We start from the raw sequence: 57,462 nt of genomic DNA on the forward strand, positions 1-57,462 counted from the left end.
CTGAAGGATTGGGCGCATGGTCACCGTGACCGGCCCAAGCTTTTCGGCCAACAATCCATCGGTCGTGACCCAAAGTTCGGATTCCATCGGCGTGTCGCCAACCATCCGACGCCAATGATCGCGCCCCGCGTCTTGGCGCGCCTCAAAGACAAGCGCGACATCATCCGCAGCCGGGGCAAACCCAAACAAACGCCCCAGTTTCGCAACAAAGGGTAACGGCGCGTAGCTCACCGTGATGCGCCCGGCAAAACGCCCGTACCCTGCGTGCAGGTCCTGACAGGCATCGGGCAGATCATCAAACTGATCACCAAGCCATTTGCTATAGACTGTCATTCGCTCAACACCCGCCTCCGCAATTCTGGATCCGGCAACGCACAGAGATCGCCCCGACCAAACCACGCATAGCGATTGAGGGCGACACGCGCATAAAGCCAATCCTGAAGCCGCAAGGGTAGCAACCTAAACACCACCAATGCCTTAAAGGCAGGATGCAAAATCGGCAGAACCCGCAATATCCCCTCAAGCGAGCCATAGCCGTGACCGTTCATCACCAAGAGCCAGCTTTGCGGGTCATCGGGATCAATCCCATAGTGGCGCATAAGCCCCGCACCAAGCGGCGATTGGGCCGTGGTAATCCGAACCCGGTCATCCCTATCCCACTGCGCAACCCGCCGGGCCGACGCCGAACACAATGCGCAATCGCCATCCATCACCAAAAGCACATAGCCGTCGTCATAGGCCGGGACTTGTGCGTCGTTTCGATAGGAATAGGCAGTTTGGCGGGATGGGCGCATTTGATACCTCTTTTTCAATAGGTAAGCACACCACCCCGCCAATCAACTGTGTCAAATGGTCAAGGCGCAGTTTAGGCGGCTTTGGACGACCGCCGGGTTTGCATCCACCCCTCAAGCGCGTCGATCTGGGATTGATCAAGATGCAGCCCCAGCTTGCCGCGCCGCCATACAACGTCCTCGGCCCGCGTGGCGTATTCTCGATCCATCAGCCAAATGACTTCTGCCTCGCGCAGGCCCGCGCCGAAATCACGCCCCAAATCCTCGGAATTGCGGGCTTGGCCTAGGATGTCGCGGACCTCGGTGCCGTATGCGCGGAATAGGCGCTGTGCATCTTTGAAAGACAAGAACGGATAGTCCTGCGTCAGCTTGGCGATGCGCGCCTCAACCTCTTCAACCGGGAAGTTTCCGCCGGGAAGCGGCACACCGGCGGTCCAGTCGCTTTCCATGCCATCGAAATACGGGACAAGCTTGGCAATCGCGTTCTCAGCCAGCCGCCGATAGGTGGTGATCTTGCCGCCAAAGACGTGCAAAACCGGGGCACCGCCGGTGTCATCGACCTTTATAACATAGTCCCGCGTCGCCGCTGTCGCGCTGCTGGCCCCGTCATCATAAAGTGGGCGCACGCCGGAATAGGTCCAAACCACATCCTCGGCGCTCAGATCGTTTTTGAAGTAGCTATTGGCGAAATCAATCAGGTAATCGCGCTCTTCGTCGGTACAGGTCGGACGATCCTCAAGGTTTTCATGTTCGGAATCCGTGGTGCCAATGAGGGTGAAATCCTGCTCATAGGGGATCGCGAAAATGATGCGTCCATCGGTGCCTTGAAAGAAGTAGCATTTGTCGTGATCATAAAGCTTGCGGGTGACGATATGGCTTCCGCGCACAAGGCGGACCCCTTCGCGCGAATTGAGCCGAAGCGTTTCTTGCAAGACCTGACCAACCCACGGGCCACCGGCGTTTACCAAAACCTTGGCCCGATGTTCGCGTGTTTCACCGCTGTTTTGGTCTGTGGTTTCAATTACCCAAATGCCATCTTCGCGGCGTGCCGACGTCACCTTGGTTTGGACCATAATCTGGGCACCTCGCGCCTCGGCGTCGCGGGCGTTGAGAACAACCAACCGCGCATCCTGCACCCAGCAATCAGAGTATTCATAGGCCAGCTCAAAGCGATCAGCGATGGGGCGCCCTTCGTCAGTGCAAGGCAGCGACAAGGTTTTGGTGCCCGGTAGGATTTTGCGCCCCCCCAGATGATCATACATGAACAGGCCCATCCGAATTAGCCACGCCGGGCGCCGCCCCTTCATCCACGGCATGAAAAGCGTCAAAAGCCGCGACGTCGGCGTGTCGGATTCAAACCGCATGTCCTTGTGGTACGGGAGCACAAACCGCATCGGCCAGCTGATATGCGGCGTGGCGCGCAAAAGCTCTTCGCGCTCGATAAGGGCCTCGCGAACCAGCCGGACCTTAAAAAACTCCAGATAGCGCAAACCACCATGGAACAGTTTCGTCGAGGCAGAGGAGGTTGCCGAGGCCAAGTCGTTCATTTCCGCCAGTTTAACGGTCATCCCGCGCCCAACCGCGTCCCGCGCGATACCGACACCATTGATGCCGCCGCCAATAACAAAAATATCTGCAATCTGTTTATCGCTGGCCTGCATGGCGGTCTCCTTTGGCTAACACCGTACAAATGCCACAAATGGCAAAAATTGGAAAGCAAAATGTTCGAAATTGTGCGAGTTTGCGTTAAACCGAAAATGCCCAAAAAATACCCGCTTGCCGAAAAATTAAGCGAACACCATCGAGGCGCTTAATAATGCTGCAATGCAGCTTTACATCCGAACACCGGCGCGGTGTTCATCCCTCATGCCAAATACGCTCTCTATCGTCGTGGTCGAAGCCGACCGCGACCGCGCCCTACAAATCATCGACAGCCTGCGCGCTGCCGGGGATCATGATATTCGTGTTATTTCGGAAACCACCGGCCTTGCCCGGCAAATCCACCAACACAATCCCGATGTCGTGCTCATCGACATCGAAAACCCGTCGCGCGATATGCTGGAAGAGCTGGCGCTGGCCTCCGGCCCCCAGGACCGCGCCGTTGCGATGTTTGTTGATCAAAGCCAAGAGGGCCTATCCGCCGCCGCTATCGAGGCCGGTGTCTCGGCCTATGTGGTTGGCGGCATGCAACCTGAGCGCGTTACCCCGGTGCTCGAAGCGGCCATCGCCCGCTTTCGTCTCTTCCAAAGGATGCGGGCGGAATTGGCCGAAACAAAACGCGCCCTAGAAGAACGCAAAGTCATCGACCGCGCCAAGGGCATGATCATGAAAGCCCGCGGCGTTACCGAAGACGAAGCCTATGCCTTGTTGCGCAAAACCGCCATGGATCAAAACAGACGCATGGCCGATGTCGCCGAGGCGCTTGTGACCGCTGCGGGGTTGTTGTCATGAGAAACACCACGCTTTCGCTCGGGTTCATCCCGCTTGTCGACGCCGCGCCACTTATCGTGGCGCAGGAAATGGGCTTTGCGTCTCAGGAGGGGCTGACGCTTGATCTGAAACGCGCGCCCTCTTGGTCAAGCCTGCGTGACATGCTGAGCTTTGGTCAGGTAGACGCCGCCCATATGCTTGCGCCCGTGCCGGTCGCCGCGGCGCTTGGACTTGGCAATGCCGGCATGGCGCTAGATGCGATCATGGTCACGTCGATAAATGGTAATGTCATTGGGGTTGGCAAAGATCTGGCCGATCATCTCGTTGATCAGGGGCATGATTTCGATTTCACTGACGCGACCAAAGCCGGGCACGCCCTCACCGCCGGACGCACCACACCGCTCAAAATCGGGGTGCCCTTTCCGTTTTCGATGCATGCCCAGCTGTTGTTCTATTGGCTCAATGCGCTCGGGCTTCCTGCGCCGGATCATGTCGACATCAAAACCGTACCCCCGGCCCTGATGGCCGATGCGCTTGCCGCCAAAGAGGTCGATGCCTTTTGTGTCGGAGAGCCATGGGGGTCGATTTCGGTCGACCAAAGCCAAGGCTCGCTGTTGCTCCCCAGCTCGGCGATCTGGCAACGGGCGCCGGAAAAGGTTCTGGCGGTGCGGCGCAATTGGGCCGACACCGAAACCGACCTCGCACAGCGTCTTATCCGCGCCATCTGGCGCGCCTGCCAATGGTTGTCCGATCCGGGATCACGACTTTTGACCGCCGAGCTTTTGGCGCGCAAAGCCTATCTCGACCGGCCCGCCGAGATCATCGACCGCGCGCTCTCGGGCACGTTTACCGTCACCCCCAATGGGGTCCAGAGACACGCGGACGAATTTGTCGACTTTCACACCGGTGCCGCAAACTTCCCCTGGCGCAGCCAAGCCCAATGGATCGCGGTCCAACTGGCCTTGCGTATTGGCCTTGATCAAAGCCACGCCGCCCAAGCGGCAAGCACGGTGTTCAGATCGGATATCTATCGAGCCGCTCTGCGTGGTGTTTGCAAAGATCTCCCCGGTGCCTCCTCCAAATTAGAAGGTGCAAATGCTGCCTCGGTCGCCGTCGCCTCAGAATCGGGCACGCTGTTTCTACCGCCTGACCGCTTCTTCGACGGCTCAATTTTTGACCCATCCAAAACAACGAGATTAAAAAATAGGCAGTTTATCTAACCCGCACGCTGCAATGCGGCATTCTTAACGAACCTTTTTGCAAACGCAGCAAAGCAAAGCCCATACTTGAACCAAGATAGCAACGACGCTGTCTAATCAGAATTCACCAGAGGCACCGATGGCCTCTGGAGAACAAGAGCAAAGCCGCTCGACAGGATGCCATCCTCCCTTGGCACTTGTCTGCGGCTTTCTTTGTTTCGGCCCTCCCCGAAACCAACCTAACAAAGGACCTGACCCTGATGAAAAAGCTGTTCTGCGCACTAGCAGCCACAACTGCCCTCACCACCCCCGCTTTTGCCGAGATGCTCGAGCTGGAGAAGGATGAGCTGACTTTTGGCTTCATCAAACTGACCGACATGGCCCCACTGGCCGTCGCTTATGAGCAAGGATTTTTTGACGACGAAGGCCTGTTCGTCACCCTCGAAGCGCAAGCCAACTGGAAAGTGCTTTTGGATGGTGTGATCGACGGAACACTGGACGGCGCGCATATGCTGGCCGGTCAACCTTTGGCCGCGACCATCGGGTATGGCACCGAGGCCCACATTATTACGCCTTTCTCGATGGACCTAAACGGCAATGGCATCACGCTGTCGAACGACGTTTGGGAAATGATCAAACCTGATCTCCCCACCGACGCCGATGGCAAAATTCAGCACCCGATTTCGGCGAGCCACCTCAAGCCAGTGATCGAAAGCTATCAGGCCAAAGGCAAGCCCTTTAACATGGGCATGGTTTTCCCGGTTTCGACCCATAACTACGAATTGCGCTACTGGTTGGCCGCGGGTGGCATCAACCCCGGTTACTACAGCCCCGAAAACGTCACCGGCCAGATCAATGCCGAGGCGTTCCTCTCTGTAACCCCTCCGCCCCAGATGCCTGCTACGCTCGAAGCTGGCACCATCGACGGCTATTGCGTGGGTGAGCCTTGGAACCAACAGGCCGTATTCAAAGGCATCGGTGTTCCGGTGATCACCGACTATGAGCTGTGGAAGAACAACCCTGAGAAGGTCTTTGGCATCACCGCAGAATTCGCCGAAGAAAATCCAAACACCACGCTTGCTGTCGTCAAAGCGTTGATCCGCGCGGCCCAGTGGTTGGATGAAAACGACAACGCCAACCGCGAAGAAGCCGTGGAAATTCTCAGCCGCCCGGATTATGTGGGTGCCGACCCCGAAGTGATCGCCGCCTCGATGACCGGCACGTTTGAGTACGAAAAGGGCGATAAGCGTGAAGTGCCTGATTTCAATGTATTCTTCCGCTACAACGCCACCTACCCGTTCTATTCGGATGCCATCTGGTACCTGACACAAATGCGTCGCTGGGGTCAGATCCCTGAGGCGAAATCCGATAGCTGGTACGACGAAGTGGCCAAGTCGGTTTACAAGCCTGAAATCTATCTGGAGGCTGCCAAGCTTCTGGTCGAAGAAGGTCTCGTAAGCGAAGCGGACTTCCCATGGGACAGCGATGGCTACAAAGCCCCGACCCCATCCGAGGATATCATCGACGGCATCGCCTATGACGGCAAAGCCCCGAACGCTTATCTCGACAGCCTGCCGATTGGCCTGAAAGCTGATCAACGCGTCGTCGGATCCGACATCGAAGGCTAAGCAGCCGCGTTTCACCCAAACGCCAAATGGGACGGCGGGTGGGGCGACGTGCATCGCACAAGCGTCACCCCCGTCCACCCCAATCCACCCAAGGACATTCCTGATGACTGCCATCGACCCAGACAGCCTCAACATCGACGCCGAGCGCGAAGCCCGCCGCGCCCGTCTTTTCACCCGCATCAATGCCGCCGACAAATGGTTTCAGGTCCTTGGACTGGCCTGGATCACGCCGATCCTCAAAGCCGCCGCCGGTGACAACCCGCGCGCGCAATACAAAGAAATCTGGCGTCTTCTCGGCGTGCCTTTGCTGGCAATCACCGGGTTCCTGCTGCTCTGGGCCACTCTGGCACCCCAAGTTCAAACCTCCCTCGGTGCCATCCCCGGCCCCGCCGCCGTCTGGACCGAAACCGTCAACCTGCATCAGGACGCCATTGCCAAGGCTGAAAAGAAAGCCAAACACGAAGAGCGCGTCGCAACCCGCAACGAACGCTTCATCGCCCAAGGCAAACCTGAAAAAGTCAAAGACATCCCCTATACCGGATCGCCAAGTTATTACGAACAGATCTGGACTTCGATCAAAACCGTCTTCTTTGGTTTCCTGATCGCTTCGGCCATCGCCATTCCGCTCGGCATTCTTGCTGGTCTGTCGCCAAGTGCCAACGCCGCGATCAACCCGCTTGTGCAAATCTTCAAGCCGGTCTCGCCCCTCGCGTGGCTCCCCATCGTGACCATGGTCGTCTCGGCCATGTATGCCACCAATGACGGGTTGTTCTCCAAATCCTTCCTCGTCTCGGCGATCACCGTGACGCTCTGCTCGCTCTGGCCAACATTGATCAACACCGCCTTGGGCGTTGCAAGCATCGACAAAGACCTCGTCTCGGTTTCCAAAGTTCTGAAAATGAACACCTGGACCAAGATCACCAAGCTGGTTCTCCCCTCGGCTTTGCCGCTGATCTTCACTGGCCTGCGACTGTCCTTGGGTGTGGGTTGGATGGTTCTAATTGCCGCCGAAATGCTGGCTCAAAACCCCGGTCTGGGCAAATTCGTCTGGGATGAATTCCAAAATGGTTCCTCGCAATCCCTCGCCAAGATCATCGTTGCGGTTCTGACCATCGGCATCATCGGCTTCCTTCTTGATCGCGTGATGTATGCCCTGCAATCGCTCTTTACCTTCTCGAACAACCGGTGATCCCCATGACCACGCAAGAGAGCATTCTCAAGTTCGAACACGTCAACAAAGGCTTTGGTGAAGGCACGCATTTCACCAAAGTGCTCAACGACATCAATCTCGACATCAAAGACGGTGAATTCCTTGTCATCCTCGGGTTTTCGGGCACCGGCAAAACCACTTTGGTCAATCTGATGGCCGGGTTGGAACAGCCAAGCACCGGCGACGTCACCTTCAAAGGCAAGCCCATCAAAGAGCCAAGCCCAGAGCGCGGCGTGATCTTTCAAAGCTATTCTTTGATGCCGTGGCTCACCGTGGCCGGTAACATTCGCCTCGCGCTGGACTCGGTCTTTCCCAAGATGCCAACGGCGGAAAAGGATGAAAAGGTCGCCCATTACATCAAAATGGTTGGCCTATCCCACGCGGCAAGCCGCCGCCCCGCCGAATTGTCGGGCGGTATGCGCCAACGGGTGAACGTCGCCCGCGCTTTGGCGATGGATCCGGAAATGCTGTTGCTTGACGAACCGCTGTCGGCGCTTGACGCCCTGACCCGCGCCAATCTAGCCGATGAGATCGTCAAAATCTGGGATGAAAGCAAAAAGACCTGTGTTTTGATCACCAATGATGTGGACGAAGCCATTTTGGTCGGCGATCGCATCATCGCTCTGAACCCCGACGGCACCTTGGGGGAAGAGTTCAAGGTCGACATCCCGCGTCCGCGTGATCGGACCGAGATGAACAACGACGAGGGGTTTAAAGCCCTACGCGCCAAGGTCACCAACTACCTGATGGATGTCGGGATCAAGGGCAAGGTTGAGGGCACCAAGACGCTCCCCGATGTCACCCCGATCCACGGCGTGCCTTCGGCGGTGGTCGAAGCGCAAAAGGGTTTGATCGACGAACGTTTTCTCGATTTCTCGCAGCTCCACAAAATCTATCCCACCCCCAAGGGCCCCTTGACCGTGGTCGAGGATTTCAATCTCAAAATAAATCGCGGCGAATTCATCTCCCTGATTGGCCACTCTGGTTGCGGGAAATCCACGGTTTTGACCATGGCCGCCGGCCTCAATGACATCTCAAAGGGCGCGATCAAGCTTGACGGTCGTCACGTCGAAGGGGCGGACCCCGAACGCGCCGTTGTCTTCCAATCGCCCAACCTCTTCCCATGGTTAAGCGCGCGCGAAAACTGTGCCATTGGCGTCGACAAGGTCTATCCCAAAGCCAGCCAAGCGGAGCGGCAAGACGTGGTGGAATACTACCTTGAACGGGTTGGTTTGGCCGATGCGATGGATCGTCCGGCCAATTCCATGTCCAACGGTATGAAGCAACGCGTTGGCATCGCCCGCGCCTTTGCCCTATCGCCGAAATTGCTCTTGCTTGATGAACCTTTCGGCATGCTCGACAGCCTCACGCGCTGGGAATTGCAAGAGGTTCTGATGGAAGTCTGGTCGCGCACCAAAGTCACCGCAATCTGCGTCACCCATGATGTGGACGAGGCCATCCTTTTGGCGGATCGCGTGGTGATGATGACCAACGGCCCACAGGCGACCATCGGTAAAATCACCAATGTCGACCTGCCGCGCCCGCGCACCCGCAAGGCGCTTCTGGAACATCCAGATTACTACACCTATCGCCAGGAAGTGCTCGATTTTCTTGAGGAATACGAACACGGGGCCAAGCCCAAGCCAAAGGCGAAACCTGCAACCACAATTGCGGCGGAGTAAGAACATGACACAGAAACTTGTAATCATCGGTGCAGGCATGGCCGCAGGCCGTGTGTTGGACCACCTCACAGACGCCGGAGCTGACTGGGATGTCACCCTGTTTAACGCCGAACCTCGTGGAACCTACAACCGCATTATGCTTTCCCCGGTTTTGTCCGGAGAAAAGACCTATGACGATATCGTCACCCATGATGCCGATTGGTACGAAGCAAAGGGCGTCGACACCAAATTTGGCGTCAAAGTCACCGAGGTTGACCGCGCCGCCAAGATCGTGCGCGGCGATGACGGCTCTGAAGTGGCCTATGACAAGCTGGTCTTTGCCACCGGATCGAACCCCTTCATCATCCCGATGCCGGGCCATGATCTGGACGGCGTAATTGCCTATCGCGATCTCGAAGACACCCATGACATGATGTCCCTGACCCTCGGCCAAAAGGCTGTGGTGATTGGTGGCGGTTTGCTAGGGCTTGAAGCCGCAGCAGGCATGGCGGCGCGCGGTGTTGACGTCACCGTGGTGCATCTGATGGGACACCTGATGGAGCGCCAGTTGGATGAACCGGCGGGCTATTTGCTGCGCAAGGCACTGGTCGACAAGGGCATCACCGTCAAATGCTCGGCCAATTCCAAAGAGATCATCGGCGAGAATGGCAAGGTCAAAGCGCTGATGCTAGACGATGGCACCGAGCTTCCCTGTGACAAGCTCGTCATGGCGGTCGGCATTCGCCCCAATATCACCCTCGCGCAAGAGGTCGGGCTGGCCTGTGGGCGCGGCATCCATGTAGATGACCAATTGCTAACCTCGGACGAAAACATCTTCGCCATCGGCGAATGTGTTGAACACAACGGCGATATCTTTGGCCTTGTCGCCCCGATCTTTGATCAGGCCAAGGTTCTTGCCAAGGCTTTGCAGGGTGACGAGGCCGCTTTCGTCAATCGCGAAGTCTCGACCAAGCTCAAGGTCACCGGCTGTGATCTCTTTAGTGCCGGTGACTTTGCCGAAGGGGACGACCGAGAGGACATCGTGTTCCGTGACCCGGCGCGCGGCGTCTATAAGCGTTTGGTTTTGCAAGACAACAAGATCATCGGCGCGGTTATGTATGGCGATACCGCCGATGGAAGCTGGTTCTATGGTATGCTCAAGGACGGCACCGATGTCTCTGACATGCGTGACACGCTGATCTTTGGCCCCGCCTATCAGGGAGGGGCCCCCTCGGACCCGCTCTCAGCCGTTGCAGCCTTGCCGGATGATGCTGAAATCTGCGGGTGCAACGGCGTATGCAAAGGCGACATCGTCGCGGCGATTAACGGTGGCGCGACCGATTTGGGCGCAATCAAAGCCACAACCAAAGCGTCGGCGTCCTGTGGCACCTGCACCGGGTTGGTTGAACAGGTTTTGGCCGTCACATTGGGCGACGAATTTGTCATGCCCGCAGCGCAAACCGTGTGTGGTTGTACCGATCTCACCCACGAAGACGTGCGTCGGTTGATCAAAGCGCAAGAGTTGAAATCACAAGACGCAGTTTGGCAGGAATTGGGTTGGAAAACCCGCAATGGCTGTCACGTCTGTCGTCCGGCGATCAACTATTACCTGCTGGCCGATTGGCCACTGGAATATGCCGATGATCCGCAGTCGCGTTTCGTCAACGAACGCAAACACGCCAACATCCAAAAAGACGGCACCTATAGCGTGGTTCCACGCATGTGGGGCGGCATCACCACCCCGGATGAGCTGCGCGCCATTGCCGATGCCGCCGACAAATACGATGTGCCAACCGTCAAAGTCACCGGCGGTCAAAGGATCGACCTGTTGGGTGTCAAAGGCTCTGACTTGCCTGCGATATGGTACGATCTCAATCAGGCCGGGATGGTCTCGGGTCATGCCTATTCCAAGGGGCTGCGCACGGTGAAAACCTGTGTTGGCACGGATCATTGCCGCTTTGGCACACAGGATAGCACCGGCCTTGGCATCAAATTGGAGAAACATCTTTGGGGGTCTTGGACACCGCACAAGCTCAAGCTTGCCGTGTCGGGTTGCCCGCGCAACTGTGCCGAAGCGACCTGTAAAGACATCGGCGTGATCTGTGTGGACTCGGGTTACGAAATCCACGTCGCCGGTGCAGCCGGGATGGAGATCAAGGGCACCGAAATTCTGTGCAAAGTCGCCACCGAAGACGAGGCGATGGAAGTGATCAGCGCGATGACGCAGATCTACCGCGAAAACGCCAAATACCTCGACCGGATTTTCAAATGGGTCGACAAGGTGGGCCTCGATTGGGTCAAGGAACAGATCGTCGATGATCTCGACAACCGCAAAGCGCTGGCCGAGCGTTTTGAGATTTCGCAAAGCGTTTATCGCGCCGATCCTTGGGCCGAACATGCCAAGGACAAAGCCGAGACTTATCAACCCCTTGCAGATTTAACTTTGGAGGCCGCAGAATGAGCTGGATTGACATCGGAGACATCAACGACATCCCTCTGCGCGGCGCACGCGTGGTGAAAACCCCGGTTGGCTGCGTGGCGCTGTTCCGCACCGACGACACCGAAGTGCGCGCCATTTCGGACCGCTGCCCGCACAAGGGCGGCCCCCTCTCCGAGGGCATCGTGCATGACAACAAAGTCACCTGCCCGCTGCACAACTGGGTATTTGACCTCAACACCGGAGAAGCCCAAGGCGCAGACGAAGGCCGTGTCGACACCTTCCCGGTCAAGGTCGAAGCGGGCCGCATTTTGCTTGATGGTTCGGCCGTCGGAAATAGGAGCGCCGCATGACCAAACCCATTCGCTCCACCTGCCCGTATTGTGGCACCGGTTGCGGGGTCTTACTGACCCCAACGGACACCGGGCTAGACGTCAAAGGCGATCCGGATCATCCGGCCAACTATGGTCGGCTCTGCTCCAAAGGATCGGCCTTGGGCGAAACTGTTGGTCTTGGTGGGCGCCTCATGGCCCCACAGGTCAATGGGCAGGAGAGCGATTGGGATAGTGCCTTGCAACTGGTGGCGGATAAATTCGCCGCCAGTATCCGCGACCACGGGTCCGACAGCGTCGCGTTTTACCTATCGGGTCAATTGCTGACCGAAGACTATTACGTCGCCAACAAACTGATCAAAGGCTATATGGGCACCGCAAATGTCGACACGAATTCAAGGCTTTGCATGGCCTCGACCGTGGCAGGGCACAAGCGCGCCTTTGGCACCGACACCGTGCCACAAACCTACGAAGACATAGAAGAGGCCGATTTGGTCGTTCTGGTCGGCTCCAACCTCGCGTGGTGCCACCCGGTGTTGTATCAACGCCTGATCGCCGCCAAGGCCAAGCGCGGCACCAAAATTGTGGTGATTGATCCGCGCCGCACCGCCACCTGTGACGGGGCTGATCTCCACTTGCCCTTGGCCGCTGGCAGTGACGTGGCGCTGTTCAACCACCTTCTGACGCAGCTTTACGAACAAGGGGCGTTTGACGCCGAATTCCTTGCCAATGTGAATGGCTTTGACGATGCGCTCAATTCCGCCTTCAACAGCGACCTTTCGGTCACCGGGCTTGACCCGCGCAAAGTCAAAGACTTCGTCAAGCTTTTCCTGCGCACCGAAAAAACCGTCACGATCTTTAGCCAAGGGGTGAACCAATCAAGTGCGGGGGCCGACAAGGTCAATGCCATCTTGAACTGTCACCTCGCCACCGGGCGGATTGGCAAACCGGGTTGTGGGCCTTTGTCGGTCACTGGGCAACCCAACGCCATGGGCGGCCGCGAAGTGGGCGGATTGGCCAATATGCTGGCCTGTCATTTGGATATCGAAAGCGCGGAACACCGCGCCGCTGTGCAAGGGTTCTGGCAGTCCCCTTGCATTCCGGACACGGCGGGGTTGAAAGCCGTCGATATGTTCCGCGCCGTGGGTGACGGTCGGATCAAGGCGCTGTGGATTATCCACACCAACCCCGCCGTTTCCATGCCCGACGCCAGCGCCGTGCGCGCCGCGATCAAGGGCTGTGACTTTGTCGTTGTGTCCGATGTGACCGGTCAAACCGACACGGCCCGTTTGGCCGATGTTGTCCTGCCCGCCACCGCTTGGGCTGAGAAATCCGGCACGGTCACCAACACCGATCGCACCATTTCGCGCCAACGCGCTGCCTTGCCCGCCCCCGGCCACACCCGCCCCGATTGGGCACAATTGGCCGAAGTTGGCCGTCGTATGGGATGGTCTGACGCCTTTGATTTCAATAGCGAAGCCGATGTGTTTCGCGAATATGCCGCCCTTTCCGGTATCGCGGGAAAGCTAGGCCGCGACTTTGATATCTCCGGTCTCGCAATGATCAGCAATGAGGCATTTGACGCCTTATCGCCCACGCGATGGCCAATCAGTGATCACAAAAACGGTGGTCGTTTCTTTGCGGATGGACAGTTCTTTCATGGCGATGGCAAAGCAAAAATGCTGGCTGTTGCGCATCGCCCACCGGTGGCGCGGACCGGCGCGCGCTACCCGTTTCGGCTCAATACCGGACGGGTGCGCGACCAGTGGCACACCATGACACGCACCGCATTGTCACCACGGCTCTCGGCCCATCTTGCCGAACCTTTTGTCGAAATTCACCCCACTGACGCGCGGCAACTTGAAATCGCGGCCAATGATCTGGTGCAACTGCGTAGCCCACAGGGCAGCGCCGTGATGCGGGCAAAAATCACCGACGCGGTGCAAACCGGAACGCTCTTTGCTCCCATCCATTGGACCGGCGAAACTGCCCCGGCGGCACGTATCTGTGACACGGTTGCCGGCGAATATGACCCGGTTTCTGGCCAACCCGAAAGCAAGGCCGCCGTTGTGTCTGCCACCCGGTTCAAGGCCGCATGGTATGGGTTTGCGGTAACGGCACAGGACGTGACGCCAACCGCCGACTATTGGGCCAAGGCCAAAACACAGGCCGGGTTCCGGGTCGAATTGGCGGGAACAGAAACGCCCGAGGATTGGGAAAAGACCGCGCGGGTGATGTTTGACCTGCCCGAAGCGGACCTGCAAATTCTCCAAGATCCAAAACGTGGCGTTGCCCGCATTGCGCTCCATGAAGACGGCGTTTTAAAAGCCGCGCTTTTCGTCGCCCCCGATCCGGTTGCCTTGATGCGCGACTATGCAGCAACCCTACCCGGACAGGCGGCTGGGGATGTTTTGACCGGTCGCGCCCCGGCTGATATGCCAAACCCCGGCCCTACCTTGTGTTCCTGTTTCAACGTGGGTGTGAACACCATCCTAACGGCGATTGAAACCCAAGGGTTGATGAGCGTCGATGCCATCGGCGCGGCGCTTCAGGCCGGGACAAACTGTGGGTCCTGCCGCCCGGAAATCGCAGCACTTTTGGAGCAAACCAAACGACTCGAAGCCGCCGAGTAAACGGGTTCAGCCGTGCCATCCTTGGTGCGGCTGAACATGCCGTTTACCGATGTTGATCAATCAACACTGGATTGCCATCGGGGTCTGTGATCACAAAACTCGCCGGGCCACTCTCCCCGCCTTGTTCCTGTGATACCTCAAGCCCTTGCGCAATCAGCTTTGCCTTGATGTCGCGCACATCTTCAAAGGGTGTTACCTCTGCGGCGGACTGATCCCAGCCCGGATTGAAGCTAAGCATCGTGCCTTCAAACATGCCTTGAAAGAGACCAATCAACGTCTCGCCGTTCTTCATAATCAGATAGTTGTGCTCTTCGGTTCCCCCGAACACCTCAAACCCCAACGCCTGATAAAACGCCTTGGAGGCGGCCAAATCCTTGACAGCCAATGACACTGAAAACGCACCAAGTTGCATGACATCCTCCTGAGCAAGTCACCTGTCGACAGGATAGCACAGATCGTGTTGCAAACGGATGGTCATACCGCCGGGTGTGCTATCAGCCCTGCACCCCTTGCAAAAATCGGGTTAGGTTCGCGCCCAAGGCATCAGATAGATACCCGCCTTCTTGAACATAGAGCGTTGGCAAAGACAGCCCGGCAATGGCCGCGCCGATCCGGGCGAACCCATCGCCACTCACCGCCAACCCCTGAAACGGATCGTCGATCGAGGCATCCAAGCCAAGGGCGATAACAACGGCATCACAACCAAAGCCACGGATACGGTCCAGCGCGTGAGTCAGCGCCACAAGATAGGCGTCATCGCCAGTGCCGCGCGCCAATGGGATATTGAGGTTCGCCCCTAGCCCGGCCTCAATGCCGCGTTCATGGGCATGCCCCCAAAAGAACGGGTAAAACCCGTCCGGGTCGGCGTGGATCGAGACGGTCAACACATCGCTGCGCGCCTCAAATATCCCCTGGGTGCCATTGCCGTGATGCACGTCGACATCCAAAATCGCCACCCGGGCGCCCTGTTCCTGTAAATCCTGCGCAGCGATGGCGGCGTTATTGAGAAAACAAAAGCCGCCAGCCTGGTCGTGATAGGCGTGATGGCCGGGCGGGCGGGACAGGACATAGGCATGATCATCCTCGCCCAGTGCCCGCGCACCCGCGATGGCACTTTGTGCCGACCAATAGGCCGCGTCCCATGTATTTGCGCCAATTGGACAGGCGGTATCGGCCTGATGATAGCCCGCCTGCCCCACCGGTGACGATGGGTAAGCATCGGTGCGCGCGCGCGTATGGATGTTGGGGATCACCTCATCGCTGGCCCCATCCAACGCCTGCCATCGTCCATGGATCGTTTGCAAAAAGCTTAGGTATTCCGGCGTGTGGATAGCTGCGATCTGCGCAATGCCAGCGTCTTCGGGGGCCTCAAAAACGCAACCCGCCGCCTCGGCCCCGGCTTGAAGCCGCGGGATACGCTCGGGCTGTTCTGGGCTTGGCCGCTTTTGACCCATTACCAAGAAGTTTTGCGGGTCATGATGAGATTGGCGAGAGTCGAGAAAGGCGCGCATGGCAGGCTCCGGAATGGTTTCCCGCAACCTGCCCGCAATTTCCGCCGTTTACAATCCGGACAAATCCTTGATCTGTGTGACGATCTCCTCGACGCCTTTGCCATGGCGCAGCGCCGCAAAGACAAAGGGCCGCTCGGAGCGCATCCGCGTTGCATCCCGCTGCATCACCTCCAAAGACGCGCCAACATGCGGGGCCAGATCGGTTTTGTTGATGATCAACAGGTCGGATTTGGTGATCGCCGGGCCACCTTTGCGCGGAATTTCCTCGCCCGCGGCCACATCAATCACATAAAGCGTCACATCCGCCAATTCTGGGCTGAACGTTGCACTTAAATTGTCTCCGCCGCTTTCGATCAGTACGATTTCGACCTCGGGATGACGTTCTTGCATTTGGGCGACGGCGGCTAGGTTGATCGAGGCATCTTCGCGGATCGCCGTGTGCGGACAGCCACCGGTTTCGACCCCAATCACCCGATCTGACGGCAGGATTTGCATCCGCATCAAGGCCTCGGCGTCCTCTTGCGTGTATATATCGTTGGTGATCACACCAATCGAATAGTTGTCCTTGAGCGTTTCGGCCAAACGGGCGGTCAGCGTGGTTTTACCAGCCCCGACAGGGCCACCGATACCGATCCGAAGCGGGCCGTTGAATTGGGTCATGATTGGAACAACCTATGTTGCAAAGTTTCGTGTTTCATCGCCGCGATGTCCGACAGGAATGCGTTGGACCAGACATCGTCCGGACCCAAATTGCGTGTCGCCACAGTGAGGCGGAGGCAAAGCGGCGTCAGGGCCGACATCATCTGTTGCGCCGGGGTTTGGCCAAGCGGCATCAGGCGTTGCGCCGCCGAGACAAGATTGCCAACGAAGGCATTGAGATAGAGGCCGACAACCGTGTCGCGATCCATCCGCCGGGTATGCGCCGCCGCCCCGAGGGCCAATGGCAAGACCAGATCGGGCAGTGATGTCACCCACACCGCATTCACCGTTTTAACAAAGGCCGCGCCTTGCTTGTCGGCCTCGCGCATGCGTTCCGCCGCCGGGGCATAGGCGCGCGCCATGGCGTTTAACCCGGCGAAATCGGCATCATCCTTCATCGCCGCGCGAATCCAAATCGCATCACTACGCCCCGACCCGTTTTCAAGCACGTCTTCCAGCCAGTCTTGCAGGCTCACCGCATCATGAATCCACCCCTCATCAATCGCGGTTTCCAACCCATGGGAATAGGTGAACGCCCCCAAAGGAAAAGCCGGTGACAGCCATTGCGACAGCGTCAAAAGGTTTCCGTCAATGGCCATGTTCGTGCTCATGCGAATGATCGTGACTATGGCTATGGTCGTGATCATGGGCGCTATTGCCATGTTCATGGCTATGGGTTCGGCCATGCCCATAGGCCCCGCCTTCGGGCGTAAACGGTTCAACCGCCGCACTTATTTCGGCGTCGAGATGCTCCAACATATGTCGGATGACCGGGTCATTCTGGATCACCAATCGCGTGGTTTCGACCTGACACGGGGTGTGCCGATTGCCGATGTGCCACGCCAGACGCGGCAGGTTCCCGGTGACCACCAGAACGTTTTCATCTGCGGCACGGACCTCAATCACCCGCCCATCGCCAAGTTCCAAGGCATCGCCAGCATCCAACGAGGTGGTCTTGTCGAGATCAACGACAAACGCCAACCCGCCATCGCAGGTCAGCTTCTTGCGGCGTAAAAACCGAGCGTCGTAATCAAGCGTGACCGTTTCGACCGCATCGCGCCAGCCACCTTTGCGCAAAAGGGTCTGGGCCATAGGAAGGGACGCGCCGCTCATGCCACCGCCCCTTGGCTATGACTTAGCTGTAAAACAGATCGCCATAGTGTCGGTCGACCACGTCGTAGCGACGCAATCCACGCTCGGCCAGTTCCGCATCGCTGAGCTGCAAAAGCTCGGAAGGACGGGCGTTCTTGCTGTTGGTGACCGTGCGCGCGTAGAACGCCATAAACGGTTGGAACAGCTGTGTCACAGCACGTGATACGGGCAGATCGGAGACATAGGCCATAGTTGTTCATTCCCAATGGAAGTGCGCGCGTTTTCTCACTCGGTGAATAATATTGTCTCATTTTAGCTTCCATAGATCATTCTTCATTGCCGCTACCCACTGACTGCATAGGTCTTGGACCCGATTGTCAGAACATGAAGTAGCGTTGCGCCATCGGCAGTTCGGTGGCGGGTTCGCATGTCAGCAACTCGCCATCTGCCCGCACCTCATAGGTCTCTGGATTGACCTCGACCTTTGGCAAGGCATCGTTCAGTTTGAGGTCTTTCTTACCAATGCCGCGGGTGTGTTTCACCGCCAATGTTTGTTTGGCCAACCCCAGATGCGCACCAATGCCGTCGGCCTGTGCCGCCTCGGACACAAAGGTCACCGCAGAGTTTTCGACCGCGCGCCCAAAGGCCCCAAACATCGGGCGGCTATAGACCGGCTGCGGTGTCGGGATCGAGGCGTTCGGATCACCCATTTGCGCGCAGGCAATCATGCCGCCAAGTAAAACCATCTCGGGTTTGACGCCGAAAAACGCAGGGGACCAGAGCACGAGATCGGCGCGTTTACCCTCTTCGATCGACCCGATTTCATGTGCCAAACCATGCGCAATGGCCGGGTTGATGGTATATTTGGCAATGTAGCGACGGACGCGGTAGTTATCGTTTTCACCGGTTTCTTCGGCCAACCGCCCGCGCTGTTTCTTCATCTTATCAGCGGTTTGCCAAGTGCGGATCAACACCTCGCCGACACGGCCCATGGCCTGACTATCGCTGGCAATGATCGAAAACGCACCCATGTCATGCAGGATATCTTCGGCGGCGATGGTCTCACGCCGGATGCGGCTTTCGGCAAAGGCCACGTCTTCGGGGATGGACTTGTCGAGGTGATGGCAGACCATCAACATATCAAGATGTTCCTCAACCGTATTGACGGTAAAGGGCCGTGTCGGGTTGGTCGAACTGGGCAAAACATGCTCTTCACCGCAAATCTTGATGATGTCGGGCGCATGGCCGCCACCGGCCCCTTCGGTGTGGAAGGCGTGGATTGTTCGGCCCTTCATCGCCCCGACAGTGTGTTCAACAAAACCAGATTCGTTGAGCGTATCGGTGTGGATCATCACCTGCACATCCATGGCATCGGCCACGGTGAGACAACAATCAATCGCCGCTGGCGTTGTCCCCCAATCCTCGTGCAATTTCAACGCACAAGCCCCGGCGCGCACCTGTTCCTCAATCGCCGCCGGGAGCGAAGCATTGCCCTTACCCGCAAAGGCAAGGTTCATCGGAAAGGCATCCGCCGCTTGCATCATCCGACCAATGTGCCAAGGGCCGGGCGTACAGGTGGTGGCCAGCGTGCCATGCGCCGGGCCGGTGCCTCCGCCCAGCATCGTGGTCAGGCCAGAATGCAGCGCGTCTTCGATCTGTTGCGGGCAAATGAAATGGATATGGCTGTCAAATCCACCAGCGGTCAGAATACGCCCCTCGCCGGCAATCACTTCGGTGCCCGGGCCAACGATGATGTCGACGCCCGGTTGCGTATCGGGGTTGCCCGCCTTGCCGATCTTGTGAATGCGCCCCGACTTGAGGCCGACATCGGCCTTGTAGACACCCGTATGATCAACGATCAGCGCGTTGGTGATAACCGTATCAACGGCCCCCTCAGCGCGGGTGGTTTGGGCTTGCCCCATGCCATCACGGATGACTTTGCCGCCGCCAAATTTGACCTCTTCGCCATATGGGCCGGTTAGGTCGCGCTCGACCTCGATGATGAGATCCGTATCGGCGAGGCGCAGTTTGTCGCCCGTCGTGGGGCCGAACATCGCGGCATAGTCGGAACGTTTGATTGTGGCTGGCATAAGTGGCCTCCGAATAGCCCGAGCGGGCGAAGAATTGGTGCGCTGCTGGTTGCAGGGCGGGTTGTCAAACGGTCTGGATCACAGATCGCCCATGACGGCTCCGTTAAATCCAAACACGCGACGCGCGCCTGAGATCGGGATCAAGTTCACTTCGCGACGTTGGCCCGGTTCAAACCGAACGGCCGTCCCGGCGGCGATGTCCAAACGCATCCCCCGTGCGACGTCGCGATCAAAAACCAACCCCGGATTTGCCTCGGCAAAGTGATAGTGGGACCCAACCTGAACCGGGCGATCACCGGTATTGGCAACCATCAGTGTGGTCACCTCAGCCCCCTCGTTTAGGGTGAGCGTGCCCTCGGCTGGAAACAGTTCTCCGGGGATCATCGGCGCACCTTGGCCACGATCAGCGCGAGACCTGCGAGAACAGCAACAATACCCAACCACATGCCGCCATCATGAGGGTGCAGATGCGCGCCCTCGTGGGCAAGGGCAGGCGTGGCGGCAAACAAAGCAACGGGAAGATATTTCATAGGGTCTCTCCTTTTGGGGATTTAACGGATGGGGTTGTGAACGGTCACCAGCTTGGTGCCATCGGGAAAGGTCGCTTCGACCTGCACTTCGACGATCATCTCGGCGATGCCGTCCATACACTCGTCACGGGTGATAATTTCGGCCCCCGCCTGCATCAGGTCGGAAACTGACCGGCCATCCCGCGCCCCTTCGACCACCGCATCGGTGATAAGGGCAATGGCTTCGGGGTGGTTGAGTTTGACGCCACGCGCCAAGCGTTTGCGCGCCACTTCGGCGGCCATAGCCACCAACAGCTTATCTTTTTCACGCGGGGTGAGTTGCATGTCATAGTCTCCAAGAAATCGGAAGCTTGTCGCCGCTGAGACGATCAAGAATAGGAAGCAAAGCGCGGCGCAGCTCAAAGCTGTCTTCGGCCACAAGGCGCAGCGCCAATAGATCAGGGTGCAAGAGCGAAGCACCACCCGTCACCGGTAAAAGCGCCCGCACCGGCTCAAGCTGGGCCGCGGCGTTGGGGGCAACCAAAACAAGGCTGGCCATCGCTCCGGCCCCTTGGGCCAACCGCGCCAATTGCAGTGTCAGGTCACCTTCCAAACAAAACGCATCCATGTAGATAGGTGCCCCACCACGATAAATTTCGATGCGGTCATGAAACGAGACATTCTGCAACGTTTCGCCCATGGCCGCGCGACCAAAGACAACCGGTTCGACCATCAACACCTCGGCATCGGCGGCCAGATCGATGCGCAAAGTCCGGCGCAAAGCCGCGCCTTCAAACAAGATCAGCTCCTGTGGGAGCCAGTTGACCCGCGCTCCGGCCTCGGCCTTTAGCGTGGTATCAGCCGTCGCAAAGCCGCTTGCCGCTCGATAGGCGCGCTCAGCGGCCTGTGTTGTCAGGGAAAGCTCAGACCCCATCGCCGCCACAGCGTTCAAAGTCACCTTGTCACCACCGGTCAAACCGCCAGCCGTATTAATAGTGATAACCTCAAGCGCATCAGCGCTGCGCGGAAAAAGCGCCTTCATACAACCAGAAGAGCGCAGATGCCCAATTGCGCTGCGCCCGTCGCGGGCCTTTGCCTGAACATTCAGCGTCCCAATGGCGCGCGGCTGGTCCTGCACGGTCATGGCTGTCGTATTTCTCAACGTGGCGTTGATTGGATCACCCTCAAATCATCTCTTTTCGCCACTTTGTTCAGCACGCGGCCCCGTGAGCGGCAATGATTCCGGCAGAAAGAGAATGAATGACCGGTAAATGTGTTTAACTTTTAATCACCCGCACCATTGAGTGATTAAATTTTCACCAATTCGAAGGGAGTCGCGACACATTTCTCCAGCACAATTGACCCCCGCGCCGCATCGCAGAATGACTAAGGCACCCGCCGGGACGCTAGGAAACGCAATTTCGGAAAACGGGTGTGTGACGACCCATATGAATTGGACCTCAGCAGGGCCGCCACACGAGATGCAACAAATGTTGCGGGGACTGAACTACGCATTTGCGCAAGTGTGCGCAATGCCACCAGCCACCCCGCAGGGAGAATGTGATGAACTGCTTCACCAAACTGCTCACCAGCACCGCCACTCTTGCTGCCCTCTCGGCTCCGGCTTTTGCCGAATGCGCCGACCCGGTCAAAGTTGGCGTTCTGCACTCGCTGTCCGGCACAATGGCGATTTCTGAAACCACACTAAAAGACACCATGCTGCTGCTTATCGAAGAGCAGAACAAAAAAGGCGGTCTGCTGGGCTGCGAGATCGAAGCGGTTGTTGTTGACCCCGCTTCTGACTGGCCACTGTTTGCCGAAAAAGCCCGTGAGCTTATCTCGGTACATGATGTGGACGTGATTTTCGGCAACTGGACATCGGTATCGCGCAAATCGGTTCTGCCGGTCATCGAAGAGCTGAACGGCCTGCTGTTCTACCCTGTTCAGTATGAAGGCGAAGAAAGCTCCAAGAACGTCTTCTACACCGGTGCCGCCCCCAACCAACAGGCGATTCCGGCCACTGACTATTTCCTTGACGAGCTGGGTGTTGAGAAATTCGCACTGCTGGGCACTGACTATGTGTACCCACGGACAACCAACAACATCTTGGAATCCTACCTGAAATCCAAGGGCATCGCGGCCGAAGACATCTTCGTCAACTACACACCATTCGGCCATTCCGACTGGGCAACTATCGTTGCTGACGTTGTGAAGCTGGGCGAAGACGGCAAGCAGGTTGGCGTGATCTCAACCATCAACGGCGACGCCAACATCGGCTTTTACAAAGAACTGGCCGCGGCTGGCATTTCGGCTGACGACATCCCAGTTGTCGCGTTCTCGGTGGGTGAAGAAGAGCTTTCGGGCCTCGACACAGCCAACCTGACCGGCCACCTTGCCGCTTGGAACTACTTCCAATCTGCGGAAAGCGACGCCAACACCGCATGGATCGACGCATGGAAAGCCAAAATGGGCGAAGAGCGTGTGACCAACGATCCAATGGAAGCGCATTTCATCGGCTTTAACATGTGGGTAAACGCAGCGACGGCGGCTGGCACCACTGATGTCGACGCCGTGCGCACCGCGATGTACGGCCAGGAATATCCAAACCTGACCGGCGGTACAGCGACAATGTTGCCCAACCACCACTTGGCCAAGCCGGTTCTGATCGGTGAAATCAAAGCCGATGGTCAGTTCGACATCATCAGCCAAACTGCCGAAGTTCCTGGCGATGCATGGACAGACTACCTGCCAGAATCTGCGGTTCTGAAGTCCGATTGGAAAGACCTGGAGTGCGGTATGTACAACACCGAGACATCCTCCTGCGTTCAGATCAAATCGAACTACTAAGCTAAACTTTGGGTGCGCGTTTGGCGCGCACCCTTTTCCCCAGACGCCCCTCCCCAACAGGTAATCTCCTATGCTCCGTGCCCTTCTCACGGTCTTGACCCTGCTGTGCCTGCCCGCCGCGGTCATCGCCCAAGACCTTCAGTCGATCCTGCAAGAGCATTCCGCTCAGATTGCCAAACCATCGCGCAAGAAAATCGGCCCTGCGCTAGAGGCTTTGGCCGCCTCCGGCCTTCCGCAAGCGCCTGAATTCCTTGAGCGTTGGCAAAACAAAGAACTCTATCAACGCACCGAAGACGGGCTTTTCTTTTACGCCGCCAAATCCGACGCGGGTCTGGATATCACCGATATCGACAGCGCCGAAATCACGGCGGGCGTGGACGCAGCCACCCTTAAACAGATCAAACCAAACGGCGGCGTGCGCAAAGCCATCGCCCAAGCATTGGTCCAATTTCAGCTCTCCTCTCCCGACCTTCAACGCCGCCAAGACGCCGTCGCCGCTTTGGCAGGCAAGCTTGATCCCGCGCAACTCGGAGCGCTTGAGGCGTCGATCGACGGGGAAACCGACCCATCCTTGAAAATTCGTAAGCAAAAGCTTGTCACCTACCTCGCCGCCAAGTTTGGAGACACGCCTGAGGCCCGTATCAAGGCCATCGACGGTCTCGCCGGTGATATCAGCGTCGAAACCCGCGCCGTTCTTTCCCAGATTTTGACCACCAAAACCGTCGCCGCACAATCAGAGCCGGATGCCAATGTGGCGGCCATTCTTCTCATGCCCCGCGACCAAGCCTATGCCTTTTTGGTCGAGACCCAAGGCCTCCCTGCGCCGGTCTCTTCTGACGAAATCCGCAAAACCCTCGAGGCCAATGTCGTGGGCGGCAAGGTCGGCACGGTGTCCACCGTCAGCTTGAACACTGACGCCGCCCGGATCCAAGCCTATGACCTTTTGGTCTCGGAGGGCAAAGCCCCCGCCCGCGTTTCCGAAGCCGATATTTCGAACGCTCTGGCCACGTGGCAAATCTACGACATCTACGATGAGACCAACGCCGAGATCACAACAGCCGCCAAAGCCGCGCAGGACGAGGTGAACACCCGCGTCAATGTCAGCCAATCCGCTGACCTCGCGCTGGACGCTGTCTCGCTTGCCTCGATCTACTTCCTTGCCGCCATTGGCCTTGCTATCACCTTTGGCGTCATGGGCGTCATCAACATGGCCCATGGCGAATTCATCATGATGGGGGCCTATACCGGCTATGTCGTGCAACAGCTCATTCCCAATTACACCGTCTCGTTGATTGTCGCCCTGCCGCTGGCCTTTGCGGTAACATTTGCCGCCGGTGTAGCGATGGAGCGTCTGGTGATCCGCTGGCTCTATAACCGTCCGTTGGAAACATTGCTCGCGACATTCGGTGTTTCAATCGTCCTGCAACAGCTGGCCAAAAACATCTTCGGCACCCAGGCCCGCCCCCTGACCTCGCCTGCATGGCTCGACGGCGCACTGGTCTTTAACGACGTGATCCAGATCAGCTATATCCGCATCGCCATCTTCGTACTTGCGCTCTTGTTCCTCGGGCTGCTGCTCTTCATCCTGAAACGCACCCGCCTTGGCCTTGAAACCCGCGCGGTCACCCAAAACCCACGCATGGCGGCCTCGATGGGCATCAACCCCGAACGCATCAAAATGCTAACATTTGGGCTTGGCTCCGGCATCGCAGGCATCGCGGGCGTCGCCATTGGTCTTTATGCCAAGGTCACCTCGGAAATGGGGTCCGATTATATCGTCCAAAGCTTCATGACCGTGGTTGTCGGCGGTGTCGGCAATATCTGGGGCACCTTGGCCGGGGCCACGATGATCGGCACCCTGCAAAAAGGCATTGAATGGCTCAACCCGTCCAACACGCTTGCCGCTCAGACCTATATGATCCTCTTTATCATCCTGTTCATCCAATTCCGCCCCAAAGGCATCGTTGCCCTCAAAGGCCGCGCGGCAGGAGATTAAGTCACATGATCACCCAATACGCCTTGTCTTCTTCTTTCCACAAATTTCCCGTGCGAGCGCCTTTGGCGCGGGGGCGGTGCCCCCTCTCTGCCCTCGAAATTCGATCCAAGCGCACATCCCGCACCGGAGCCGCGACATGAGCCAGACCTTCATTACCCGTCATCCCTCAACCCTCTGGGTCCTCGCGTTTCTTGGCCTCTTCACCTTGCTGGTCTCGGTCTTTTCCGAAGCCTCCGGCGTTGGCCTGATTTCCACTTCTTTTGTCAAAACACTTGGCAAAACCCTCTGCCTTTGCTTAATCGCCATCGCCATGGACGTGGTCTGGGGCTATTGCGGCATCCTCTCGCTCGGCCATTTCGCCTTCTTTGGCATCGGCGGCTATGCGATTGGCATGTGGCTGATGTATGCGCGCACCGAGGCCATCGTGACCCATAGCCTCTCGGCAAGTGTGATCCCACCCACCGAAGTCGAGATCACAGATGCGATCGGCAATCAAATCTTTGGCGTGGTTGGTTCCTCTGACTTTCCGATGATCTGGGCCTTTGCCCATTCATTGCCGCTCCAGCTCCTGTTGATCTTGCTGGTCCCCGGATTGCTTGCCCTTGTCTTTGGCTGGCTCGCCTTTCGCAGCCGCGTAACCGGAGTTTACCTCTCGATCTTGACCCAAGCCATGACCCTCGCCCTCGCCCTCTATCTCTTTCAAAACGATAGTGGTTTGCGTGGCAACAACGGTCTGTCTGGCCTGCAAAACATCCCCGGTTTCGAAGAGACCTCACAAGCGCAAATCTCCATCGCCTTCTTCTGGGCCTCCTCTGCTGCGCTTGCCCTTGGCTATCTGCTCTTTGCATGGGTCACTGCGGGCAAAATGGGCTCTGTCATTCGCGCCATCCGCGATGACGAGGCACGAGTGCGTTTTCTTGGCTATCACGTCGAAAGCTACAAGCTTTTCGTCTTCACCCTCACGGCCGTGGTCTCCGGCATCGCTGGGGCGCTCTATTACCCCCAAGCAGGCATTATCAACCCGGCTGAAATCGCCCCCATCGCGTCGATCTATCTCGCGGTTTGGGTCGCCATCGGCGGGCGTGGCAAGCTTTACGGCGCGGTCATCGGCGCGGTCTTTGTCTCGCTGCTCTCCTCCTATTTCACCGGCGGCAGCGCACCGGACATCAACCTTGGCTTTTACGTCATCAAATGGACTGACTGGTGGCTCGTCCTGCTTGGCCTGTCCTTTGTCGCGGTCACCCTTCTCTTCCCCGGCGGCATCGCCAGCCTGTTTGACAAACTCACGAGGAAATCATGAGCACGCTTCTCGAAATGTCCGGGGTCTCGGTCTCTTTTGACGGGTTCAAGGCGATCAACAATCTGTCGTTTCAAATCGCAGAACCGGAAATGCGCGCCATCATTGGCCCCAACGGTGCTGGCAAAACCACCTTTATGGACATCATAACCGGCAAGACCAAACCCGACGAAGGCCGTGTGATTTTCGGTGAAAAATCCGTGTCGCTTCTGGGGATGAGTGAAAGCAAAATTGCCAAGGTGGGGGTGGGGCGCAAGTTCCAAAAACCCACGGTGTTTGAGGCCCAAACCGTACGCGAAAACTTTGCACTGGCTCTAAAAAACCCGCGCGGCCCCTTTGAGGTTCTGCGCCACCGCAAATCCAAACGCGGCGCTGAGCGGATCGAAGCGATGGCGGAACAAGTCGGCCTCACCGAGGAGCTGCCGCGCCTTGCCGGAGAGTTGTCGCATGGTCAAAAACAGTGGCTTGAAATTGGCATGTTGCTGGCGCAAAGCCCGCGCTTGTTGTTGGTTGATGAGCCCGCCGCCGGGATGACCCCGGCCGAGCGCGAAAAAACCACCGACATTCTTGTCAACGCCGCCAAGACCCATGCGGTTGTGGTTGTTGAACATGACATGGAATTTGTGCGCCGTCTGAATTGCAAAGTTACGGTGCTCAACGAAGGCTCGGTTCTTGCCGAAGGCAGCCTCGACCACGTCACCCAAAACCCTGACGTCATTGACGTTTATCTGGGACGCTGAACCATGCTTGATATCAAAAACCTCGACCTGCACTACGGCCATTCTCAAATCCTGTATGACGTTTCAATGCAGGCCGAGCTTGGCAAAATCACCTGTTTGATGGGGACAAACGGGGTCGGGAAAACCTCGCTGCTCAAGGCAATTTCAGGAACGCACAAACGATCCGCTGGTGAGATGGTCATTGATGGCCAGAGCCTCGGCAAAAACACCCCGGCACATGCTTTGGCGCAGGTCGGCGTTGGCTATGTTCCACAAGGGCGGGATGTGTTTCCGCTGATGACCGTGCGCGAGAACCTTGAAACCGGGTTTGCCTGCCTTCCCAAGTCAGAACATTTTGTCCCTGACGAAATTTTTGAGCTGTTCCCGATCCTCAAGGATTTTATCAACCGTCGCGGCGGCGATCTGTCAGGTGGTCAGCAACAACAGCTCGCCATCGCCCGCGCGCTGGTTGCCAAACCTAAATTGCTGCTGCTGGATGAACCCACCGAAGGCATCCAACCCAACATCATCAAACAGATTGGCGAGGTCATCAAATATCTACGCGACCGTGGGGATATGGCGATTGTCCTGGTCGAACAATTCTTTGATTTTGCATATGATCTTGGGGATCACTTCGTGGCAATGGAGCGCGGAAAAGTCATCCACGACGCCAGCGCAGATCAAACTGAACGCAGTGATCTCTTGGCAAAGGTTTCGGTTTAATCGCCGAAAACCTCTGTCAGAAACGGCAAGACCTGCGCCCAATCCTCGGCCAGCATATCATGCCCACCTTGGCGCATATGATAGCCTAATGCCCCGTTGCGATGGGCGCGGGTTGTGCCAAACACACTCTCCACGTCGGGCCATGCGTGCGGCTCTTGCCCCCATGCGGAACTGGATTGCGTCAAGGAAAAATAGCTGCCCAGCGGATCGGCCCATTTGTCATTGTCTGCCTCACTCAGATAGACCCCACGCGGCGCGCAAAGCGCCAGTAATTGGTGTTGATCCGAGCTTAGATCGTCGGGCGTGATCACGGCCCCCTTCCGCAACCAATGCGGAAAACGGCTGTGAAGCTGTTGTAATGTCTCCCCCACCGGGTGACGCGCAGGTGCCGCCCCCGCGCAGCCGGAATTATTCGCCCAGACCGCAGCGATCCTTGGGTCATTCACCCCCGCCCAAAGCGCTGTTTTGCCCAGCCGGGAATGCCCCGCCACTGCAATCGCCTCGCTGTCGATTTGCGGCAGTTGCACCGCAACATCGACCATGCGCATCAAGGCCCATGCCCAGAGCGAAAACGCCCCTGTGTCTGGCCCGCCCAACAGGGGTGAAACCCCGTGTTGTCTCCACAATTCGGGATGATCCGGCACCCAAGAGCCATAGCAGCTCACCATCACTGCAAACCCGGCTTCGGTAATCATTTCAACCGGCCACCGATAGGCAAATTGCCCGGCCATGGCCGCCGTCAGATGCCCGTCGGCCTGCCATTTCGGTTCACTATAGACCCGCGCATTTGGGTCTAGCGCAAACTGCCCCGGTGGTACAATTCCAAACGGACCGGAAAAATCCAGCGCCGCAACAAGCGGCGCAGGATGCCCGGTCTTGGGCAACCACAAGCCCACCGAAACAGTCAGGGTCCCGCCATTCGCAGCACAGCTTATATCAAGCTGAGTAAACCCCTGTTTCTCAACTGCCGTCCAAGTGACGTTGTCAGGTGGCGGCGGCACCGCCCCATATAAATCCGTCTCGAAAATCGCACGCGCATCCGCCGAGGCCACCAAGTCTGGAAGCTCCGGCGCGCCCGCCCAAAGGTCACTCAGGGAGCCAGCCATGATACATCTCATGATCTGCGCCAAGTGGTAACGTCACTGGCTGGTTGCTACGAGACGAGGCATAGATCGCCGTCACAAATTCAAGAGAGTCGCGCCCATCAAGAGCGGTCACTTCGCGCCCGCCTTTGCCGTCCAACGCATCTGCCACGGCGGTGAACAAGCCCGGAAAACTGGTTAAGGCCGGGCCGACCGTGGCCAAAACCGCGTCAATCTGGGCCTGCGTGTTTGGGGCCCGCGCGGTGAACGTCCATGGCTCGGCGGCAGGCGCATAGGGCGACGCCCCGCTTTCAACCGTGAACCCTTCGAACATCAGCCGCAGGTGGCTGTAATCCGACGCCGAGCCCAAAGTCACCGATGATGTCACCAACGCCCCGCTCTCAAGCCGGATCGACAGCGCGGCACAGTCTTCGACTTCGATCTCATTCACGCGGGTGCCAAGGTCGGCAAAGACCTGCGCCACCGGCCCCAGAAAGGCCGGAATAAAGTCATGGATATGAATGGCATGGCCCAAAATACAGCCGCCATTTTCACCAGCCCAAGTACCGCGCCAATCCACAGCATAGTAATCGGCATTGCGGTTCCAATGGGTCTCAATTGAGCCGGCATAAAGCTTGCCCGCAAGGCCTGCGTCCTGCAGCGCCTGAAGCTGGGCCGTGCCGATCCCGTAGCGATACTGAAACACCGGAAACAGGTTTTTGCCGGTCTCTTTGACCTTGGCCATCAACAGATCCGCATCGCGCACCGAGGCCACCAGCGGCTTTTCACACACCACATGTTTGCCCGCCTCAAGCGCGTCGATACAACTTTGGAAGTGCAGATGCGGCGGCAGGCAGATATCTACGATATCAATACTGTCATCGGCCAAAATCTGGGCAAAGTCATTGGTAAAACCAACCCCATTTGCCTCGGCCACCGCCTTGCCGCGCTCTTCGTTCAGATCGCAAATATAGGTGACGTCAAATCGCTCAGGCAGGGCCTTGTACCCCGCCAAATGTTCCTTGCCGATCCCGGCCCCAACGATCGCGACTTTATACATTTTCTTCTGCCTTCATCTGCGCCTTGATACAGACCTCCATCGTCAAAAACGTATGCGCCTGCGGGCATGCCGTTTCTGTTCGGTCCTGAACATCTGCCGCCAGCCGTGGAAAATACGGCAAATCGACATCGCGGCAATCAATATAGGTGTTCTCGGTACCATTCACCAGAAAGAGGTTATCTGTCCGATGCGGCTGGCCAATATCGGTGTATTTGCGGCATTCAATCGTGCCTTCGGTGCCAAGCAAAAACAGCCGCCCATCACCCCACGTCGGCAATCCATCCGGCGTAAACCAATCAAGCCGCATATAGCCGTGGCCACCATCGCCATGCAGAGTCATTTCGCCATAGTCCTGAAAGCCGGGATATGCGGGCCGGGTGGTGTTTTCCACATGGGCCGCGGCGACGGTCACATCGGTCGAGCCGGTGAAATGCAGGAATTGATCGACCTGATGGCTGCCGATATCGGTCAGGATGCCGCCATAACGTTCACGCTGAAAATACCAATCCGGGCGGGTTTTGAGATTTTGCTTATGCGGAGCCAAAGTGACAACCTGGATGACCCGGCCAATGGCCCCTTGGGACACCAATTCGCTGGCTTTGGTGGTGGCGCGCACTTCAAATCGTTCAGAGAAGTTCACCGACCAAATGCGCCCCGTGCGGGCCTGACATTCCTTGATGGCCTCAAGCTGTTCCAAGGTGGTGCAGCCGGGTTTGTCGACCATCACATCCTTGCCCGCTTCCATCGCTTGGATGGCCAGCGCGGCACGATCGGCGGGCACGGCCGAGATCAGGACCATGTCGATATCCGCATCGTCCAAAATCGCGCGGTGATCCGCGACTTTGGTGAGCTCGGGAAAAGTTTTGGTAAACTTGTCTTCGGTGACCGCCGCGCCGTCTGTCCAATAGGCGTCACAGGTGCAGCCCTGCGCCTTCATATTGGTGAGCATCCCAAAAATATGGCCGTGATCTATACCCAATACGCCGAGTTTGAATGGCATGTGTTTTGTCCCTGTTTGTCCGCTTTTGCAGTTGTCATCAGGGGGAACTGTCCAGCCCGGCCATGGGCCGGGCCGCGCCCGACCTCCCCCAGGAGGGCGCGTTTGCGACGTTTCAACAGACGGCACCGTTGCCCATTTTGCGCTAACAGTCCATCCAAAGATGTTGGGAAGCGCCCACCAGGTCGGGCGCGCCCCTTAGCGTTTGACCTGAACCGTTGTCCCGGATTTCCCCGACGCTTCAAGCGCATCAATCAAACGATGCACCTCAAGCGCAGTGCGCCCCGGCACAAATGGCTCACGGCCCGCTTGCAGACTGCTAGCGAAATCTTCGATCACAAAGCGGTGCCAATCGCTGGTAAAGGCCATCGGATCGGCCCCTGCCCCAGACGAGGCCGCCTGCCCCACGGTTTCAGATCGACCGTCTTGCCAGTTGATCTCCAACAATCCGGCCTCAAGATGCACTGATCCGGCGGCAAAATGCAGGGTGATCGTTTCCCCTTTGCCCGGAAAGCTGGATGTCGTGGCGAACAATTGCCCAACGGCACCATTTTCAAACCGCATCCCGGCACAAACGAAGTCTTCGGATTCCATATCGTGAAAATCACTGGTGGCCGACATGGCCGTGACCTCGCTCACCGGGCCGGTAAGGGACAGCATCAAATCCATCGTGTGGATCGCCTGCGAAATCATCACCCCGCCGCCGTCACGCGCATAAGACCCACGCCCCGGTTCGTCGTAATAAGCCTGCGGGCGCCACCACGGCACGTTAACTTCGGCCATACGCAGCGCACCGAGTTCAGGCAGCAGCTTGCGCAAATCATCAACCACCGGCCGGGCACGATGTTGCAACATAATGCCCAATGGCACGTTTGCTGCCTCGCAGGTTTCGACCAGTTTGATCGCGCCTTCCAACGTGCGCTCCACCGGTTTTTCCATCAAGATCGGCTTGCCCGCGGCGACCAATTCTTCGACGATCCCGGCCCGCGCATTCGGCGGTGTGGTGAGCAAGACAAAATCGACATCCGAGGCGGCGATCTCCGCCACAGATGTTGCCTCAACCGCGCCCAAATCTGGCCAATCCGCCAAAAACCGCGCCCGGCTTTCGGCCGAGCGCGCATAGACATAGGATAGTTCAACAGCGTCCGAATGCCGAATGGCATCACCAAAGGTGCGCGACACCATCCCAAGCCCAATCAAGGCGACCTTCATCGCGAAAGCTCCATTGATTGCTCATCCGCATCAAATAGATGGAAGCTTTCGGTTGGAAAGCTCACCCCAATCTCTTGACCTTTTTGCAGAGGAATCTGGTGGGCATGTTGCACGGTCAGCGTGTCGCCATTGGCAAAGGTCGCATAGATATAGGTCACCGCGCCCAACTGCTCAAAATTTTGAACCCGCACCGTTTCATCACCTTTGCCGTCTAAATCGACGTGGATGTTTTCGGGGCGAATGCCCAGCGTGACGGCCCCTTTGCCCGGCTGTGCCACAGGAACATCGCGCACCATGCCACAGTTCAAGGACATGACATTTCCGTCCAACGTCCCCTCAAGAAAATTCATTTGCGGCGCGCCAAGAAAACCGGCCACAAACTTGTTCTTGGGATGGTTATACAGGTCGAGCGGGCGGCCCACCTGTTCGATATAGCCGCCGCGCAGCACCACAATCCGGTCGGCCATTGTCATGGCTTCGATCTGATCATGAGTCACATAGATCATGGTGTTTTTGAGTTTGGCATGCAGGTCCGAAATCTCGACCCGCATCTGCAAGCGCAGCTCGGCGTCAAGGTTCGAAAGCGGTTCGTCAAATAGGAAGATCACCGGTTCGCGGACGATGGCGCGGCCAATAGCAACCCGCTGGCGTTGCCCCCCCGAAAGCTGACCGGGGCGCCGCGACAGAAGATGATCGATTTGCAACAACTTGGCGGCGTCGTTGATCCGCTTGTCGATTTCGGCGCGATCCATCCGCAGGTTTTCCAACCCAAAGGACAGGTTTTGCCCCACGGTCATATGCGGGTAAAGCGCGTAGGATTGGAACACCATGCTTAACCCACGCTCGGACGCGGGCACGTTGTTGACGCGTTTACCATTGAGGTTGATGTCACCGGATGTCGGATCATCAAGCCCCGCAATCAGGCGTAGCAAGGTGGATTTACCGCAACCCGACGGGCCAACAAAGACGATGAATTCGCCCTCTTGGATTTCCAAGTCGATGCCGTGAATGACATCCACGTCGCCAAAGCTTTTGCGGATGTCTGAAAGCTGAAGTGCCCTCGTTTTGTTTGAGTTGGGTTTGTCGTTCATTTCAGACCTGTCGTAGCAATGCCGGTGGTGATGAAGCGTTGAAGCCAGACGAACACCAGCGTGATCGGGATCAACGTCACCACAGTCATGGCGAGAATATAGTGGAAGTTGGTGTCAAACTCGCCGGCGAATTGGGTCAGACCCAATTGCAACGTATGCGCGGCGGGGTCCGAGATCAGCACGATCAGCGGCCAGAGGAAATCATTCCACCGCCAAATGACCGAGAGGATCGCCAGAACCGACAAAGCCGGGAGCGAGAGCGGGATGATGATCCGCCAGAAAATACGCCATTCCGAGGCTGCATCCATACGCGCCGCTTCGAGCAACTCGTCGGGAATGGTCAGCATGTATTGCCGCAACAAGAACACCCCGGTTGGCGTCGCGGCGGCGGGAATGATCACCCCCCAAAGCGAGCCGAAAATCCCAAAACTCCAGACCACAAAGAACAGAGACACGAGGATGATCGAACTGGGGATCAGGAGCGTCGCGACAATCAGGATGGTAAAGGTCAAGCGCCCCCGGAACCGGTATTTCGACAGGGCAAAGGCCGCCATGGCGTTGATCAAAAGCGTGATCAGCGTCGCAATCACCGTCACAAAGACCGAGTTATAGAGATAGGTGAAGAAGTGAAAATTGTCCTGTCCGTTCCGTTTCAGGATCGGATCAAGGTAGTTTTCCACCGCAACACGAATATCCTCATGCGGGGTTAGGCTTTTGCGTGGGACTTGAAACACTGCCTCGGGGTCATCCACCGGCGCGACATCGGTTAGCTTGCGGGTTGGGCCTGCCTTAAAAACCAACTGGGTGCGGCCATCTTCGGCCGTATACACCCAAACGTCTTTTTCGCCGACGCCGTCAACCATTTGGCTGATCTGATCCATTGGCATCAGACGGGTGTCAAAGCTTTCGACCGCCGTGTCGGATTTGATTGAGCTGAAGAAAGTCCATAGCACCGGAACAAGGATCACCAGAACCCCGACAAACAGATAAGCATAGGCCAAGAAATCTTGGATCGTGAAACTATCGGCCTTGTCTTTCGTCCCGGCGGTGCGAGTCAGAAATGTTGCTAAACGGCTCATAGGTCTGATTGCCTCCGGGTTAGCCAGAGCTGGAAGAAGGTAAAGACCGCGATGACAATCGCCATCAGGATCGAGCCTGCAGCGGCTTGGCCATAGTCAGGGTGATCGTTCGAAAACGCGACTTCGTAGATGTTTTGCACGACCATGAATGTTTCCCGACCCGGACCACCGCCCGTTAGCAGATAGACCTCATCAAAGATTTGGAAGCTTCGGATCAGCGACAGGACCAAAACCACGGTCAGGGTTGGCATGACCAATGGCAGGGTGATGCGGTAAAACGCCCGGAACGGTTTGGTCGCGTCCATCTTGGCGGCCTCATAGAGATCACGCGGAATGGCCTGAAGCCCCGCCAAAAGGATCAGCATATAAAAGCCCATGTGGCTCCAACAGAAAACAAACACCAGCCAGAAGAACGGCCAACCGGTTTTCGGCGTCACCAGCCAATTGATCGGACGATAGCGGCCAAAGCTGAACACCGCATCAAATTGGATCATCAACAGCATGATGACGGCCAAGATACCCGCCCCGATAATCGCCATGCGAGCAAAGCTTTGTTCGGTAGACACCGCCCAATAGAGCGCCGCCGCCATGACGAGACCAAGCCAGCCAGAGCCAGGCAAACCGAGAAGGCTAAGGGGTTGCGACCAATAGACAAGCATTGCGATCAGTGCCCCAAACACCGCCGTCCAAGACGCCGATGGCCCATCGTTTGAGCGCAACGACCGTTCGGAGACGATCAACAGGATCACCGCAAAGATCACCGTGGCGACCATGTCAAAGCCGCTTAGCCCCGCTAGACCGGTCATGGCATCGCGCGCCTCGCCGATGCTGGCGTTTAGCGCCCCCTTGCGGTGCAAAACCCAGTTCCAGATGTTGGCAATCACAACCGGCGATAACATCACGGGGTAAAAGAACATCGCCCGCCAGAAACCGCGGCCTTTGATATTCTGGTTCACAACCAAAGCGGTGATCAGTGCCGCAACGCAAAGAATTGGCACTTGGATCAACACAAACCACAGGGTGTTGAACATGCCGGTCCAGAAGTTATAGCCGGGGTTCGAACAGGATTTCGGCGACAGGAAGTTTTCGCAGTTAAAGATGTCTGCGTATTTTTCCCAACCAACCCAAGGGCGATCAAAAAGCGAAATCGACGCGCCACCAGTGAACGAGACGTAAAAGTTCAGGATCATCGGCAAGAAGGTGAAAAAGCCAAAGATCAACATGTTTGGGAGCAAGAGCGCATAAGGCACCCCGGCGCGGCCAAATAGGCTTTGGGCCAATTCCACCGGAAACCCCAGTAGATCCATAAAGAATTGCGGTATCTGGCGAAGCGTATAGCGTCGCCGCATAAGGAGCCAGATCGCCCCGCCAAGCCCCCAAAATAGGGCGGCGAAGGCTACTGTGAAGCCTGCAGGTGTCATGAAACGTTCCGATCAAAACGCCCCTTTTGGGGGGCAAAAGGGCGGGCACCGCAAAGGCACCCACCCCATTTCAGTGCGCCTTATTGGTTGGCGTTGGTGTCAAGCTCTTCTTGGATTTTGGCCATAGCCTCATCCAGTGACAGCTCATCATTCAGCGCCGCGCCGATGTATTGCACGGTGGCGTTATACATCACGAACCCCTTTGGGCTGCCTTGCAGCTGATAGGCCTGAGGAGTTTGCTCGGCGGCTTGCGCGGCCATCGCGGTAAAGGCAGCAAGGCCATCGGATACGGCTTGGCTTGCACCGTTGCCAATGTAGTCAAGACCTTCGGCCTGAAGACCGGCATGGGCCGGGATCGCGTAGGTTTTGGAATACCATTCGCGCGCGATATCGGTGCTTCCCATCCAAGCAACAAACTTGGCGGCGGCTTCTTCTTGGGCTGAGTCACCCGATTTGAACGCCACAAGACCGGACCCACCCGGCATCACGCCACACCCCGCTGGACCACAGGGCACGGGGGCCACGGTCCAGTCGAATTTGTCACCAACGTTGGATTGCACATTGCCGGTGTTCCAAGAGCCGGACATGTAAAAAGGCACATCCGAGTTGAAGAACATTTCGTTGCCGTTGGCGTATTTCGCACCGGACACAGCGGGCCAAACATCAGGCGGCATCAGGCCGGATTTGTGCCAATCGATCATCAGCTGCGAAAACGCTTTGAACCCGTCATCGGCGACCAATTTGCCATCTGGGCTAAAGTAGGCCGCGCCATAGGACATCGCCGGACCGGCCATGCGGTGGCCCGAACGGTCCATGACCATACCGGCATAAGACCCGGTGTTGTCCATCACCATCGAGGCGGCTTCTGCCCACTCTTCCCATGTTGCGCCCGCTGCCGGAACCTCGACCTCGGCTTCTTCGAACATGGTCAGGTTCACATAGGGGCCGGTCACGGTCATTTCGGTGTGGAACCCAAAGATACCATCAGGCGCACCCGCACGATACCATGGCAGAACCGCGCCATAGTTGGCTTCCCATTCGGCGGCATCCACATGCGGGGTCAGGTCAACATAGAACGGGTTCAGACCACCCAAATTGGTGACAAAAGCGAGATCAGGGCCGCTGCCTGCTTCGAGCTGAACCGCAAGCTGTTCGCGGATTACGTTGTAGCCAACCGCGTTGATGGTGATCTTGGTATCGGGGTTGTCGGCTTCATACCGCTCGGCCAATTCCTTGACCAAACCCGCTTTGCCGTCAACGTCCGAGATCATCAAATCAATCTCAGCCGCAGAAACAGCGCCCGCAACAAGCATCGCCATGGCAGATACAGAACCCGCCGCAACAGAACGCAAAGTCATCCCTTGGACATGCATCATTTTCAATTTCCTCCCTATTATCTCGTCCCGCCTCATAGGCTGGTGATACGACGATAGTGTGAAACGAAACCCTATCGGTCAACAGGTCACCGCCGGGTGTCATTGAAAATTGATCTATTATTGCTACACGTTTGGCTCTGCCCTTGGTCCAAGTTCGTTGTGCCGCGCTGCGAACACAGGCGAAAATTCGGGAAAATCCACAAAAAAGGCACGAATCACCCGACAGTGGATCGAATCATGTGCCACCTCCATTGTCGCACAAAGTGTCACACCCGGGTGTATCAATTCGCGTTTCACGATTGCTGACGCTGAACGATCTCAGCCCCATCACTCACCATGTCCGGCGGGTGCATAACCACCTCATCCCCGGCTTCAATTCCGCGCAAAACCTCGGCGTGGCGACCATCACGACGGCCAAGTTCAATGGCAACTTCTTGGGCAAAACCGCCTTGGTTTTGATAGGTAAACCATTGACCATCCCGTTGAAAAATCGCTGACAACGGGATCAACAGAACATCGGCGCTGTGCCATTCTTCGATCCGTACAAACACGGCAAATGCCTCGCCCAGACCCGCCCAATCGGTGGATGGCGATGTGAAATCCAACACCGCATCCACCCGTTGTTCTTCGATACCCAGCGCCGACACCACCGTCCGCGCCGCAGGCTCGATCAGCTTTAGCCGCGCCTCAAGTGCTGCCCCTCCCCAACGTTCGATCCGTGCCGGAGCCCCGGTCGAAAGACGGGTCGCTTCGGACGACAACAGATCAACGACAATTTCCAAATCACGCGGATCGCCGACGCTTAACAACGGTGCCCCCGCCTGTACGGGGCGTTCGCTATTGCCGTTGATCGCCACCACCACCCCATCAGCGGGTGACAGGATCGGCAAACAACAGTCGCTGTTTGCAGCGTCCAACTCCGGTTCTTCAAGCGCTGCCCGCGCACGATCCACCGTCGCCAGCGACATTTCAAACCGCGCCTTGGCCGAGGCATGCAACGCCTGCGCCACCGCCAGTTTTTGCGCCGCGTCCTCCAAATGGGTCAGCGAGGCCGTGCCACTTTGAACAAGCGCCTCGGCGCGCTCCATCTGCACCCGCGCGTAATCCTCGACCGCCTTGGTACTGGCCTGTTCTGACTTGGCAAATTCGACCGAGGCCTGCGCCTCATGCAGAACGGCTTCCGCCTGCGCCCGCGAGCGCACATCAAGCAAGGGCGGCGCGGCGGGTACGATTTGCGCAACGATCGTTTCATCCGCTACCACCGCATCGCCGATCTCGACCGGCAAGCGTTGCACCGTGCCGCCGATGGGGGCGGCGACCTCATAAATGTCGCGTATCCGGGTTTTTCCTTCGGCGTTCACCGTCACACTTAGATCGCCACGATCCAGCCGGGCCATATCAACCGCAATCGGATCAGTACCAAAGGCCGTCGACAAAAGCCCGGCCACAATCGCCAGCCCCAAAGCCGACAATCCAACAGTTCGCAAGGAGAGTGTCATCGTGTCATTCCCTTGTTTTCATGACAGAAATCAGATCAAGCCGAGTCAGGCGGCGCGCCACAAGCGCCACAGACCCCGCCGCCGCTGCCAGCACAATCAGGCTGGCTTTGGCATAGGTCGCCCCGGTCAAAACCAAAGGCATGGAGTAGAGATCAGAGGAAAACCCTTCGGTCATTGCGCGGGCAATCAGCGCCCCAATCCACCAGCCAACCGGTTGCGCGATCAACGCCAGCAAAAGCACCTCGCCCGCCAAAATATAGGCCACCTCGCTCTGACGAAAGCCAAGGATGCGCAGGCTGGCCAATTCGCGCGCCCGTTCCGACAATTGCACCCGCGTGGCATTATAGGCGACGCCAACGGTGATGATGGTGCCCAGAATGGCGTAAACCGTCGTCATCACCAAAATATTGCTCGACAGCGTTTCAAGAAAGCTTTTGCGGTTTTCGGTCATATTGATGGTGCCAACAAGGCGTGGAAAGTCCTTGATCCGGGCTTCGAATTCATCGGCGGCATCGGGGTTGGCTAGGGTCACGTTGATGCTGGTGGCGCGATCGGATTGGCGCAAAAGCCGGTTCAGCGCGTTCAAATCAACATAGGCGGCAAGGCCGAAATATTGGGTAATCACCCCCGACACAGGAAGGTCAAAGGTCTCCCGCCGTCCGCTTTCAAATCGGACCTGCACCATATCCCCGACTTTGGCCTGCAGGGATTTGGCCAAGCGATCCGAAAGCAGCACGCCAAAAGGATCTGGCGTGATGATATTGCCGTCTCCGTCAACGATCCGCGCCAAATCGGCCCCGTTTGGCATCGACGATAGGCTGACCTGTTTTTCATGTGATCCACGGGTAAGCGTCGCAGGTTGGTATTGCTGCGGCTCGACCAGCAACACATCAGGAAGGCGCGCCACCTCCTCCATCGCCGCCAAGGGCACGTCGGGGTCAAACAACAACAACACGTCCTGACGGTTGGATTGATAAAACCCGGTGTCGATAATCTCATCCATGGAGTCTGGAAAGAAGTTTGACGCCACAAGCACCGACACCGCCAAGGACATGCCGAACATGGTCATACTGGCGCGCAGGGGCCATCGCATCAGGCTTCGCAGGATCATTCTGCTCGGTTGTGACAAGCGCAAATACGCGACGATCCGATCCATCAAATTGCGTTTGTAGCGCGGTGGCGCGGGGGGCGACATGGCAACCGCCGGGGCCAATCGCGCCGCGCCCAGCGCACTGCGCAGCGCCCCAACCGACGTCGCCGCCAACCCCAAAACCGCCGACCACGCATAGACCGACCATGGCACGCCAAAGACCAAAAACGGAAAGTCGTAATACTTGGCATAGATCTGCGCCATGCTCTGCGCCAACCACGTCCCGGCAATCCAACCGACACCAACCCCGATCAAAGCAATCAACCCGGCCAACATCAGGTAATGCAAACAAATCTCGTAATCGGTGTAACCCACCGCCTTGAGCAGACCGATCTCAGAGCGTTCCAATTGGACGATCCGGCCCATGACCATGTTGACCAAAAACACGGTGATCCCAAGGAACACGGGCGGCAAAACATAGGCCAGCACTTCAAGCTGGGTGATCTCAGCGTCCAGAAAAGCGTTTGATTGTTGGAGATCGCGTCCAAGCGGCGTTGTCGCGCCATAGGGATCAAGCAAAAGCTTGACCTGATCCTTGATCGGTTCGACCGAGACGCGCGGCAACACGGTCAACGCCACTGTGTTAAACGCACCGGTCATTCCAAACCCGGCATCCATGACCTCCGCCGGGAGCCACAAAATCCCAAAGGTTTCGTTCTGCGGGATCAATGCGCCGGGGCCAATCGTATAGATAAATTCCGGCGACAAGGCTGTGCCGGTGATGGTCAAGACCTGTTTGCGCCCGTTCAAGTTGACGGAAAACGGATCGCCCAGTTCAAAACCATTGGCCGTAGCAAAGGGTTCGTTGACGACAACCTCTCCTGCTGCCAACGGCCAACGCCCGCTGCGCAACAGCGGCACGTTGAGCCGCGGCATCCCGTCTTCGGGGCGCGAAATCAACAAACCCGTGGCTGGTTTGGCCCGGCCCGGAATGTCCAAAACCGCATAGTTGCGCACCTGCGCTTCGATTTCGGCAACACCGGGAACGGCGCGCAGCTCTGCCAATAAACTGTCCGGAGCCCGACGCGCCGCGGCAAAGACATGCGCAAACCGGTTTTGATCATAATAAGCCGTTCGGGTGTCGTTTAACGCCCGGCTCATCCCGACCGACATCAAGATCATCGCCACCCCCGCTGCAAGGACAAGCGCAATCGCTGCCCCCTGAAGCCAAAGCCGGCGAAAATCTCGAAGCAGTTTGATATCAAGCGCTTGCATAGATCACCACACGATCTCGTCTGGGGAAATACGTGTCTCGTTGACCGCGACACTGGCGATATTGCCGTCGGCGAAACGGATCACCCGGTGGGCCATTTGCTGAATGGCGGCATTGTGAGTGATCACCACGGTGGTGGTTCCGAACTCTTCGTTCACCTGTCGCAGCGTTTCCAAAACCAACGTGCCAGTTTTGCTATCCAAGGCGCCGGTTGGCTCATCACAGAGCAAAACTTCGGGGCGCTTGGCGATGGCACGGGCAATCGCCACGCGTTGTTGTTCACCACCCGACATCTGGGCCGGGAAATGGTCCATCCGGTGGCCCAGCCCGACCAAATCCAACGCTTGGGAAGGTGTCATCGGGGATTTGGCGACATCTGTGACCAATTGCACATTTTCACGCGCTGTCAGGCTCGGCACCAGATTGTAGAACTGAAACACAAACCCGACATGGTCGCGGCGGTATAGCGTGAGTTGACGATCACTTGCGTCGGTCAACTCGCGCCCGCGAAACCAGAATTTGCCGCCCGACGGGTGATCTAACCCGCCCAAAATATTCAAAAGCGTCGATTTACCGGACCCAGATGGCCCCAGTAACACCGCCAATTCCGCAGCGAAAAGCTGCAAATCCACCCCATCCAGAGCGCGAACCTCGACATCTCCGGTTTTGTAAATCTTGGTGAGCGCCTCGGTCTGAAACACCACTTCGGCGCAGGTTGCGGCAACATCAGCCATAGAACCACCCCACACAGGTCATGCGCAGAGGGTTGCACTAAACTTGGAATGCCGCGTTGATCCGGATCAATCGCGCCGGCCGCCAGGGCCTGCTCCCCCAGGGGCTGGTCCCCCAGAGCCTGGTCCCTAGGTCCAATCCTCCCAATCATTGCCATGCCATGTCACCTCGCCCTCATAAGCAAAGGGGATTTGATGAATGACAACATCCTCACCGCGCGCCAAAACCACCCGATAAGACGGCTCCAATGGGCCAGAAGGCGATTTGTCAGCCGGAGCCAGCGACGGAATGGTCTGATGCAGGGTCGAGGCCACGCCGGAAAACGGAATACCCGCAAGTGTCCCACAAAGCGGCTCATGCACATGCCCGAAAAAGAGATGCGCGATCTTATGTTTGTGCGCCTTGAGGAGGCTACGCAGCTCGGCCTGATCCTCCTTGTTCAAAGCCAAAACATCGGTGCAAGGATCGCCGAGATCCAACACGTTGTGGTGGAAAAACAAATAGGCCGTATCCGACATCGCCAATTGCGTTGCCAGCCACGCGCGGCGTAATTCGCAAAACGCCCCGATATGGGATTGGGGGCGGACCGTGTCACAATAAATGAACCGCCTGCCCAAGACATCTTCGGCGTGATTCACAAACCCGTTTTCATCACGCGGATGATCGGGAAACGCCTGAAAAAACGCCCCGCGCTCATCATGGTTCCCGACCATAAGGCGCACGGGCATCGGCAACACCTTGATCGCATCGCGCAGGACTGCATAGGCGTCCGGGTTGGCATGATGGGTCAAGTCACCGGTGATCACCAAACGCACCGCGTCGGCGTGATGTTCCGCCATATGACCAAAGGCGCGCGCCAACCGTTCATAGGGGTCCAGCCCCTCAATCAACGCGCCCGGCGCACCCAGATGAATATCGGACAGGTGGATAAATTTCATGTCGCCCCCGTGGTTTGGCCCAATTTCGCCAAACCTTAGACGCGCGCTCTAACAGCTTTGCGACAGTGCGCGACGCAAACGGGATTTACCACTCAAACGCTTCGACCTGAACGCGCTTGCCCAACATAAACGCATCGGCCACATGGCGCAGCGGGGCCAAATCCATGTCGATGTCCCCCTTGGCCACCAGTTCGGCCATCTGCGCATAAAGGCTTGGGTATTCCCCGGCCACCACTGGATCATCACCGGCCTCTTGACCATCCACCGTCATATGGTCCCCTCCATGGGTCAGGTGTAGCTTGCCCGCGTTGGTCCAGACCTCAACATCCCAGGTTTGCGGCCCTTCTTGGCGCCAATCGAAATCCGCCGTTGTTGCGCCGGTGAATTGCAGTTGGGCCGCTATCGGGGTTTGACGATTGACCGGAAACTCCAACTCTGCGCTTAGCAGATGCACAGGCGCGGGTAGGATTTTCGTCATCACCGACAGCGCATTGATGCCCGGGTCAAAAACGCCCATTCCACCGGGGTCAAACACCCAATCCTGACCGGGGTGCCATTTGCGCACGTCTTCGCGCCAAGTGACATGGGTTTTGGTGATCTCTTTGTCGGCCAACCAATCCCGTGCCGCCGACACCCGCGCACCGTCGCGCGAATGCCATGTGGCGAAGAGCGACACCCCCGCCTTACGCGCCATGTCTTCCAGCGCATGACATTCCGAAAGCGTCGCGCCGGGCGGTTTTTCCAGCATCACATGGCGCCCCGCCGCAATCGCCTTGCGAGCAAACTCAAACCGCGGCACCGGCGGCATACACATGGACACCACTTTGATGTCGGGATGCGCATTTAGCATCTCATCCAAGTCAGTATAGGCCGGAACGCCCTCTACGCTGCCGGTGCGCGAACAGGTGGCAGCCAATTGCCAATCCGGGCTGGCTGTGATGCTGGGCACATGTTGATCGCGGGCGATCTTGCCGATTCCAACGAGGGCAATTTTCATGGTGGGCATCCTTTGGCGCTGATCCGGTGCCCGCCTGTTAGCGCAAAAGCTCGGACAGGGTAAAGACATCGCGCCACACGCAAGCTGCACTCAAAAGATACCCCGCGCCCACTACTTTCTATTTTCGGCAACTATTTAGCCCAACAAGTCATTTTACTTATCAATTCATATCAGTCACCCTCATCACAAGGACTGGGAGAGAAACATGCGGACACAAGTGGCAATCATTGGCGGCGGGCCATCTGGCCTGTTATTGGGTCAACTTTTGCATCGTCAGGGCATCGACAATATCGTCCTTGAACGCAAAACCCGCGACTACGTGCTCGGCCGCATTCGCGCTGGCATTTTGGAAACCGGATTGGTTGACCTGATGCGCAAGGCGGGCGTTTCTGAGCGAATGGATCGCGAGAGCTTTGTCCATGACGGCACGGTCATCACCGATGGCAACACACATTTTGAAATCAATTTCAAAGAGTTGACTGGCGATCACGTCATTGTCTACGGCCAGACCGAACTGACCCGCGATCTCTATGATGCACGCGAAGAATGTGGTGCCAAGACCGTTTTTAATACGGAAAACGTGAAGATTCACGATGCCGACGGCGACTCCCCCTATGTGACCTATGAGGTTGACGGCGAACAATACCGCATTGATTGCGATTATATTGCCGGTTGTGACGGGTTCCACGGTGTCAGCCGCAAAACCATCCCCGAAGATGTCCGCAACGAATATGAAAAGGTTTATCCCTTTGGATGGCTCGGTGTTTTGTCCGAAACACCCCCTGTGCACGACGAGCTGATCTATGCAAATTCCGAACGCGGATTTGCGCTTTGCTCAATGCGCAACGAAAACCTCAGCCGCTACTACATCCAATGCTCGCTGACCGATAGCCCCGAGGATTGGTCCGATGACGCGTTTTGGGAGGAACTCAAACGCCGTATTCCCGCCGAAATGGCAGAGAAGCTTGTCACCGGGCCGACAATTGAAAAATCCATCGCGCCGCTGCGCTCCTTTGTGACCGAGCCGATGCGCTGGGGCCGTTTGTTTCTCTGTGGCGACGCGGCCCATATCGTGCCGCCAACCGGTGCCAAGGGGCTGAACACCGCCGCCAGCGACATTCACTATCTGTTTGAAGGCCTGTCCGCATTTTACGCCAACGGCGATGTCTCTGGCCTTGATACCTATTCCGAAAAAGCGCTGTCCCGGATTTGGAAAGCCGAACGGTTCAGCTGGTGGATGACCAACATCCTACACCGTTTCCCCGATCAAACCGATTTTGACATCAAAATGCAGCGCGCAGATTTGGACTTTTTGCGTTCGAACCGCGATGCGCAAAAAGTAATGGCACAAAACTATATTGGCTTGCCGTATTAAAGGAACCCACCGATGACAGACATCGAAACCGGCATGCAGGTGCGCCGCAAGATTTTGGGCGACGCCCATGTCGACCGCGCCGAAGCCGCCAAAACCGAATTTGATACGCCGTTTCAGGACTTGATCACCAAGGGCGCGTGGGGCACCGTTTGGGCCAGCGATGGCATCTCGGACCGCGACCGCTCTATGTTGACCTTGGCGCTCTTGGCGGCGCTCGGAAATTTCGAAGAAATTCCAATGCACATTCGTGCCACCGCCCGCACCGGAGCAAGCAAAACTGACGTGCTCGAAGCCTTTCAACACGTTGCAATCTACGCCGGAGTCCCGCGTGCAAATCACGCGCTGAAACTGGCCAAAGCCACTTACGCCGAAATGGAACAAGGGGATCAGACATGAAACCAGCCGAGTATTACCAGCGTGACCGCCAGTGGCACGCCCCTGCCCTCACGCCAGATTACAAAACCTCTGTCACCCGCTCGCCCAACTTTGCGGCGATCAGCCTTGACAACACCGTGTCCGAAATCACCGGCCCACGCTTTGGCCATTCGGACATTTCGCCAATCGACAACGACCTGATCCGCAACTACGCGGCAGATGGCGCAAGCCCGATTGGCGAACGCATCATCCTGCACGGCCGGGTTCTCGACGAAAACGCGCGCCCCGTGCCAAACACCATGGTTGAGATTTGGCAAGCCAACGCCGGCGGACGCTATCGCCACAAAAAAGATACCTATCTTGCCCCGATTGATCCCAATTTCGGCGGCTGCGGGCGCACAATCACCGATGAAAACGGCTATTACTTTTTTCGGACCGTCAAACCCGGTGCCTACCCTTGGCGCAACTGGGTGAATGACTGGCGCCCGGCCCATATCCACGTGTCGATTTTCGGCTCGGGCTTTACACAACGCTTGATCACGCAGTGCTACTTTGAAGGCGACCCGCTGATTGCGAAATGCCCGATTGTACAAACCATCCCTGATCCTGCTGGCGTTCAACAACTCACGGCGGCGCTTGATCTCAATGCGACAATCCCATTGGATTCAATCGCTTACAAATTTGACATTGTGTTGCGCGGCCGCCGCTCAACCCTGTTTGAAAACCGTTTGGAGGGCAATTAATCATGGCACAGCCGCTCGACTATCTCAAAGAAACACCCTCTCAGACTGCTGGTCCCTACGTTCACATTGGCCTAGCGCCAGGCGCTGCTGGCTTTGACATTTACGACCAGGAACTCGGCAAAGACATTGCAGGGCCCAACGCCGCAGGTGAACGTATCACCGTCGAAGGCATTGTCATTGATGGCACTGGCTCGCCGATCAAGGACGTGTTGCTCGAAGCATGGCAGGCGAACGCCGACGGCAACTATGCCCACCCCGAAGGCGGCGGCGACGTCGAAGACGGGTTTCGTGGTTTTGGCCGTGTGATCACCGAATTTGAAACCGGTGAATGGACCTTTGACACGATCAAACCGGGGCCCGTCCCAGGGCGCAGTGGTGCCACACAAGCCCCCCACATCAACCTGTGGGTCGTGGCGCGTGGCATCAACCTTGGTCTCAACACCCGTGTGTACTTTGAAGACGAAGCCGAGGCCAATGCCGCCGATCCGGTGCTCAACCTGATCGAATGGGAAAACCGCCGCGCCACGCTGATCGCCAAACGCAGTGACCGCGATGGCAAAACCGTTTATCGTTTTGACATTCGCGTCCAAGGCGACGGCGAAACAGTCTTCTTCGACATCTGAGGCCATCTATGCAAACCCCAAATGACTCCGGCCCCTGCATCATCTGTGTTGCTATCACCGGATCGGTTCCGCGCAAGGAAAACAACCCGGCGGTGCCGATCACTGTGCCCGAACAAATCGAAAGCACACAGGCGGCATTTGAGGCGGGGGCCAGCATTGCCCACTGCCATGTCCGCCTAGATGACGGCACGCCCACAAGCGACCCAGAGCGGTTTGGCCTGCTAATGGAAGGCATCCAAAAGCACTGCCCCGGCATGATCGTTCAGCTGTCAACAGGCGGCCGGTCCGGTGCCGGAACCGAGCGCGGCGGCATGTTATCCTTGCGCCCGGACATGGCATCGCTGTCGGTCGGGTCCAACAATTTCCCGACCCGCGTCTATGAAAACCCGCCGGATTTGGTCGATTGGCTCGCCTCGGAAATGCGCAAATATGACGTTATGCCCGAAATCGAGGCCTTCGATTTGTCGCATATCCACCAAGCTGTGGCGCGCAAACAAAAGGGTGATATCGCTGGCAAACTCTATGTTCAGTTTGTCATGGGCGTAAAAAACGCCATGCCGGTCGATCGCGATGTGTTTGATTACTATGTCAAAACCATGCAACGCCTTGCGCCATACGCCCAATGGTGTGCCGCCGGTGTTGGCCCCGGCCAGATCATCGTAAACGAATGGGCCATTGCAGCGGGTGGACACACTCGGACCGGCCTAGAGGATAACATCCGTCTGGACGGCAAAACCCTCGCCCCCTCCAACGCGGCACTGGTCGCACGCGCCGCATCCCTATGCGAGAAATACGAACGCCCCGTCGCCACATGGCAGCAGGCGCGCGAAATTCTCGGGTTGCGCCCAAGCTAGGCCCAGACCCTCAGGGCAAGGCTTACCAAGTGATCAAAACACCCCCATGTGGGGTGTTTTCCTATGTCTAAACACTGGACATTGCCGCAGCAGACCGGTCAACTGCTGGCACAAATCAGTGAGGGATGATCATGAAATTCTGGACAACCGCCGCCGCCATGATGCTGGCCACCACCGCCTATGCCGACAGCTGCGCCACCGGCAAAACGCTGACCGAGGGCACCTTGACCATCGCCACTGGCAATCCGGCCTATTATCCGTGGGTCATGGATGATGCCCCCGAAAGCGGTCAGGGCTTTGAAGCTGCGGTCGCCTATGCCGTTGCCGCCGAAATGGGTTTTGGCGCCGATGCCGTCACATGGATCCGCACAAGCTTTGATCAGGCGATCCAGCCCGGTGCCAAAGACTTCGATATCAACATGCAACAGTTTTCAATCACGCCCGAGCGTGAGGAAATGGTCGACTTTTCCGCACCTTACTACACTTCGGCGATGGCTGTTTTGACCACCAAATCGGTTGTCGATGGCGGGGCGTCTGCTGATGTTGCCTCGCTCAAATCGCTGGTTTGGGGGGCGGATGCCAACACCACGGCGGTCCCGATGCTTCAGGATTTAATCGCCCCGGAAAAAGATCCGCTTTTGTATGATGACAACGCCGATGTCACCGCCGCGATGCAGGCCGGTCAGATCGACGCCGCCCTGTTTGACCTGCCGACCGCGCTTTACCTGTCAGCAGTGGTTCTGAATGACGGCGCCTTGCTCGGCCAATTCCCGGCGGATCGCAGCGAAAACCCCGATCAGTTCGGCATGTTGATGGCCGAAGGCTCGGCGCTCAAAGAATGCGTAGACGCCGCGATCACCTCACTTAGCGAGAGCGGCAAGCTCGCTGAGATTGAGGCGGAATGGATGCAGGCCACCACCGGCGTGCCACTGATCAAGTAAGGGTGCCCCCCTAACCAACGGAACACCGACCGGGCGCACCGGTCGGGTTTTGGATGTGCGTCTTGGGTGATGGCACGGTCGGCGGTTGCCATACCCGTCGTCACTACAACGCTTGCCGTGCTCCTATCTCAGTTCTTGGGCGCAAAGGTGAGCGCAACGGCACGTCGCAGGGATTTCTGGCTCCCAAACGGCCACTGCGACGTCCGCCAAATCGCCGCCTAACGCAGTGAAATAACGACGTTTGCCGGTGCCGACCTCTGGGACTTTTGCCGGGACCGAGGCGCTCCTATACGCCGGATTGGTATTGCGCCTTATCACAATGGCACCTTCGGACATCCCGAAAGACGCTCCAGACCGAGGCCGCCAGTGAAGAGGTGCGCGACACAAGGACCACCAAGCAGGTGGATCAGCAAAATTCACCCAAAGCGACCCATTCGCCGCGCCAGCCTATTTTGCCGGCGTCGCGAAGGGTTTAAAGAGACCCACGCGGTTCAGATTGCAAGAAACCCATGACGCCTATGCCCCGTTGGTGCGGCTCAAGCGCCGCCAATTTTTCGAACCAAGCCCTTTAAACAAACTGCTCCCGGATCAGCCGTTCTTCCAACCCGTGCCCCGGATCAAACAGCACCTGATGTTCAATCCCCGGTTCCGATTTGATATGAACCTGCAAGACATCCCGGACGCTATCCCCATCCGCTTCGGCCATCACCGGACGTTTGTCCGGGTCCAAAACCTCCATCGACACTTCGGCGGATTTAGGAAGCAACGCGCCGCGCCACCGCCTTGGGCGAAAAGGGGCGACGGCGGTCAGGGCCAAAACATCCGATCCGATCGGCAAAATAGGACCGTGGGCGGAATAATTATACGCGGTCGATCCCGCAGGCGTTGCAACCAGGGCCCCGTCACAGACAAGTTCGGACATCCGAACCTGACCGTCTACGCTAATGCGCAACCGCGCCGCCTGAGGCCCGGCGCGCAGGATCGAGACCTCGTTGATCGCCAGCGCCCGGTGTTCCACCCCATCGCGACAGGTCGCGCGCATGACCAGCGGGTTTATCACGGTTTCCTCTGCCGCTTTCAGCCGCTCCTCAAGCGCGTGCTCGGAATATTCATTCATCAAAAACCCAACCGTGCCGCGGTTCATCCCATAAACCGGGGCCGGATTGCCTTCGGTACGGTGCAGTGTTTGCAACATGAATCCGTCCCCGCCCAGCGCCACAATCACATCGGCGCCCTGCTCGGCATGATCGCCATAGCGCCGCGTCAACCCGGCCAATGCCGCCTGCGCGATTGGCGCGCGCGAGGCGCAAAACGCAATTTTGAGAGACATCGGAGTTTCCTGTCTGTGGCTTTTGTCTCCGAAACAATCACAAGTTCACCGAACTAGCCAGAGATGCCGCAAGATTATTGCGCTTTGTCGCTTTACTCCCTTTGCCTTATGTGTCGTTTCCGATAGGAAACAGCCCAAATTCGAATCCGATCACACTGGACCCTTGAAGGAGCAGCCCAATGACTGCATCGCGCGATTTCTTTTCCCAGCCTCTGTCCGAGCGGGACCCCGAGCTTTTCGGCTCGATCACCAACGAGCTTGGTCGCCAGCGCGACGAGATCGAATTGATCGCTTCTGAAAACATCGTGTCCCGCGCCGTAATGGAAGCGCAAGGCTCGGTTCTCACCAACAAATACGCCGAAGGCTATCCAGGCCGTCGCTACTACGGTGGCTGCCAATTTGTTGACGTGGCCGAAAACCTCGCCATTGATCGCGCCAAAGAGCTGTTCAACTGCGACTTTGCCAATGTGCAGCCGAACTCCGGTTCGCAAGCCAACCAAGGTGTGTTTCAGGCGCTGATCCAGCCCGGCGACACCATCCTTGGCATGTCGCTTGATGCCGGTGGTCACCTGACCCACGGCGCACGCCCCAACCAGTCGGGCAAGTGGTTCAACGCCGTTCAATACGGTGTGCGCAAAGAAGACAACATGCTCGACTATGACCAAGTCGAAGCGCTCGCCAAAGAGCATCAGCCCAAGATGATCATCGCCGGTGGGTCCGCCATCCCGCGTCAGATTGATTTCAAACGTATGCGTGAGATCGCCGATATGGTTGGCGCCTACCTGCACGTTGACATGGCGCACTTTGCCGGTCTGGTTGCGGCCGGTGAGCACCCCTCGCCCTTCCCGCACGCGCATGTGGCGACCACAACCACACATAAAACCCTGCGCGGTCCGCGCGGCGGCATGATCCTCACCAATGACGAGGCCATCGCCAAGAAAATCAACTCGGCGATCTTCCCCGGCATCCAAGGCGGCCCCTTGATGCACGTCATCGCCGCCAAGGCCGTTGCCTTTGGTGAGGCGCTGCGCCCCGAGTTCAAAGACTATGCCAAGCAGGTCATCGCCAATGCCCAAGCGCTGTCTGATCAGCTGATCAAAGGCGGTCTGGATACGGTCACACACGGCACCGACACCCATGTTGTTCTGGTTGATCTGCGCCCCAAAGGCGTGACCGGCAATATCGTCGACAAGGCCCTGGGCCGCGCGCATATCACCTGCAACAAAAACGGTGTGCCGTTTGACCCTGAAAAGCCAACTGTGACCTCGGGCATCCGCCTTGGCTCCCCGGCTGGTACCACCCGTGGCTTTGGTGAGGCCGAGTTCCGCCAGATCGCCGATTGGATCATCGAAATCGTCGATGGCATCGCCGCCAACGGCGCGGATAACAACGGCGCGGTCGAAGAAAAAGTCCGTGGCGAAGTCGCCGCCCTCTGCGCCAAATTCCCGCTGTATCCCGATCTGTGATCACACCAACCTATTGAAGTTAAAAGGGCGCGGCCATCACCGCGCCCTTTTTTTTGTGAGCACCTGCAAGTCAAAACCGGAGTGCCGTCAAACTCAACTCTGCGTCGATTGTGGCACCCTCTATATCGCGGCGACCGTCTGCCTTTCCTGTTCTTCAATTTGCTGTAGGCTGCTGGCTAGGCGTTGGAAATTGCTAAAGGATGGCGGGAATGCAAAGGCGCGATGTAGTGCTGTGCGGAGGAGCCTTTGGTTTGATGGGGGCATCTGGACAGGTCATGGCAAATAACAATTCTGGTTTTTACGTTCCCCCCGAAGAGGCACCTCACCAGCGCACGTTCATGCAATGGCCGGTCAATACCACGGTGCATCCGGATCCGGCATTTCTAGACTTGGCACAGCAAACCATTGCAGATATCGCCAATACAATTTCGGCGTTTGAACCGGTCACGATGTTGGCAGACCAACGCGATCATTCTGGCGCAAGAGCAAAATTATCCAATAGTGTCGAGCTTTGGGATATTCCGACCGAAGACCTCTGGTGCCGCGATGCTGGTCCACTCTTTGTCACAAACTCCCAAGGCGAACTGGCCGTAAGCCACATCCAATTCAATGGCTGGGGTGAAAAACAGGTGAACCGTCGTGATCGTCAAATCGCATCTCGCGTGGCGGACCGATTGGGATTGCAGCTTTTTCCAACAGGTCTACGCGGCGAAGCAGGGGGTGTCGAACAGGACGGCCACGGCCTTTTGATTGCGCATGAGAGCAGCTGGGTGAATGAAAATCGCAATCCGGGCTTGTCACGTGCCGAGGTAGAAACACGGTTGTTAAGCGCATACGGTGCCAATCGCGTGATCTGGTCTGATGGAGTTTGGGGGCAGGACATCACCGACTACCACATCGACAGTCTTGCACGATTTACGGGCTCCAATCGCATCCTTATCAATCTACCAGATGCGCCGGATATGGATGACCCCTTCCATGTTGCGGCCTTGGACACCCACGATCGACTGGTGGCTGAAGGGCTAGATGTCGACGTCATTCCCGAGCCAACCCACCGCCGCATAGATCGGTTAGATTTCGTGGCATCATATGCCAACTATTATGTCTGCAACGGGGGGGTTATTGCCGCACAATTTGGCGACCATGAAACGGACCGTATCGCCGTCGAGGCCTTGAAACATCACTACCCAAACCGTGAAATTGTGACGCTGAACATTGATCCATTGGGAGAGATGGGCGGTGGCATTCATTGCGCAACGCAGCAGATGCCAGCTGTATAATCTGGTTTTCACGCCATGTGCCCAATAAAGAAGTGATGCCCGCTTTGCCAATAAAACCAACCATGTGGCGGCCCTTGCGCCATCACCCCAAGACGTTTTTTCGCCTCCTCTTGAAAAAACGTCCCGCAATACCGACGGAACCTGTCAGCACCTGCGTGTAACCTCTCAAAAGACGAACAGGAGATAGTCATGCGCAGCCCCATCAACGCCCCCGTCCTTGCCACCGCTTTCGCCATTGGCCTTGGGTTTCTGGCTCAGGCGGCAAATCCCGCCGATCCGTACCAAGGTCCGCTTCTCAAACTTTGGAACGCGACCTTTCACAGCGAGCCAGTCGAAACACCATCGCAGTTCACCCCGCAAGACATCGCCAACACATCCAAGAGTTATTGGCTCTGACCGCTTGTACAGACCTTTGGTGTTTGCGAAACTCCGCGAGGAAAGAGTGCGATTTGTGATGTGAAGGATGTGCAACGTGACGCAAAAGCTAAACAAGACATCCCTGAGTAAGCTGTTGTCATTTGTCTTGCGCCACGATCCCGGCAGCATCGGATTAACGCTTGATCGCGGCGGCTGGGCTGATGTTGATGACTTGCTCGACAAGGCCGGGCATCAGATCACCCGCTCCGAACTGGAAACTGTTGTCCAGACATCCGACAAACAACGATTTGCCTTGTCCTCAGATGGGCGTCGCATCCGCGCCAATCAAGGGCATTCCATTGATGTCGACTTGGGGTTGTTGGCCGCCTGTCCGCCCGATGTTCTCTTTCATGGAACCGTTCAAAAATTTCTCAGTGCCATTCTGGAACACGGGCTGACACCGCAGGCACGCCATCATGTTCATTTGTCCCCTGATACGGCCACGGCGCAAAGTGTCGGTGCGCGCCGAGGGCGCCCCAATTGTGTTGCGCATCAACGCCAAGGCGATGCATGAGGCGGGCCATCTGTTTTACAGATCACAAAACGGCGTCTGGCTAACTGATCACGTTCCCGCGTCGTTTCTGATGCCAAGCTGATTACACCTTTCGACGCGACGAAATGCACCACGGTATACGCTGGTATACTGTAGACCTTCGCGCGCTGATGCCCTAAGGAGAGCGCAGCAAACGAAAGGCAGTTACCTATGTCGAAGACCACTCCTGATATCATTTACACCATCGTAGACGAAGCGCCCGAGCTGGCCTCGGCGTCGTTCCTGCCCATCATTCAAAGCTTTGCCAGCGCCGCTGGCGTGTCTGTTGGCACCAAGGACATCTCGCTTGCCGCTCGAATCATTTCGGCCTTCCCCGAGAACCTGACCGAAGAACAGCGTCAGTCCGATGATCTGGCCGAACTTGGCAAACTGGTGAAAACCGCCGAAGCCAACGTCATCAAGCTGCCAAACATCTCCGCTTCGGTGCCTCAGCTGGTTGCCGCCGTCGAAGAACTTCAGGCCCAAGGCTACAAGCTTCCTGACTATCCAGAAGAGCCAAGCACCGACGAAGAAAAAGCCGTACGCGCGCGTTATGATGCCATCAAAGGCTCCGCCGTGAACCCGGTTCTGCGTGAAGGCAACTCGGACCGCCGCTCGGCCAAGGCCGTGAAAAACTACGCCCAGAACAACCCACATTCGATGGGCAAATGGGAAAGCACCTCGAAAACCAAAGTGTCGTCGATGCCCGGCAATGATTTCTACGCAAACGAGAAATCCGCCACCATCACCGAAGCCCAAGCCGGTGACGCGAAAATCGAATTTGTCGGTAAAGACGGCGCCGTCACCGTGTTGAAAGACGGCTGGCCGCTGGAAACCGGCACCATTGCTGATGCGACATTCATGTCCGCAAAGGCGCTTGGCACCTTCCTTGCTGGCGCAATCGAAGACACCAAAGCCGACGGCACCATGTTCTCCTTGCACATGAAAGCCACGATGATGAAGGTTTCCGACCCGATCATCTTTGGCCACGCTGTCAAAGCATGGCTCGCCCCTGTGTTCGAAAAATTCGGCGCTGAACTCGACGCGCTGGGTGTGAACCCGAACTCCGGCATGGGTGACCTTCTGGATCGCGTCAAAGACAACGCCGACATCATGGCCGCCATCGACGCCGTGACCGCGGACCGTCCCGGCATGTATATGGTCGATAGCGACAAAGGCATCACCAACCTGCACGTGCCATCCGACGTGATCATTGACGCCTCGATGCCCGCCGTGATCCGCGCAGGCGGCAAAGGTTGGGACGCAGCAGGTGCCAAAGGCGACACCAACTGTGTCATCCCGGATCGCTGCTATGCCACCGTCTATGACGAATCGATCAACTTCTTCAAAGCCAATGGCGCGCTTGACGTGACCACCGCTGGCTCGGTCGCCAACGTTGGTTTGATGGCCCAAAAAGCCGAAGAATATGGCTCGCACCCGACCACATTCGAAGCCCCAGCCGACGGCACCATCCGCATTGTTCTGGCCAATGGCGACACGCTGCATAGCCATGACGTCGAAGCGGGTGACATCTGGCGCTCTTGCACCGTGAAAAAGGCCCCGATCGAAAACTGGATCAGCCTTGCCATGGACCGTCAGCGTCTGACCGGTTCCGAAGCGATCTTCTGGCTCGATGCCAACCGCGCCCATGACGCCGAGCTGATCAAATATGTTCAGCCTGCGCTGGACGCCGCTGGTGTTGCGGATAAATTCCAGACCATGGCCCCACGCGAAGCCACGGCTCAGTCGCTCAAAACCATCACAGCCGGCAACGACAGCATCGCCATCACCGGTAACGTGCTGCGTGACTATCTCACCGACCTGTTCCCAATTCTCGAACTGGGCACATCGGCGAAAATGCTGTCGATTGTGAAACTGATGAACGGTGGCGGCTTGTTCGAAACCGGCGCGGGCGGCTCTGCGCCCAAGCACGTTCAACAGTTGGTCGAAGAAAACCACCTGCGTTGGGACAGCATGGGCGAATTCTGTGCCCTTGGTGAATCGCTGAACTTCCTCGCCGACAGCCGTGGCAATGCCAAAGCCGGTGTTCTGGGTGTGGCCGCCGAAGCCGCGACCCAAGGTATTCTGGATGACAACCGCTCGCCATCGCGCAAAGTGGGTCAGCCTGACAACCGCGACAGCCACTATTGGTTTGCCCGCTACTGGGCCGACGCCCTGGCCGCGCAATCCGACGACGCCGATCTGGCAGCCCATTTCGCCCCCATCGCCAAAGCATTGGCGAGCGGCGAAGAGGCGATCTTGGCCGAACTGGCCGCCGTTCAAGGCCCAGCGGCCGACATCGGTGGCTACTACCGCCCGTCGGTTGAGCTGAAAGCCAAGGTGATGCGCCCAAGCGCAACACTAAACGCGATCTTCGGCTAAACCACGCGGAATCAAACAAATGGACCCGCCACACAAAGCTGTGGCGGGTCTTTTTCATTTTTAAGGCACCTCGTACAAGCCCACGCTCTCCCCTCTAAGGTCCGGATTGAGCCCAATGTGTACAGTTCCGCAGTTTGAAACTATACACGCATTCAGATCTTTCACACCTTAGCTCTTTCTTCAGTTTCCAATCTGAGTAGACTTAGTTCGGAGTAGGCATCAACCGTGACCAAGAAAGCTGCACACGAACGTCTCTCGGATGAAACCGTTTTCGAAATTTTGGATAGGGCGAAAGAAAACCTCGATTTTTTACAAGCTCATGCCTCACTCTTTCGGCTACGCCACAAGGAAGACAGGACCGAAACTGACGCCAGAGAAGTTGATCATGCTTGGGTAGTCATCATGAATTATTTTACTCGCACCCTCTACGAAAATGGCCATCCATATTCGGGGTTGAGACAACTCAGGGGTGCGGTTCACAAGACACTAAGTTAAACGGTCACTAAGTCCGCTCTGCCGACCTGAGAATAACATTCTTGGCTCCAAGTTATGACACGACCACCGAACCGGCGCGGTATTACAACTGCGCTTTTTTCGACTTGGTCCAACATGTCTTTGACGTTGTCGCCGCTATTCCGGTCTGGGACATTTTGCAAAAGAACGACTCACAGAAATGGGCGATCTTCGGCCCAAAGGCACGTCCCTAAAAGGCCCCGTCGCCGGCAAAACCCTTCAGGTCGCCGATTTGATCAAAGGAGGTTTTGGTTGGGCAGTTTTCCAATCAGAACAATAACCAATTGTTTTAATCAGGATTGACTTACCCGAGTCTAACAGTCATATTAAGCAGACCAGCCAGCCCAAGGGGTCAGCCAATTCCTTGCGAAAACGGAGATAGCCGATGTTGAAAACCGTCGCGCAGACTGCTGGTAAAACGATAAAACCTTCCCAAGAGGTGTCTTTCAGCTTCAGCCTTGGACTTCCCCGTTTTCGCAATCTCGAATCTTTTCTGGACCTGATCGAGCACGCCGGAGGTGCTGACACATGACCCTGAACATTGCCCATGACCTTGCAAACCACCCTGTTCAACGTCTGCCGATTCATGACGCGACCGAGCTGACCGACGGCGGCAGCTTGGCCAATATTCAACTTGGCGAACAGGTCTATACCCTGCGCATCACCCGCGCTGGCAAGCTTATCCTGACCAAGTAAATCACATAATTTCGGGCCAATTTGGCATAACCCATCGAGCAGGTGGATGTGCCCGTTGACAGGTGGTGACGGGCCTGCCCCTCTTGGCCCAAAGGGCCCATTCACCCCGGAGTTTACCGGGCAAGATGAAAAACAGTTGTCGCAGACGCTTAGATTTGGGGCAGATTGAGGCCGGGTTCTGCCATGTATTAAGAGCGAAAACGTCTTTTGTGCGCTGGCTCTCAAAGGCTCGCCCCAATATTTGTCCGGTCTAAGCAAATCTCGCGCAGTTCCCGGTGCTCTTT

General features: G+C 57.3%; 54 protein-coding genes and 1 pseudogene (1 of these 55 running past the window's edge). 27 read left to right on the top strand and 28 right to left on the bottom strand.

Annotation, left to right across the window (positions count from 1 at the left end):
- The 3 genes from AC5EFR_RS17880 to glpD all read right to left on the bottom strand — a co-directional run.
- Positions 1-333: the 5' portion of a DUF4166 domain-containing protein gene (locus tag AC5EFR_RS17880; RefSeq protein WP_493577116.1), read on the bottom strand. 249 nt of this gene lie to the left of the window's left edge; 333 of the gene's 582 nt are visible here — the first part of the coding sequence; the start codon lies at positions 331-333; its stop codon lies beyond the left edge, outside the window.
- Positions 330-794: a thiol-disulfide oxidoreductase DCC family protein gene (locus AC5EFR_RS17885; RefSeq protein WP_493577117.1), complete on the bottom strand. Its 465-nt coding sequence runs from the start codon at positions 792-794 to the stop codon at positions 330-332. The genes AC5EFR_RS17880 and AC5EFR_RS17885 overlap by 4 nt, the downstream gene beginning before the upstream one ends.
- 71 nt (positions 795-865) lie before the next feature.
- Positions 866-2,452 (bottom strand): glycerol-3-phosphate dehydrogenase, encoded by a 1,587-nt coding sequence (gene glpD, locus AC5EFR_RS17890; RefSeq protein WP_493577118.1) that lies wholly within the window; start codon positions 2,450-2,452, stop codon positions 866-868.
- 205 nt (positions 2,453-2,657) lie between these two features.
- Between glpD and AC5EFR_RS17895 the strand changes: the two genes are divergently transcribed.
- From AC5EFR_RS17895 to AC5EFR_RS17930, 8 genes are all read left to right on the top strand, one after another.
- On the top strand, positions 2,658-3,242 hold the full coding sequence (locus AC5EFR_RS17895; RefSeq protein WP_299920670.1) for an ANTAR domain-containing response regulator: 585 nt from the start codon (positions 2,658-2,660) through the stop codon (positions 3,240-3,242).
- Positions 3,239-4,441: a CmpA/NrtA family ABC transporter substrate-binding protein gene (locus AC5EFR_RS17900; RefSeq protein ID WP_493577119.1), complete on the top strand. Its 1,203-nt coding sequence runs from the start codon at positions 3,239-3,241 to the stop codon at positions 4,439-4,441. The genes AC5EFR_RS17895 and AC5EFR_RS17900 overlap by 4 nt, the downstream gene beginning before the upstream one ends.
- A 239-nt stretch (positions 4,442-4,680) precedes the next feature.
- The gene (locus AC5EFR_RS17905) at positions 4,681-6,048 is read left to right on the top strand and encodes a CmpA/NrtA family ABC transporter substrate-binding protein (RefSeq protein ID WP_493577120.1); all 1,368 of its coding nucleotides are present in this window, start codon (positions 4,681-4,683) and stop codon (positions 6,046-6,048) included.
- A gap of 103 nt (positions 6,049-6,151) precedes the next feature.
- Positions 6,152-7,237: an ABC transporter permease gene (locus tag AC5EFR_RS17910; protein ID WP_493577121.1), complete on the top strand. Its 1,086-nt coding sequence runs from the start codon at positions 6,152-6,154 to the stop codon at positions 7,235-7,237.
- Between the two features lie 5 nt (positions 7,238-7,242).
- Positions 7,243-8,940 carry an ABC transporter ATP-binding protein gene (locus AC5EFR_RS17915; RefSeq protein WP_493577122.1) on the top strand — a complete coding sequence of 566 codons (1,698 nt, stop codon included), beginning with the start codon at positions 7,243-7,245 and terminating at the stop codon, positions 8,938-8,940.
- Positions 8,941-8,944: 4 nt separating this feature from the next.
- Positions 8,945-11,380, top strand: a complete 2,436-nt coding sequence (nirB, locus tag AC5EFR_RS17920; RefSeq protein ID WP_493577123.1) for a nitrite reductase large subunit NirB — start codon at positions 8,945-8,947, stop codon at positions 11,378-11,380.
- A complete protein-coding gene (gene nirD, locus AC5EFR_RS17925; RefSeq protein ID WP_493577124.1) occupies positions 11,377-11,709 on the top strand; it encodes a nitrite reductase small subunit NirD in 333 nt (110 codons plus the stop codon). Before nirB ends, nirD begins: the two co-directional genes overlap by 4 nt.
- Positions 11,706-14,321 (top strand): molybdopterin-dependent oxidoreductase, encoded by a 2,616-nt coding sequence (locus AC5EFR_RS17930; RefSeq protein WP_493577125.1) that lies wholly within the window; start codon positions 11,706-11,708, stop codon positions 14,319-14,321. Before nirD ends, AC5EFR_RS17930 begins: the two co-directional genes overlap by 4 nt.
- Before the next feature lie 43 nt (positions 14,322-14,364).
- Here AC5EFR_RS17930 and AC5EFR_RS17935 read toward each other — a convergent pair whose 3' ends face one another.
- From AC5EFR_RS17935 to AC5EFR_RS17985, 11 genes are all read right to left on the bottom strand, one after another.
- On the bottom strand, positions 14,365-14,733 hold the full coding sequence (locus tag AC5EFR_RS17935; protein ID WP_493577126.1) for a VOC family protein: 369 nt from the start codon (positions 14,731-14,733) through the stop codon (positions 14,365-14,367).
- 82 nt (positions 14,734-14,815) lie between these two features.
- Positions 14,816-15,832: a histone deacetylase family protein gene (locus AC5EFR_RS17940; protein WP_493577127.1), complete on the bottom strand. Its 1,017-nt coding sequence runs from the start codon at positions 15,830-15,832 to the stop codon at positions 14,816-14,818.
- Between the two features lie 48 nt (positions 15,833-15,880).
- Positions 15,881-16,492 carry an urease accessory protein UreG gene (gene ureG / locus AC5EFR_RS17945; RefSeq protein ID WP_493577128.1) on the bottom strand — a complete coding sequence of 204 codons (612 nt, stop codon included), beginning with the start codon at positions 16,490-16,492 and terminating at the stop codon, positions 15,881-15,883.
- The gene (locus tag AC5EFR_RS17950; RefSeq protein ID WP_493577129.1) at positions 16,489-17,142 is read right to left on the bottom strand and encodes an urease accessory protein UreF; all 654 of its coding nucleotides are present in this window, start codon (positions 17,140-17,142) and stop codon (positions 16,489-16,491) included. The genes ureG and AC5EFR_RS17950 overlap by 4 nt, the downstream gene beginning before the upstream one ends.
- Entirely contained in the window at positions 17,120-17,644 is a 525-nt protein-coding gene (locus tag AC5EFR_RS17955) for an urease accessory protein UreE (protein WP_493577130.1), read from the bottom strand. Before AC5EFR_RS17955 ends, AC5EFR_RS17950 begins: the two co-directional genes overlap by 23 nt.
- 22 nt (positions 17,645-17,666) lie before the next feature.
- Positions 17,667-17,837, bottom strand: a complete 171-nt coding sequence (locus AC5EFR_RS17960) for a hypothetical protein (protein ID WP_493577131.1) — start codon at positions 17,835-17,837, stop codon at positions 17,667-17,669.
- A 163-nt stretch (positions 17,838-18,000) separates the two neighbouring features.
- Entirely contained in the window at positions 18,001-19,713 is a 1,713-nt protein-coding gene (ureC, locus tag AC5EFR_RS17965) for an urease subunit alpha (RefSeq protein ID WP_493577132.1), read from the bottom strand.
- Positions 19,714-19,791: 78 nt separating this feature from the next.
- Entirely contained in the window at positions 19,792-20,097 is a 306-nt protein-coding gene (locus tag AC5EFR_RS17970; protein WP_493577133.1) for an urease subunit beta, read from the bottom strand.
- Entirely contained in the window at positions 20,094-20,243 is a 150-nt protein-coding gene (locus AC5EFR_RS17975; protein WP_493577134.1) for a hypothetical protein, read from the bottom strand. The genes AC5EFR_RS17970 and AC5EFR_RS17975 overlap by 4 nt, the downstream gene beginning before the upstream one ends.
- A 21-nt stretch (positions 20,244-20,264) precedes the next feature.
- Positions 20,265-20,567 (bottom strand): urease subunit gamma, encoded by a 303-nt coding sequence (locus tag AC5EFR_RS17980; RefSeq protein WP_299920717.1) that lies wholly within the window; start codon positions 20,565-20,567, stop codon positions 20,265-20,267.
- Between the two features lies 1 nt (position 20,568).
- The gene (locus AC5EFR_RS17985) at positions 20,569-21,366 is read right to left on the bottom strand and encodes an urease accessory protein UreD (RefSeq protein ID WP_493577135.1); all 798 of its coding nucleotides are present in this window, start codon (positions 21,364-21,366) and stop codon (positions 20,569-20,571) included.
- A 419-nt stretch (positions 21,367-21,785) separates the two neighbouring features.
- Here AC5EFR_RS17985 and urtA point away from each other — a divergent pair, with 419 nt between their 5' ends.
- The 5 genes from urtA (at position 21,786) to urtE (ending at position 27,804) form a co-directional block, all read left to right on the top strand.
- Complete coding sequence (urtA, locus tag AC5EFR_RS17990) at positions 21,786-23,069, top strand: urea ABC transporter substrate-binding protein (protein ID WP_431375681.1); 1,284 nt, start codon at positions 21,786-21,788, stop codon at positions 23,067-23,069.
- Between the two features lie 70 nt (positions 23,070-23,139).
- A complete protein-coding gene (gene urtB / locus AC5EFR_RS17995; RefSeq protein WP_493577136.1) occupies positions 23,140-25,065 on the top strand; it encodes an urea ABC transporter permease subunit UrtB in 1,926 nt (641 codons plus the stop codon).
- 136 nt (positions 25,066-25,201) lie between these two features.
- Complete coding sequence (gene urtC / locus AC5EFR_RS18000) at positions 25,202-26,365, top strand: urea ABC transporter permease subunit UrtC (RefSeq protein WP_493577137.1); 1,164 nt, start codon at positions 25,202-25,204, stop codon at positions 26,363-26,365.
- Positions 26,362-27,102: an urea ABC transporter ATP-binding protein UrtD gene (urtD, locus tag AC5EFR_RS18005; protein WP_299932305.1), complete on the top strand. Its 741-nt coding sequence runs from the start codon at positions 26,362-26,364 to the stop codon at positions 27,100-27,102. The genes urtC and urtD overlap by 4 nt, the downstream gene beginning before the upstream one ends.
- 3 nt (positions 27,103-27,105) lie before the next feature.
- Positions 27,106-27,804, top strand: coding sequence for an urea ABC transporter ATP-binding subunit UrtE (urtE, locus tag AC5EFR_RS18010; protein WP_493577138.1), 699 nt, complete (start codon positions 27,106-27,108; stop codon positions 27,802-27,804).
- On the opposite strand, the gene AC5EFR_RS18015 is transcribed toward urtE, so the two are convergent.
- The 13 genes from AC5EFR_RS18015 to AC5EFR_RS18075 form a co-directional block, all read right to left on the bottom strand.
- On the bottom strand, positions 27,801-28,910 hold the full coding sequence (locus AC5EFR_RS18015) for a glucuronyl esterase domain-containing protein (protein WP_493577139.1): 1,110 nt from the start codon (positions 28,908-28,910) through the stop codon (positions 27,801-27,803). The two genes, urtE and AC5EFR_RS18015, sit on opposite strands and share 4 nt — an antisense overlap.
- Entirely contained in the window at positions 28,891-29,946 is a 1,056-nt protein-coding gene (locus AC5EFR_RS18020) for a Gfo/Idh/MocA family protein (RefSeq protein WP_493577140.1), read from the bottom strand. The genes AC5EFR_RS18015 and AC5EFR_RS18020 overlap by 20 nt, the downstream gene beginning before the upstream one ends.
- Positions 29,939-30,946 (bottom strand): Gfo/Idh/MocA family protein, encoded by a 1,008-nt coding sequence (locus tag AC5EFR_RS18025; protein ID WP_493577141.1) that lies wholly within the window; start codon positions 30,944-30,946, stop codon positions 29,939-29,941. Before AC5EFR_RS18025 ends, AC5EFR_RS18020 begins: the two co-directional genes overlap by 8 nt.
- Before the next feature lie 195 nt (positions 30,947-31,141).
- Positions 31,142-32,155 carry a Gfo/Idh/MocA family protein gene (locus AC5EFR_RS18030; protein ID WP_493577142.1) on the bottom strand — a complete coding sequence of 338 codons (1,014 nt, stop codon included), beginning with the start codon at positions 32,153-32,155 and terminating at the stop codon, positions 31,142-31,144.
- Positions 32,152-33,246, bottom strand: a complete 1,095-nt coding sequence (locus AC5EFR_RS18035; protein WP_493577143.1) for an ABC transporter ATP-binding protein — start codon at positions 33,244-33,246, stop codon at positions 32,152-32,154. Before AC5EFR_RS18035 ends, AC5EFR_RS18030 begins: the two co-directional genes overlap by 4 nt.
- Positions 33,243-34,325: a carbohydrate ABC transporter permease gene (locus AC5EFR_RS18040; protein WP_299932285.1), complete on the bottom strand. Its 1,083-nt coding sequence runs from the start codon at positions 34,323-34,325 to the stop codon at positions 33,243-33,245. Before AC5EFR_RS18040 ends, AC5EFR_RS18035 begins: the two co-directional genes overlap by 4 nt.
- A complete protein-coding gene (locus tag AC5EFR_RS18045; protein ID WP_493577144.1) occupies positions 34,322-35,746 on the bottom strand; it encodes a carbohydrate ABC transporter permease in 1,425 nt (474 codons plus the stop codon). The genes AC5EFR_RS18040 and AC5EFR_RS18045 overlap by 4 nt, the downstream gene beginning before the upstream one ends.
- An 80-nt stretch (positions 35,747-35,826) precedes the next feature.
- On the bottom strand, positions 35,827-37,104 hold the full coding sequence (locus AC5EFR_RS18050) for an ABC transporter substrate-binding protein (protein WP_493577145.1): 1,278 nt from the start codon (positions 37,102-37,104) through the stop codon (positions 35,827-35,829).
- 311 nt (positions 37,105-37,415) lie between these two features.
- Complete coding sequence (locus AC5EFR_RS18055; protein ID WP_493577146.1) at positions 37,416-38,621, bottom strand: efflux RND transporter periplasmic adaptor subunit; 1,206 nt, start codon at positions 38,619-38,621, stop codon at positions 37,416-37,418.
- A gap of 4 nt (positions 38,622-38,625) precedes the next feature.
- Positions 38,626-40,986, bottom strand: a complete 2,361-nt coding sequence (locus tag AC5EFR_RS18060; RefSeq protein WP_493577147.1) for an ABC transporter permease — start codon at positions 40,984-40,986, stop codon at positions 38,626-38,628.
- Positions 40,987-40,989: 3 nt separating this feature from the next.
- On the bottom strand, positions 40,990-41,718 hold the full coding sequence (locus AC5EFR_RS18065; protein ID WP_493577148.1) for an ABC transporter ATP-binding protein: 729 nt from the start codon (positions 41,716-41,718) through the stop codon (positions 40,990-40,992).
- A 126-nt stretch (positions 41,719-41,844) separates the two neighbouring features.
- Positions 41,845-42,654 (bottom strand): metallophosphoesterase, encoded by an 810-nt coding sequence (locus tag AC5EFR_RS18070; RefSeq protein WP_493577149.1) that lies wholly within the window; start codon positions 42,652-42,654, stop codon positions 41,845-41,847.
- 85 nt (positions 42,655-42,739) lie between these two features.
- Positions 42,740-43,651, bottom strand: coding sequence for a Gfo/Idh/MocA family protein (locus AC5EFR_RS18075; protein ID WP_493577150.1), 912 nt, complete (start codon positions 43,649-43,651; stop codon positions 42,740-42,742).
- Between the two features lie 205 nt (positions 43,652-43,856).
- On the opposite strand from AC5EFR_RS18075, the gene pobA reads away from it, so the two are divergent.
- From pobA to AC5EFR_RS18105, 6 genes are all read left to right on the top strand, one after another.
- A complete protein-coding gene (gene pobA / locus AC5EFR_RS18080; RefSeq protein ID WP_493577151.1) occupies positions 43,857-45,026 on the top strand; it encodes a 4-hydroxybenzoate 3-monooxygenase in 1,170 nt (389 codons plus the stop codon).
- Positions 45,027-45,038: 12 nt separating this feature from the next.
- A complete protein-coding gene (pcaC, locus tag AC5EFR_RS18085) occupies positions 45,039-45,422 on the top strand; it encodes a 4-carboxymuconolactone decarboxylase (RefSeq protein WP_493577152.1) in 384 nt (127 codons plus the stop codon).
- Positions 45,419-46,144 (top strand): protocatechuate 3,4-dioxygenase subunit beta, encoded by a 726-nt coding sequence (gene pcaH / locus AC5EFR_RS18090; protein ID WP_493577153.1) that lies wholly within the window; start codon positions 45,419-45,421, stop codon positions 46,142-46,144. Before pcaC ends, pcaH begins: the two co-directional genes overlap by 4 nt.
- Positions 46,145-46,146: 2 nt before the next feature.
- Complete coding sequence (pcaG, locus tag AC5EFR_RS18095) at positions 46,147-46,767, top strand: protocatechuate 3,4-dioxygenase subunit alpha (protein WP_431375702.1); 621 nt, start codon at positions 46,147-46,149, stop codon at positions 46,765-46,767.
- 8 nt (positions 46,768-46,775) lie between these two features.
- Positions 46,776-47,621 (top strand): 3-oxoadipate:acetyl-CoA acetyltransferase, encoded by an 846-nt coding sequence (locus tag AC5EFR_RS18100; protein ID WP_493577154.1) that lies wholly within the window; start codon positions 46,776-46,778, stop codon positions 47,619-47,621.
- Positions 47,622-47,752: 131 nt separating this feature from the next.
- Positions 47,753-48,562 carry an ABC transporter substrate-binding protein gene (locus AC5EFR_RS18105; protein ID WP_493577155.1) on the top strand — a complete coding sequence of 270 codons (810 nt, stop codon included), beginning with the start codon at positions 47,753-47,755 and terminating at the stop codon, positions 48,560-48,562.
- A gap of 568 nt (positions 48,563-49,130) precedes the next feature.
- On the opposite strand, the gene AC5EFR_RS18110 is transcribed toward AC5EFR_RS18105, so the two are convergent.
- Positions 49,131-49,892: an NAD kinase gene (locus tag AC5EFR_RS18110; RefSeq protein WP_493577156.1), complete on the bottom strand. Its 762-nt coding sequence runs from the start codon at positions 49,890-49,892 to the stop codon at positions 49,131-49,133.
- Positions 49,893-50,071: 179 nt separating this feature from the next.
- Between AC5EFR_RS18110 and glyA the strand changes: the two genes are divergently transcribed.
- From glyA to hemP, 8 genes and pseudogenes are all read left to right on the top strand, one after another.
- Positions 50,072-51,358 carry a serine hydroxymethyltransferase gene (glyA, locus tag AC5EFR_RS18115; RefSeq protein ID WP_493577157.1) on the top strand — a complete coding sequence of 429 codons (1,287 nt, stop codon included), beginning with the start codon at positions 50,072-50,074 and terminating at the stop codon, positions 51,356-51,358.
- A 209-nt stretch (positions 51,359-51,567) separates the two neighbouring features.
- Positions 51,568-52,638 carry an agmatine deiminase family protein gene (locus AC5EFR_RS18120; RefSeq protein ID WP_493577158.1) on the top strand — a complete coding sequence of 357 codons (1,071 nt, stop codon included), beginning with the start codon at positions 51,568-51,570 and terminating at the stop codon, positions 52,636-52,638.
- Between the two features lie 189 nt (positions 52,639-52,827).
- Complete coding sequence (locus AC5EFR_RS18125; protein ID WP_299937542.1) at positions 52,828-53,034, top strand: hypothetical protein; 207 nt, start codon at positions 52,828-52,830, stop codon at positions 53,032-53,034.
- A 67-nt stretch (positions 53,035-53,101) separates the two neighbouring features.
- Positions 53,102-53,651: pseudogene (locus AC5EFR_RS18130) on the top strand (RNA 2'-phosphotransferase).
- Between the two features lie 107 nt (positions 53,652-53,758).
- Complete coding sequence (locus tag AC5EFR_RS18135) at positions 53,759-55,969, top strand: NADP-dependent isocitrate dehydrogenase (protein ID WP_493577159.1); 2,211 nt, start codon at positions 53,759-53,761, stop codon at positions 55,967-55,969.
- 225 nt (positions 55,970-56,194) lie between these two features.
- Positions 56,195-56,464, top strand: coding sequence for a hypothetical protein (locus AC5EFR_RS18140; RefSeq protein ID WP_493577160.1), 270 nt, complete (start codon positions 56,195-56,197; stop codon positions 56,462-56,464).
- Between the two features lie 403 nt (positions 56,465-56,867).
- Complete coding sequence (locus AC5EFR_RS18145) at positions 56,868-57,014, top strand: hypothetical protein (RefSeq protein WP_493577161.1); 147 nt, start codon at positions 56,868-56,870, stop codon at positions 57,012-57,014.
- The gene (hemP, locus tag AC5EFR_RS18150) at positions 57,011-57,178 is read left to right on the top strand and encodes a hemin uptake protein HemP (RefSeq protein ID WP_299924344.1); all 168 of its coding nucleotides are present in this window, start codon (positions 57,011-57,013) and stop codon (positions 57,176-57,178) included. Before AC5EFR_RS18145 ends, hemP begins: the two co-directional genes overlap by 4 nt.
- Positions 57,179-57,462 lie beyond the last annotated feature (284 nt).

It is taken from the genome of Pelagimonas sp. (assembly GCF_058892305.1).

Coding starts and splice junctions, on each gene's coding strand:
- AC5EFR_RS17900 (WP_493577119.1), top strand. CDS start 3,239: ATGAGAAACACCACGCTTTCGCTCGGGTTCATCCCGCTTGTCGACGCC.
- AC5EFR_RS17885 (WP_493577117.1), bottom strand. CDS start 794: ATGCGCCCATCCCGCCAAACTGCCTATTCCTATCGAAACGACGCACAA.
- AC5EFR_RS17970 (WP_493577133.1), bottom strand. CDS start 20,097: ATGATCCCCGGAGAACTGTTTCCAGCCGAGGGCACGCTCACCCTAAAC.
- AC5EFR_RS17980 (WP_299920717.1), bottom strand. CDS start 20,567: ATGCAACTCACCCCGCGTGAAAAAGATAAGCTGTTGGTGGCTATGGCC.
- AC5EFR_RS18070 (WP_493577149.1), bottom strand. CDS start 42,654: ATGAAATTTATCCACCTGTCCGATATTCATCTGGGTGCGCCGGGCGCG.
- urtE (WP_493577138.1), top strand. CDS start 27,106: ATGCTTGATATCAAAAACCTCGACCTGCACTACGGCCATTCTCAAATC.
- AC5EFR_RS18105 (WP_493577155.1), top strand. CDS start 47,753: ATGAAATTCTGGACAACCGCCGCCGCCATGATGCTGGCCACCACCGCC.
- AC5EFR_RS17975 (WP_493577134.1), bottom strand. CDS start 20,243: ATGAAATATCTTCCCGTTGCTTTGTTTGCCGCCACGCCTGCCCTTGCC.
- ureG (WP_493577128.1), bottom strand. CDS start 16,492: ATGACCCAATTCAACGGCCCGCTTCGGATCGGTATCGGTGGCCCTGTC.
- AC5EFR_RS17955 (WP_493577130.1), bottom strand. CDS start 17,644: ATGAGCGGCGCGTCCCTTCCTATGGCCCAGACCCTTTTGCGCAAAGGT.
- glyA (WP_493577157.1), top strand. CDS start 50,072: ATGACTGCATCGCGCGATTTCTTTTCCCAGCCTCTGTCCGAGCGGGAC.
- AC5EFR_RS18015 (WP_493577139.1), bottom strand. CDS start 28,910: ATGGCTGGCTCCCTGAGTGACCTTTGGGCGGGCGCGCCGGAGCTTCCA.
- AC5EFR_RS18055 (WP_493577146.1), bottom strand. CDS start 38,621: ATGACACTCTCCTTGCGAACTGTTGGATTGTCGGCTTTGGGGCTGGCG.
- AC5EFR_RS17895 (WP_299920670.1), top strand. CDS start 2,658: ATGCCAAATACGCTCTCTATCGTCGTGGTCGAAGCCGACCGCGACCGC.
- ureC (WP_493577132.1), bottom strand. CDS start 19,713: ATGCCAGCCACAATCAAACGTTCCGACTATGCCGCGATGTTCGGCCCC.
- AC5EFR_RS18100 (WP_493577154.1), top strand. CDS start 46,776: ATGCAAACCCCAAATGACTCCGGCCCCTGCATCATCTGTGTTGCTATC.
- AC5EFR_RS18030 (WP_493577142.1), bottom strand. CDS start 32,155: ATGAAGGTCGCCTTGATTGGGCTTGGGATGGTGTCGCGCACCTTTGGT.
- AC5EFR_RS18045 (WP_493577144.1), bottom strand. CDS start 35,746: ATGACACCTGCAGGCTTCACAGTAGCCTTCGCCGCCCTATTTTGGGGG.
- urtD (WP_299932305.1), top strand. CDS start 26,362: ATGAGCACGCTTCTCGAAATGTCCGGGGTCTCGGTCTCTTTTGACGGG.
- AC5EFR_RS18145 (WP_493577161.1), top strand. CDS start 56,868: ATGTTGAAAACCGTCGCGCAGACTGCTGGTAAAACGATAAAACCTTCC.
- AC5EFR_RS18065 (WP_493577148.1), bottom strand. CDS start 41,718: ATGGCTGATGTTGCCGCAACCTGCGCCGAAGTGGTGTTTCAGACCGAG.
- AC5EFR_RS17940 (WP_493577127.1), bottom strand. CDS start 15,832: ATGCGCGCCTTTCTCGACTCTCGCCAATCTCATCATGACCCGCAAAAC.
- AC5EFR_RS17910 (WP_493577121.1), top strand. CDS start 6,152: ATGACTGCCATCGACCCAGACAGCCTCAACATCGACGCCGAGCGCGAA.
- hemP (WP_299924344.1), top strand. CDS start 57,011: ATGACCCTGAACATTGCCCATGACCTTGCAAACCACCCTGTTCAACGT.
- glpD (WP_493577118.1), bottom strand. CDS start 2,452: ATGCAGGCCAGCGATAAACAGATTGCAGATATTTTTGTTATTGGCGGC.
- AC5EFR_RS18020 (WP_493577140.1), bottom strand. CDS start 29,946: ATGTATAAAGTCGCGATCGTTGGGGCCGGGATCGGCAAGGAACATTTG.
- AC5EFR_RS17930 (WP_493577125.1), top strand. CDS start 11,706: ATGACCAAACCCATTCGCTCCACCTGCCCGTATTGTGGCACCGGTTGC.
- AC5EFR_RS18135 (WP_493577159.1), top strand. CDS start 53,759: ATGTCGAAGACCACTCCTGATATCATTTACACCATCGTAGACGAAGCG.
- nirD (WP_493577124.1), top strand. CDS start 11,377: ATGAGCTGGATTGACATCGGAGACATCAACGACATCCCTCTGCGCGGC.
- AC5EFR_RS18125 (WP_299937542.1), top strand. CDS start 52,828: ATGCGCAGCCCCATCAACGCCCCCGTCCTTGCCACCGCTTTCGCCATT.
- AC5EFR_RS18060 (WP_493577147.1), bottom strand. CDS start 40,986: ATGCAAGCGCTTGATATCAAACTGCTTCGAGATTTTCGCCGGCTTTGG.
- pcaC (WP_493577152.1), top strand. CDS start 45,039: ATGACAGACATCGAAACCGGCATGCAGGTGCGCCGCAAGATTTTGGGC.
- pobA (WP_493577151.1), top strand. CDS start 43,857: ATGCGGACACAAGTGGCAATCATTGGCGGCGGGCCATCTGGCCTGTTA.
- AC5EFR_RS18035 (WP_493577143.1), bottom strand. CDS start 33,246: ATGAACGACAAACCCAACTCAAACAAAACGAGGGCACTTCAGCTTTCA.
- AC5EFR_RS18120 (WP_493577158.1), top strand. CDS start 51,568: ATGCAAAGGCGCGATGTAGTGCTGTGCGGAGGAGCCTTTGGTTTGATG.
- AC5EFR_RS17950 (WP_493577129.1), bottom strand. CDS start 17,142: ATGAGCACGAACATGGCCATTGACGGAAACCTTTTGACGCTGTCGCAA.
- nirB (WP_493577123.1), top strand. CDS start 8,945: ATGACACAGAAACTTGTAATCATCGGTGCAGGCATGGCCGCAGGCCGT.
- AC5EFR_RS18050 (WP_493577145.1), bottom strand. CDS start 37,104: ATGACTTTGCGTTCTGTTGCGGCGGGTTCTGTATCTGCCATGGCGATG.
- AC5EFR_RS18075 (WP_493577150.1), bottom strand. CDS start 43,651: ATGAAAATTGCCCTCGTTGGAATCGGCAAGATCGCCCGCGATCAACAT.
- urtA (WP_431375681.1), top strand. CDS start 21,786: ATGAACTGCTTCACCAAACTGCTCACCAGCACCGCCACTCTTGCTGCC.
- pcaG (WP_431375702.1), top strand. CDS start 46,147: ATGGCACAGCCGCTCGACTATCTCAAAGAAACACCCTCTCAGACTGCT.
- AC5EFR_RS18040 (WP_299932285.1), bottom strand. CDS start 34,325: ATGAGCCGTTTAGCAACATTTCTGACTCGCACCGCCGGGACGAAAGAC.
- AC5EFR_RS18025 (WP_493577141.1), bottom strand. CDS start 30,946: ATGCCATTCAAACTCGGCGTATTGGGTATAGATCACGGCCATATTTTT.
- AC5EFR_RS17905 (WP_493577120.1), top strand. CDS start 4,681: ATGAAAAAGCTGTTCTGCGCACTAGCAGCCACAACTGCCCTCACCACC.
- pcaH (WP_493577153.1), top strand. CDS start 45,419: ATGAAACCAGCCGAGTATTACCAGCGTGACCGCCAGTGGCACGCCCCT.
- urtC (WP_493577137.1), top strand. CDS start 25,202: ATGAGCCAGACCTTCATTACCCGTCATCCCTCAACCCTCTGGGTCCTC.
- AC5EFR_RS18110 (WP_493577156.1), bottom strand. CDS start 49,892: ATGTCTCTCAAAATTGCGTTTTGCGCCTCGCGCGCGCCAATCGCGCAG.
- AC5EFR_RS17935 (WP_493577126.1), bottom strand. CDS start 14,733: ATGCAACTTGGTGCGTTTTCAGTGTCATTGGCTGTCAAGGATTTGGCC.
- AC5EFR_RS17915 (WP_493577122.1), top strand. CDS start 7,243: ATGACCACGCAAGAGAGCATTCTCAAGTTCGAACACGTCAACAAAGGC.
- urtB (WP_493577136.1), top strand. CDS start 23,140: ATGCTCCGTGCCCTTCTCACGGTCTTGACCCTGCTGTGCCTGCCCGCC.
- AC5EFR_RS17985 (WP_493577135.1), bottom strand. CDS start 21,366: ATGACCGTGCAGGACCAGCCGCGCGCCATTGGGACGCTGAATGTTCAG.